This window comes from Cedecea colo (genome assembly GCF_011808225.1).
In the GTDB taxonomy this organism is placed as follows: domain Bacteria; phylum Pseudomonadota; class Gammaproteobacteria; order Enterobacterales; family Enterobacteriaceae; genus Dryocola; species Dryocola colo.
The window spans coordinates 1-57124 of the sequence record NZ_SOYS01000007.1; the positions used below are offsets into that span (position 1 = coordinate 1).

The window sequence follows — 57124 nt, forward strand, 5'->3', positions numbered from 1 at the left end:
GGTCCCCCTCTTTGGTCTTGCGACGTTATGCGGTATTAGCCACCGTTTCCAGTGGTTATCCCCCGCCATCAGGCAGTTTCCCAGACATTACTCACCCGTCCGCCACTCGTCAGCAAAGCAGCAAGCTGCTTCCTGTTACCGTCCGACTTGCATGTGTTAGGCCTGCCGCCAGCGTTCAATCTGAGCCATGATCAAACTCTTCAATTAAAAGTCTGATGTGCTGCAACTCGTGCAGCGGTGCTCAAAGATTACTTTCAAATAATTCACTTAAATGAATTACTGTCTGGTCACTCTTCAAGACTTGATATTTTTTTGCACCCGAAGATGCTGAGATATCAATCCTGCGAGTGCCCACACAGATTGTCTGATAAATTGTTAAAGAGCAGTGAGTTACGCGCTTTCGCCGGGTAACTCGAGGTGGCGTATATTACGCTTTCCTCTTTCAGAGTCAAGCGTTTATTTTCGCTTTCGTCTGCCTGACGGGCCGGTTTGTAAGCCGTTGTGCCGTGTCAGTGGAGGCGCAGTATAGGGATTTTTCGGAACGTGACAAGCGTTTATTGCAAATAAATTACTAAACGCCTTCTTTTTCACCAAAACGGCTGCAAAACCCATGTAACGCGGGATATTTGCTGTTTTAATCATCAAAAAAAGATGCCAGATGGCATACTACAAAAAGAATCATGGCTAAAGGAATTGCACAAATGTCTTTATCTGCCCAACAGCTCGCGGCCCAGAAGAATCTTTCATATGTTCTTGCGGAGAAACTAGCCCAGCAAATCCTGCGTGGGGAATATGAAGCGGGTAGTATTTTGCCCGGTGAGATAGAACTGGGTGAGCTGTTCGGGGTTAGCCGCACGGCCGTACGAGAAGCAGTAAAGACATTAACCGCAAAAGGAATGGTTTTGCCCCGCCCGCGCATCGGCACTCGCGTTATGCCCCGCAGCCACTGGAACTTCCTTGATAAGGAGCTGCTGACGTGGTGGATGACGGAAGAGAACTTCAACGATGTAGTGAATTACTTCCTTGTCATGCGTAACAGCCTGGAACCTCAGGCCTGCTCACTCGCCGCGATAAACGGTAATAAAGAACAAAAGGCATATCTCAACGAGAAGATGGCGGAGATGGTCAAGCTAAAGACTACCTTTGACCGCGAACGCTGGATAGAGGTGGACATGGCCTACCATGAACACATCTATGAAATGAGCGGTAACCCTTTCCTGAGTTCTTTCGCAAATCTGTTCCGTTCTATCTATTACAACTACTTCACGGCGATAACCAACGATGAAGTCATCAAGCTCGATTTACATCGGGCCATTGTTGATGCCATTAACCGGGGAGATAGCCAGGCTGCATTAACCGCCTGCCAGGCGCTCTTAAAGGAACCTTTCGCTGACAACCACGCAGGTTAAATAAGAGGCCGTATTAAACTGAACCGCGTTCCACCAGCTCCGGTGTCAGTAACAGTCGCTGTTGAGCCAGCGTAGGCTGCGCCATGCGATGAATTAACACGTCCACGGCCAGCTCACCCAGTTCATCTTTGGGCTGGTGAACAGTCGTGAGCGGCGGTGCCATATATCGCGCCAGTTCAATATCATCATAACCAACCACGGCCATATCCTTCGGCACGCTCAAACCCGCCTGATACAGCGCATGATAAGCGCCCACCGCCATCGCATCGTTTCCGGTGAATACCGCATGAGGCGGTTGCTCCAACGCCAGAAGAGAATTCATGGCCGTAAATCCGCCCTGAAACTCAAAATCGCCAATGATTTCATAACCCGGATGAATTACCAGCCCCGCACCGTTCATTGCTTTGCGATAACCTTCAAGGCGCAATCTGGCGGGCGTTTTATCCTGTGACCCGGCGATACAGGCAATGCGGGTGTAACCATTATCGATAAGATGCTGAGTCGCCATTTCGCCCCCCAGCAGGGAGTTATCCTGAATCACGTCGCTTTCACCTTCAAAAGGCGCCCAGTCCATCATCACCGTTGGAATGGAAGGATAGCGATTCATTATCTCAGCCGAAGGCAGATGGGTTTCGGTACACAGCAACAGCAGGCCATCGACGCGTTTTTGCATCAGCGTCTCCAGATTGCGGTTCATGCGCTGCTCATCGCCTTCTGTATTGCACAGCACCAGACTGTATCCGCGCTCGAAGCAGCTACGTTCAACGCCGCGCACCAGCTCAGAATAGAACGGGTTGCTGCTGGCGGTGATTAGCATGCCGATGGTGTGGGTCTGGTTTAGCTTGAGGCTACGCGCCAGCGCGGAGGGCGCATAGTTCAGCGTTTTGATGGCTACATCGACCTTTTCGCGAATAGCCTCGCTCACGAAGCGGTCGTTATTGATGACGTGAGAAACCGTCGAGGTGGAGACGCCCGCGAGGCGAGCGACATCTTTCATGGTAGCCAAGATTACCCCTGCTGCTGCAAGAACTCGTCGATTTCATTACGCCACGGCACGGAAGGCTGCGCGCCTTTACGTGTTACGGCAATAGCGGCGGCGGCGTGCGCAAAACGAATCGCCTCATTCATCGGTTTCTCTTCCAGCAACGCCGTCACCAGCGCACCGTTAAAAGTATCCCCGGCGGCAATCGTATCCACAGCTTTAACCTTAAAGCCCGGAACGCGCTGCCCTTTGCCCTGTTCGCTCAGCCAGACGCCGCGGCTGCCAAGCGTAATAATGACGGTTTCAATACCTTTATCGTGTAATGCCTGAGCGGCTTTCGCTGCATCTGCGTCATTTTCAACACGAATGCCGGTGAGCTTTTCCGCTTCGGTTTCATTCGGGGTGATCGTATCCACCAGCTCCAGCAGCTCGTCCGATAATGCACAGGCAGGTGCGGGATTAAGCACAACTTTGGTCTGATGCTGATGAGCAATCTTAGCCGCAGCCAGCACGCTTTCCAGCGGCGATTCCAGCTGCATCAGCAGTGCGGAGGCCTCTGCAATTTTCTGCTGGTGCTTTGCTACCAGTTCGGGCGTTAACGCGCCGTTCGCACCAGCATGAATACCAATGACGTTTTCCCCGGCGCCGTTAACGAAGATTAGCGCAACGCCGGTGGCGGCTTCTTTAATAGTGCTGATGGAAGAGGTATCTATTTTATCGCAGGCGAGTTGCCTGCAAACGCGGCTGCCGGTGTCATCGCCGCCGACGCAGGCAATAAAGGCAATATTGGCGCCGCTGCGCCCAGCTGCAACTGCCTGGTTTGCGCCCTTCCCGCCGAACGCGACCTGGTATTCCTGCCCGGTAACCGTTTCACCCGGCGTTGGAAAATGTTCGAGGTTAAGGATATGGTCAGCGTTAATACTGCCGAGGACAACGAGACTGCCTTTCGTTTTCATTTTTCTGTCCGGTTAAGTGCGCCACTTTGAACTTACAAAGTGGCGCGATGCCCTGCTTTTATCTGTCGTCTTATTTGGTGACCAGTTTCAGGTCAACCGGGATATTCGACTCAACTTTTTCGCCCTTCAGGACTTTATCCGCCGTTTCAACGCCGATAACACCGATCTGGTCAGCCATCTGCGCCACGGTTGCGCCCAGCTTGCCGCCTTCAACCGCTTTTACGCCGTCATCGGTGCCGTCGAAGCCAACAACCAGCACGTCAGATTTGCCTGCCGTTTGCAGCGCGCGCAGTGCTCCCAGCGCCATTTCATCGTTCTGAGCAAACACGGCCTGTACATCCGGATGTGCGGTCAGCAGGTTCTGCATGACGTTCAGGCCCTTAGTACGGTCGAAGTCAGCAGGCTGGCTCGCCAGTACGGTAAATTTGTGTGCCGCGGTAGCCTGTTTGAAACCTTCACCACGTTCGCGAGCCGCAGATGCACCGGCGATGCCCTGCAGTTCGATAACTTTCGCGCCATCGCCCAGTTTCTTAGCGATAAAGTCACCCGCCATTTTACCACCGGCTACGTTGTCAGAAGCGATATGGCTGACCACGGTGCCCTGGTTTGCCATACGGTCGAGGGTAATTACCGGGATTTTAGCCTGATTAGCCATTTTTACCGCGTTGCCCACCGCATCGGAATCGGTTGGGTTGATAAGCATCAGTTTAGTGCCACGAACGGTCAGGTCCTGCACGTTAGCCAGCTCTTTAGCCGGGTTGTTCTGAGAATCCAGCACCACCAGGTTGTAACCCAGTTTGTCGGCTTCTTTCTGCGCGCCGTCTTTCAGCGAAACGAAGAATGGGTTGTTGAGCGTGGAAACAACCAGCGCGATGGTCTCTTTTGCCATGGCGTTCGCACTCACGGTGGCGCTCAGCGCAACAGCGGAAACCAGAGTAGCCAGTTTTTTCATATTCATAGTCAGATGTCCTGTAGGGTTATGATTGTTACTGCTTTTTGTTGTCCACCAGCACCGCCAGTAAAATAACCACTGCTTTGACGATCATCTGGTAATAAGAAGAAACACCTAATAAATTCAGCCCGTTGTTCAGGAAGCCTAAGATCAACGCACCGATCAGCGTCCCGACAATACGACCTTTCCCGCCCGCAAGGCTTGTACCACCCAAAACAACGGCGGCGATAGCATCCAGCTCATAGCCGGTACCCGCAGTTGGCTGCGCAGAGGAAAGCCGCGCCACTTCGATGATTCCGGCCAGCGAAGCCAGCAGACCACAGAGCGAATAAACGATAATTTTTACTTTATTGACGCTGATGCCGGAAAGACGCGTCGCCGCTTCGTTGCCGCCAAGCGCGTAAATGTAACGGCCCAGGCGAGTATGGTGCAGCATGTACCACGCGGCCAGGAAGACAATTGCCATAATCCAGACCGGCGCAGGAATACCCAGCGGGCGTCCGATACCGAACCAGCCAAAAAGATCGGCGTTATCCGAGAAGCCGGTATTTACCGGACTCCCGTTGGTGTAAACCATGGTCACGCCGCGTAATAACAGCATCATTACCAATGTTGCGATAAACGCCTGTACGCGCCCTTTCGCAACGATAACGCCAGTCACGGCCCCGATGGCGGCACCTAGCGCCAGCGCCGCGGCAACCGCGACCAGCGCATTCACCTCTAAACCAACAATCGAGGCGGCTACCGCTCCGGTCAGCGCCAGCAATGAACCGACGGACAGGTCGATCCCGGAAGTAAGAATAACCAGCGTCATTCCCACCGCCATAATGGCGTTCACGGAGGTTTGCTGCAGGATGTTAAACAGGTTATTTACGGTGAAGAAGTTCGGGCTCAGGCTGGAAACAATCGCAATCAGCACCAGCAGGGCGATCAGCGATTTTTGATCCAACAGCCACGCTTTTGTGAACCAGCGACGGGACGAAACAGACTGGGTGCTCATTTATACAGACTCCTGATTCACGCGATTTAGCTTACCGACGGCCGCCGCCATCAATGTTTCCTGGGTGGCCTCTTCACGAGTAAACACCCCACCGAGATGGCCTTCATGCATCACCATGATGCGATCGCTCATTCCCAGCACTTCCGGCATTTCTGACGAGACGAGGATGATGCTTAACCCATCGGCTTTAAACTGGTTAATTAACTGATAAATCTCTTTCTTCGCCCCAACGTCGACGCCGCGTGTCGGTTCATCAAGAATCAATACTTTCGGACGCGTCATCAGCCCACGCGCAATCGCGACCTTTTGCTGATTGCCGCCGGAAAGCAGGCCGATAGGCTGTTCGATGGAAGGCGTTTTAACGTTGAACAGACGGACAAAGTCCTGCACCGCCTGCTGCTCGTCTTTATGCTTCAGGCTGCCGACGTTGTGGCTGAAATAGCGTAGCGCGGTTAGCGACATGTTTTCTTTGACCGACATACCGAGCACCAGCCCATCGCGCTTGCGGTCTTCGGAGATATAAACGATACCGTTCGCCAGGCCATCCTGTGGGGAACGCGCCACGACTTCCCGACCATCCAGCGCAACATAGCCGCCGGTACGCGGCAGCGCGCCGTAAAGCACTTTCATTAATTCTGTGCGGCCAGCGCCCATCAGCCCGGCAACGCCAAGGATCTCACCTTTACGTAAGGTAAAGCTGACGTCATTCACGCCGGGTCCGGAGAGGTTATCAACGCGCAGACGAACGTCGCCCGGCTCTTTATTCAGCCGCGGATACTGGTCTTCAAGCTTGCGCCCCACCATCATTTCGATCAGTGAATCTTCGGTTAGCGTCGCCACTTCACGTTCGGCAATAAACTGCCCGTCGCGAAAGACCGTCACATCATCGCAAACTTCAAAAATCTCTTTCATGCGGTGAGAGATATAGACGATGCCGCGCCCCTGAGCCTTCAGCTCGCGGATAACGCGGAACAGAGATTCTGTTTCGGTATCGGTCAGCGCATCGGTAGGCTCATCCATGACGATGACTTTCGATTCAAAGCTCAGCACCTTGGCTATCTCAACCATCTGCTGATCGCCAATCGACAGATCGCCCACCAGCCGCTGGCTGTTAAAGCGCAGGTTCAGCTTCGCCAGCAGCTTATCCGCCTCGGCATACATCTTCTTCCATTCGATTCTGCCGAAGCGGTTGATGAATTCGCGTCCAAGGAAGATATTTTCCGCAATGCTGAGCTGCGGGATCAGGTTGAGTTCCTGATGAATGATACCGATGCCCGCTTCCTGTGAGGATTTCGGGCCGTTAAAGGTAGTTTCCTGGCCCAGCCATAACAGCGAACCGGCATCGCGTTGATAAATGCCGGTTAATACTTTCATCATGGTGGATTTGCCCGCGCCGTTTTCACCCACCAGCGCCATCACGCGCCCCGGATAAACGTTCAGCGCGGCGCCGGAAAGCGCTTTTACGCCAGGGAACGATTTATCGATCCCTTTTAATTGCAGTAACGGTTCCATGCCGGCCTCAGAAAGTTACGCCAGCACAGAGAATGATATTCGCATAGGGAGAACACTCCCCGCTGCGAATAACCGCATGTGCATCAGCGGTGTGCTGCTTGAACTGTTCATGGCTGATATAGCGAACAGCAATGGTGTTTCCCTGATGTTGTTGCAGTTGCTCGAGGTGTTTGAGCAACGTTTCGTGGAGCTGTGGATTATGTTGTTGAATTTCCTGAGCGAGGATAGCGGATTCAACCTGCATCTCTTGCGTTACGACATCCACGACCTGCATAAAACCCGGCACGCCGTGAGTCAGAGCCAAATCAATACGCTGCGTACTACGCGGAATTGGCAATCCAGCATCGGCAACCACCAGCGTGTCGGTGTGGCCAAGACGGGAAATAACGGACGAGATATCAGCGTTGAGAACGGTACCTTTCTTCATTTTCTTACTCCACTAGCGAAACGTTTCGCTGATCGGGAGTGTAAGAAATGTAGCGGCGACAAAACAACCATCAGGTTATGAAAATGTGATCGCCATCGAAACGTTTCGCTCCTTCCTTTAACGGACGGCGAAATGTGAGCGCGCACGTTCAAAAAAATGAGTAACAGGATAAAAGGTGGCTTTTATTTTTGGCAATTCAAGCCGTTGATTTTGATGGGGTTAAGAAAAAAGCCAGAAGACTACGCATTTCTGGCTTTTTTCCAAATTAAATCTCGACCTGGGTGCCCAGTTCGATAACCCTGTTTGGTGGGATTTCAAACTGGTCCGGCGCTCGCAGGGCGTTGCGCTGAAGCGCGAGGAACAGCTTGCCGCGCAGACGCAGATACCATGGGCGTTTGCCGATGATCAGCGACTCGTGTGACATAAAGAACGAGGTTTCCGTCATTCTGCAGCTGAGTCCTTCCAGACCACAGCGGTGGAAAATTTCTTCCATATTTGGCGTTTCACGCCAGCCGTAACACGCCACCACGCGCCAGAAGGTCGGCGAAAGCTGCTCGATAGAAACACGCTTCACGTTGTGGACGTAAGGCGCATCTTCCGTTCGCAGCGTCAGGAATACCACTCGTTCATGCAACACTTTGTTGTGCTTCAGGTTATGCAGCATCGCAAAAGGAATGACGTTTAGCGCACGGGACATATATACCGCTGTGCCGGGAACGCGTACCGGCGGCGATTTCTCCAGTGATACGATCATCGCATCCAGAGAGTTACCGTGTTCATGCATGCGCCTGAGCAGGCGGAAACGTTCGCTCTTCCAGGTAGTCATGATGATAAACATCACCAGCGCCAGACAGAGCGGGAGCCAACCACCGGAAAATATTTTAATGACGTTTGCCGAAAACAGCGGAATATCGATACACAGGAAACCAACGCCCATCAACAGGACGGCAAGGCTGTTCCAGTGCCAGTTTTTGCGCGCCACGGTGCATGAGAGAATAGAGGTCAGTACCATGGTGCCGGTTACCGCAATGCCGTAGGCCGCCGCCAGATTGCTGGAATGCTCGAAGCTGACAATCACAATCACCACGGAGATGTAGAGAAGCCAGTTAATCGCCGGAACGTAAATCTGCCCGGACTCCATTTCCGAGGTATGGATAATGCGCATAGGCGACAGATAGCCCAGACGTACCGCCTGGCGAGTCAGCGAGAAGACGCCGGAAATAACCGCCTGAGAGGCGATAACCGTAGCGAGCGTAGCCAGAATCATCAGGGGAATAAGCGCCCAGTCGGGTGCCAGCAGGAAGAACGGGTTTTTGATAGCCTCCGGCGTTTTTAGCAGCAGCGCGCCCTGGCCAAAGTAATTCAGCACCAGCGACGGCAGTACTACGGTAAACCACGCAATGCGGATCGGGAACTTACCGAAGTGGCCCATGTCCGCATACAGCGCTTCCACGCCGGTAATCGAAAGCACGACCGCGCCAAGAGCAAAAAACGAAATCGTTTTGTATGCCAGGAAGAAATGCACGGCCCATGCCGGGTTCAGCGCCTGAAGCACTTCCGGGTTAGCGATGATGCTGCGTGCGCCCAGCACGGCCAGCACCAGGAACCAGAGCAGCATCACCGGAGCAAACAGCTTGCCCACCATGCCCGTGCCGTGTTTCTGAATAATAAACAGCAGCGTCAGTACGATTATCGACAGCGGAACGATATAGGTATCAAGCTGCGGAGCGGCTATCTCAAGCCCTTCAATGGCCGACATTACCGATATTGCCGGGGTTATCACTACCTCACCGTAGAAGAAGCTGCCGCCGATCAATCCCATGATCACCAGCACCGAGGTCATTTTTGCCGAGGTGTTACGCCCCGCCAGTGACATCAGCGTTAAAATACCACCCTCACCGGCGTTGTCCGCCCGCATGACAAAAGTAAGATATTTAACGGAGACGACTAAGATCAGCAGCCAGAAAATTAAGGATAAAAAGCCGAATACGGCTTCTCGTTCTACACCAAACCCGAACTGACCGGACAGACATTCACGGAGGGTATAAAGCGGGCTGGTGCCAATATCCCCGTACACCACACCAATTGCAGCCAGCGTAATAGCCGGCAATGATTGTTTATTATCAGCGCTCATAGACTAATCTTTTGTTGGAATCCTGCAAGCGTGTGCTTAGTCCCTTGGCCCACAAAAAGGCGCACAGTATGCACGATAATGGAAGAAATCGTATCCTTAAATGCAACTGGCTTAACTTAGGTCAGAGAAAAAAGGCTAGTTCATCAATCCATTAACGGGATTATGCAGAAGCGATATACTCGCCTTCCCGCACAGCGATAACCACGTAAGGACGCAAAGCTAATTATGGCGCAACCACATTTACTGGCGGAAAGAATTTCACGGCTCAGCTCGTCGCTTGAAAAAGGATTGTTTGAACGTCAACACGCTATCCGGCTTTGCCTGCTGGCAGCCCTCAGCGGGGAGAGCGTCTTTTTATTAGGGCCGCCGGGCATCGCCAAAAGCCTGATTGCTCGTCGCCTTAAATTTGCCTTCAAACATGCCCGTGCTTTTGAGTATCTGATGACGCGCTTTTCTACGCCGGAAGAAGTCTTCGGGCCGCTGTCTATCCAGGCGCTGAAAGATGAGGGACGCTACGAGCGCCTCACCGCCGGGTATCTGCCGGAAGCGGAAATCGTCTTTCTCGATGAAATCTGGAAGGCGGGACCAGCCATTCTTAACACCTTACTTACCGCCATCAATGAACGCCGCTTCAGAAACGGAGCCAGCGAAGAGAAGATACCGATGCGTCTGCTGGTGGCCGCTTCCAATGAACTCCCCGAAGCCGACAGCAGCCTCGAAGCGTTATATGACCGAATGCTGATCCGCCTGTGGCTCGATAAAGTGCAGGAAAAGGGTAATTTCCGCTCCATGCTCGTCAGCCAGCAGGATGAAAACGAAAATCCCGTAGCGGAAAGTTTGCAGGTGAGCGACGAGGAGTATTTCGCCTGGCAGCAGGATATCGGTAAAGTCGCTCTGCCTGATGATGTCTTTGAACTGATATTCACCCTGCGTCAGCAGCTTGATGAGCTATCGGGTGCGCCTTATGTTTCCGACCGACGCTGGAAAAAAGCGATTCGCCTGTTGCAGGCCAGCGCCTTTTTCAGCGGCCGGACTCTGGTCGCTCCCATCGATCTTATTCTTTTAAAAGACTGCCTGTGGCACGACACGGCCGCCATGAATCTGATGCAGCAGCAGCTGGAAATATTGATGACCGGGAAGGCCTGGCAGCAGCACAAGATGCTCGGCACGCTCGGGGCTATCATACAGCGCCGTATCCAGATGCAGCAGCAGCATAGCGACCGCGAAGCCATCACCGTGAGCAAGCAGAGCGGGATGTTCAGCCGCCGCCCGCACTACCAGCTTCCCGATTATCTCACCGGGGAATCCCTGACGTTTCTGCTTCAGCAGCCGCTGAAACTGCATGATATAGAAGTTATCCACGTCGCGATAAACCGCGAGTCGCTGGCCCAGTGGCTGGTAAAAGGTGGGGAAATTCGCGGGAAACTTAACGGCATCGGTTTTGCCCAGTCGCTGAATCTGGAAGTGGACGCCACGCAGCACCTGGTTATCAGGGATGTCAGCCTGCAGGGAACCCGGCTGGCGATGCCGGGCAAACAGCAGCAGGGTATGCCGGATGAGATCAAACACCAATTCGACGATCTTGAAGCTTCTCTTCACCAGCAGCACGAGCGTTTTAACGCTCAGCAAAAATGTCTGTTTATCCAGAATGACTGGCTGGGCAAGATTGAAGCCAGCCTGCAGGACGTCGCCGCACAAATCAAAGAAGCCCGGCAATAATGCTGAGTCTGGAGACGCTCGACGCTATTCTGGCTATCAGTGAAGGAGAATTGATAGAAGACATAATACTGACTTTGCTGGCCGCTCCCCAACTGGCGGTTTTCTTTGAAAAATTCCCACGGCTTAAAAATGCTGTCACACAGGATATTCCACGCTGGCGGGAGCTGCTCAGGGCCAGGCTTCATGACGCTAAGGTGCCGCCGGAGCTGGCAAGCGAGGTACTGTGTTATCAGGAAAGCCAGCGGCTCTCCACCAGCCAGCTCATCGTAAAGCAGCCTGAAATACTGGCGCTGATAAAGCGCGTCAACTCTCCTTTCTTTGGGCAAGCACAGGCGCTGGTGGCGGAGCACCCTCACTTTACCCCGGCGCAGCAAACCCTGTTTCTGCAGCGCTGGCGCCTGAGCCTGGTCGTTCAGGCAACCTCGTTAAATCAGCAACTGCTTGAAGATGAGCGCGATCGATTGCTGGCTGAAATGCAGGCTCGCCTGGCGTTAAGCGGCCAGCTGGAACCCGTGTTGTCGGAAAACGATAACGCAGCCAGCCGGCTGTGGGATATGAGCGCCGGGGCGCTTAAGCGCGGCGACTACCAGCTAATCGTGCAGTACGGCGAGTTTCTTGCCAGCCAGCCTGAATTAATGAAGCTGGCTGAACAGCTCGGACGCTCGAAAGAGGCTAAGGCCGTGCCGAGAAAGGATTCCCCCATGGAAAACTGGCGCATAATGGTGCGCGAGCCGGCCACGGTGCCTGAGCAGGTAGATGGCCTGCAGCGCAGCGACGATATTCTGCGTCTGCTGCCGCCAGAGCTGGCTACGCTCGGCATTACCGAACTGGAGTTTGAGTTCTACCGCAGGCTGGTGGAGAAGCAGCTACTTACTTACCGCCTGCACGGCGAGGCCTGGCGAGAGAAAATAGTTGAGCGCCCCGTCGCCCATCAGGATTTCGATGAGCAGCCGCGCGGCCCGTTTATCGTCTGCGTGGACACGTCCGGCTCAATGGGCGGGTTCAATGAACAGTGCGCCAAGGCGTTTTGTCTTGCTCTGATGCGCATAGCGCTTGCCGATAACCGTCGCTGCTTCATTATGCTGTTTTCCAGCGAAGTGGTTCGCTACGAGGTTTGCGGGCGCGACGGCATTGAACAGGCGATCCGTTTCCTCAGCCAGCGTTTTCGTGGCGGCACCGATCTGGCAAGCTGTTTTCGCGCAATAGTCGAGAAAATGCAGGGCAGCGAATGGTTCGATGCCGACGCGGTGGTTATTTCAGATTTTATCGCCCAGCGGCTGCCGGACGATGTAATAAATAAGGTGAAGGGGTTACAACAGGCTCATCAGCACCGCTTTCATGCTGTGGCGATGTCTGGACATGGCAAACCCGGCATCATGCGCATTTTCGATCATATCTGGCGCTTTGATACCGGGATGCGTAGCCGCCTGCTGCGACGCTGGCAGCGCTAAGCTTACAGCAGAGAATCGACTTTAGTCTGCACCTCAGCAGGCCATACGCCACACTGAACCTGGCCGATATGTGGCTGTTGCAGCAGCAGCATCGTCAGACGCGACTGTCCAATCCCGCCGCCAATAGTCTGCGGCATTTCGCCCTGCAATAAGGACTGATGCCAATCAAGCTGCAGACGATCTTCATCACCGGTTGTCGCCAGCTGGCGTTGCAGCGCTTCTGCATCCACGCGGATCCCCATGGAAGAAAGCTCAAACGCATCTTCCAGTACCGGGTTCCACACCAGAATATCGCCGTTCAGGCCCGAGAAACCGCCTTCGCTGCGGGTTGACCAGTCATCATAATCCGGGGCGCGAACGTCATGACGTTTACCGTCAGCCAGCTTGCCGCCGATACCAATCAGGAACACGGCGCCCAGCTCTTTGGCGATAGCGCGTTCACGGCCTTTAGCATCCAGGTCCGGGAAGCGCTGCTGCAGTTCTTCGCTGTGAACGAAGTGAATTTGTTCCGGCAGGAACGGCGTGAGGCCGTACTGTTCGCCGACCGCAGCTTCCGTCGCTTTCATTGCCGCCCAGATGCTTTCTACGGTCTGTTTCAGCGTGCCCAGGTGGCGTTCACCGTCACCCATCACGCGTTCCCAGTCCCACTGATCTACATAGACGGAGTGGATTGGGGTCAGGCGATCTTCGTCGGGGCGCAGGGCTTTCATGTGCGTGTAAAGCCCCTCGCCCGCGCTGAAGTCATGCTGGCCGAGCGTTTTTCTTTTCCATTTGGCCAGGGAATGCACCACTTCAAACTGCGCCTCAGGCAAGGTTTTCACCTTCACCTGTACCGCTTTCTCACAGCCGGACAGATTATCCTGTGTACCATCACCCACGCGGCTGAGAATCGGTGCCTGAACTTCAATCAGACCCAATTTTTCTTCAAGCTGACGGGAGAAATGGGATTTCACAAAACTAATCTGGCGTTGTTTAGCGATGTAGGCGGTTTTCATGGCTCTTCTCTTTCGTTGTGTTGTTTCAATACCGGTGATTAAGCAACAGAAAGCACCCAACATTCAATAATCAATAATAAAAAAGGCCATCCTCTTTTTAATTGGTTAATTTAAAGCTATAAAAATTACATATTCGTGATTAAACATAGGAAAAAGTGATGGATAATTATCAGATCGACAATCTGGATCGCGGCATTCTTGATGCATTGATGGCAAATGCGCGAACGGCGTATGCCGAACTGGCCAAACAATTTGGCGTAAGTCCGGGCACAATCCATGTACGCGTAGAGAAGATGAAGCAGGCCGGGATAATCACCGGCGCGCGTATTGATGTTAACCCAAAGCAGCTGGGTTACGACGTTTGCTGCTTTATCGGCATTATTTTAAAGAGCGCTAAAGATTACCCCTCTGCGCTGGCAAGGCTGGAAAGCCTCGAAGAAGTAACCGAGGCCTACTACACCACCGGTCATTACAGCATCTTTATTAAGGTAATGTGTCGTTCCATAGATGCCCTGCAACAGGTACTTATCAACAAGATCCAAACAATTGATGAAATTCAGTCCACCGAGACACTGATCTCCCTGCAAAACCCCATTATGCGGACGATCAAGCCCTGAGGATGAAATATAATACCCATATTATCCACAGGTAGATCGCAGGCCTTACACAGCGTACAATACGCCACGACTTGTAAAGGCGGGATCGCAATGGCAGACATTACTCTGATTAGTGGCAGTACGCTTGGCAGCGCCGAATATGTGGCTGAACATCTTGCTGAGAAGCTTGATGACGCTGGTTTTTCTACCGAAACGCTGCATGGGCCGCTGCTTGAAGATCTGCAAACCAGCGGGGTATGGCTGATTGTCTCCTCTACGCACGGCGCAGGCGATCTGCCGGATAACCTGCAACCGCTTTACGATGCAATAAAGGAAGAACACCCGGATCTGAGCAACGTTCGCTATGGCGCAGTGGGCATTGGTAGCCGTGAATACGACACTTTTTGCGGCGCCATAGAAAAAATCGATGCCCTGCTTAGCGATTGCGGTGCAAAACGAGTGGGATCTTTATTGAAAGTGAACATCCTCGATCATGACATTCCTGAAGATCCAGCTGAAGTTTGGGTCGGATCCTGGAAAGATTTACTCCAGGATTTGTAAAGATCGAACTTTATTCTGTGTATAACTATGCGTAAAAGCTCGTAATAAGCGGTAGTTATCCAAAGAACAACCGCTGTTCACTTTTTGAGTTGTGCATAACCCTCGTTTTTGATCCCAGCTTATACGGCGTGGGATCACCGGAAGTTCACAGCAAACGATCCATCCCAATCTCTTGATCTCTTTAGCTTAAAATCGGTTATCCACAAGACAGGTCGATCCTAATAAGAGATCATAATAAAGAGATCTTTAAATAAAAAAGATCTTCTTTTAATTAGTGAGGATCCCGGGACTTTCTCCATCGACTAAAGTTGAGTAGAATCGCCAACCCGGGAATCAGTCACCCTCCCGTTTAACCACGAGGCAGTTACCATGTTTTATCCAGATCCTTTTGACGTCATCATCATTGGCGGGGGTCACGCAGGCACCGAGGCCGCGATGGCCGCAGCCCGAATGGGTCAACAGACCCTTCTTCTGACACACAATATCGACACGCTGGGACAGATGTCCTGTAATCCGGCGATCGGCGGTATTGGCAAGGGACATCTGGTTAAGGAAGTGGACGCGCTGGGCGGATTGATGGCAAAAGCGATCGATCATGCCGGTATTCAGTTTAGGATACTAAACGCCAGCAAAGGCCCTGCGGTTCGGGCTACCCGCGCTCAGGCAGACCGTGTGTTATACCGCCAGGCCGTTCGTACAGCGCTTGAGAATCAACCCAACCTGATGATATTCCAGCAGGCGGTAGAAGATCTGATTGTGGAAAACGATCGCGTTGTCGGGGCGGTGACGCAAATGGGGCTGAAGTTCCGTGCGAAAGCCGTTGTGCTGACCGTAGGGACTTTCCTGGATGGCAAAATTCATATCGGGCTGGATAACTACAGCGGTGGCCGTGCAGGCGATCCGCCGTCTATCCCGCTTTCACGTCGTCTGCGTGAACTGCCGCTGCGCGTCAGCCGTCTGAAAACCGGTACGCCTCCGCGTATTGACGCCCGTACTATCGATTTCAGCGTGCTTGCGCAACAGAACGGCGATAACCCAACGCCGGTGTTCTCGTTCATGGGGAATGTGAACCAGCATCCTACGCAGGTGCCTTGCTACATCACCTACACCAACGAAAAAACGCACGACGTTATTCGTAATAACCTCGATCGCAGCCCAATGTACGCGGGCGTTATCGAAGGGATTGGCCCTCGTTACTGCCCGTCTATCGAAGATAAAGTGATGCGTTTTGCCGATCGCAATCAGCATCAAATTTTCCTTGAGCCTGAAGGCCTGACCAGCAACGAAATTTATCCAAACGGCATCTCCACCAGCCTGCCGTTTGACGTGCAGATGCAGATCGTCCGCTCTATGCAGGGCATGGAGAACGCGAAGATTGTTCGTCCGGGCTACGCCATTGAGTACGACTTCTTCGATCCACGCGATCTGAAACCTACGCTTGAAAGTAAATACATTCAGGGTCTGTTCTTTGCAGGCCAGATTAACGGTACGACCGGTTACGAAGAAGCCGCGGCACAGGGTCTGCTGGCGGGTCTGAACGCCGGACGTTATTCTGCCGAGAAAGAAGGCTGGGCGCCGCGTCGCGATCAGGCATACCTTGGCGTGCTGGTGGACGATCTTTGCACCCTCGGGACCAAAGAGCCGTACCGCATGTTTACCTCCCGCGCTGAATACCGTCTGATGTTGCGCGAAGATAACGCGGATCTGCGTTTAACCGCCGCTGGCCGTGAAATGGGGCTGGTGGATGACGAACGCTGGGCGCGCTTCAACGAAAAACTGGAAAACATCGAGCGTGAGCGTCAGCGTCTGAAAGAGATCTGGCTGCACCCGCACTCGGCCCAGGTCGAAGAAGTTAACGCGAAGCTGAGTGCGCCGCTGTCGCGTGAAGCTAACGGCGAAGATCTGCTGCGCCGTCCGGAAATGACCTATGCCGATATGATGCAGCTTTCAGCATTCGCGCCAGGGCTTGCAGATCAACAATCTGCCGAACAGGTAGAGATCCAGGTTAAGTACGAAGGCTACATCGCGCGCCAGCAGGATGAAATCGACAAACAGCAGCGTAATGAGAACACCGTGCTGCCAGCTACGCTGGATTACCGTCAGGTGAGCGGGCTGTCTAACGAAGTGATTGCAAAACTCAACGATCATAAACCTGTATCAATCGGACAAGCATCGCGTATCTCAGGGATCACTCCTGCGGCGATTTCGATTTTGCTGGTCTGGCTAAAAAAACAAGGGTTGCTGCGCCGCAGCGCCTGAAAATAGTCGATAACGGGTCAGGATTTCCTGGCCCCTTTTTTTGATGGATTGTGACGATCGTGCTTAATAAATTATCTCGCCTGCTGGATAACGCAGGCATTACGCTTCCTGAAAACCAGAAGCAGCAGCTGGTGGGTTACGTTGAGCTGCTACACAAATGGAACAAAGCATATAACCTGACCTCGGTACGCGATCCTGAAGAAATGCTGGTTCGGCATATCCTCGACAGCATCGTTGTTGAACCGCATTTGCAGGGAACGCGTTTTATTGATGTGGGCACAGGGCCTGGCCTGCCGGGTATTCCGCTGGCTATCGTCCGTCCGGACGCGCATTTCACCCTGCTCGATAGCTTAGGCAAGCGCGTGCGCTTCCTGCGCCAGGTTCAGCATGAGCTTCATCTTGAGAATATTACGCCGGTTCAAAGCCGTGTGGAGGCGTTTCCTGCCGAGCCTGGGTTTGACGGCGTCATTAGCCGTGCGTTCGCTTCCCTGACGGATATGGTGAACTGGTGTCATCATCTTCCGGCGGAAAATGGCCGCTTCTACGCGCTCAAGGGACTGCGCCCGGATGATGAAATTGCGGTGCTGCCGGAGGCGTTTAGCGTAGAGGATATTATCCGTCTGCAGGTTCCCGCGCTTGATGGCGAACGTCATCTGGTGATTATTAAGCCAGCCAGAACTTAATATTTATCAAAAAAAGTAGAAAAAGTGATGGGTTGCCAGGGTTAAAAATGCAGGAGACTTTCAGCGACACTTCTGCTGACAATTAACTTAATGACAACAAATTTTTCCCTGAATCTTAACTTCGGCGTCGTTACTAACGCTGAAAATAGTCAACTGCGAAAATATAAACTTGCTAAATATCTGCGGACAGAACGGAAGCGCGCGTTGTTAAAGTTTTAACAAGGATGTCAATAAAAGGTTTTTGAAGTGTTGCGCCTTATTTTCAAAAGAGTAATCCGTAATCAGCTTATTTATCAAGTAAATGCATTTAGCACTTTAAGAGACAGACAAATGTATAATAGATGTGAGATGTCTAATATGTGATCGAGAGCACGCTTTATCGCGCGGTAAATTAGCTTATTTACGTCATTTCCAGAAATGTCCGGGTTTCATCAAAAGTTGGAAAATAAGCGTGCAGAAAATTATTTAAACATTTGTTCACCTTTTTGCTACTTATTGTTTGAAATCACGGGGCCGCACCGTATAATTTGCTCGCTTTTTGAGGCTTGACTCCGAGCCGCAAAGACAGTTTTATACGACACGCGGCGCACCTCTAAGGGAGCAGGAGTAAGAAACGTAATGTCAGTGTCGCTCTTAAGTTGGAACATAGCCCGCAAGCTTTTGTTCATCCAGCTTCTGGCAGTAATGGCAATCGGACTGCTGTTTTGCCTCAAAGACCCCTCGTGGGGCGCTTCTGCGTTTAGTGGAGGTCTGGCAGCCTGGTTGCCGAACGTATTATTTATGTTTTTTGCCTGGCGTCATCAGGCGCATACACCCGCAAAAGGCCGTGTGGCCTGGACATTCGCTATCGGTGAAGTGTTAAAGGTGGTTGCGGGTTTTATCATTCTGGTGGTGGCGCTGGTCGTTTTTAAGGCGGTAGTTTTACCGCTGATAGTGACGTGGGTTTCGGTGCTGGTTGTGCAGATACTCGCACCAGCTGTAATTAACAACAAAGGGTAAGAGGCATCATGTCTGCAGGAGAAATCTCTACACCGCAGGAGTATATAGGCCACCACCTGAACAATCTTCAGTTGGACCTGCGTACTTTCTCGCTGGTGGATCCGCATAATCCCCCGGCCACCTTCTGGACGCTCAATATTGACTCCATGTTTTTCTCAGTGGTCCTGGGTCTCTTGTTCCTGGTTATCTTCCGCAAGGTTGCGAAAACCGCTACCAGCGGTGTTCCGGGTAAATTCCAGACAGCAATTGAGCTGATTATCGGCTTTGTGCATGGCAGCGTGAAAGACATGTACCATGGCAAAAGCAAAGTTATCGCTCCGCTGGCCCTGACGATTTTCGTCTGGGTATTCCTGATGAACCTGATGGACCTGCTGCCAATCGATCTGCTGCCGTACATTGGCGAGCACGTCTTTGGCCTGCCAGCCCTGCGTGTGGTGCCGTCTGCGGACGTGAACATTACCCTGTCCATGGCGCTTGGCGTATTCATCCTTATTCTGTTCTACAGCATCAAAATGAAAGGCATAGGCGGCTTCACGAAAGAGCTGACGCTGCAGCCGTTCAATCACTGGGCATTTATTCCTGTCAACTTAATCCTTGAAGGGGTAAGCCTGCTGTCCAAGCCTGTATCACTGGGTCTGCGACTGTTCGGCAACATGTATGCCGGTGAGCTGATTTTCATTCTGATTGCTGGCCTGTTGCCGTGGTGGTCACAGTGGATCCTGAATGTGCCATGGGCCATTTTCCACATCCTGATCATTACGCTGCAAGCCTTCATCTTCATGGTTCTGACGATTGTCTATCTGTCGATGGCATCCGAAGAGCATTGATTTTACTTACCACTACTGCGTTTTAACTGAAACAAACTGGAGACTGTCATGGAAAACCTGAATATGGATCTGCTGTACATGGCTGCCGCTGTGATGATGGGTCTGGCGGCAATCGGTGCTGCGATCGGTATCGGCATCCTCGGGGGCAAATTCCTGGAAGGCGCTGCGCGTCAACCTGATCTGATTCCTCTGCTGCGTACTCAGTTCTTTATCGTTATGGGTCTGGTAGATGCAATCCCGATGATCGCTGTTGGTCTGGGTCTGTACGTGATGTTCGCCGTCGCGTAGTGAGCGTTGCTTAAGATACCAAGCAATATCAGAACGTTAACTAACAAAGAGGCATTGTGCTGTGAATCTTAACGCAACAATCCTCGGCCAGGCCATCGCGTTTGTCCTGTTTGTTCTGTTCTGCATGAAGTATGTATGGCCGCCGTTAATGGCTGCCATCGAGAAACGTCAAAAAGAAATTGCTGACGGTCTCGCTTCTGCAGAACGTGCACATAAGGACCTTGACCTTGCAAAGGCCAGCGCGACCGACCAGCTGAAAAAAGCCAAAGCAGAAGCTCAGGTGATTATTGAACAGGCGAACAAACGCCGTGCTCAAATCGTTGAAGAAGCTAAAACCGAGGCAGAGCAGGAACGCAACAAAATCGTCGCACAGGCTCAGGCAGAAATCGACGCAGAGCGTAAACGCGCTCGCGAAGAATTGCGCAAGCAAGTTGCTCTGCTGGCTATCGCTGGTGCCGAGAAGATCATTGAACGTTCCGTAGATGAAGCTGCTAACAGCGACATCGTTGATAAACTGGTCGCTGAACTGTAAGGAGGGAGGGGCTGATGTCTGAATTTGTTACTGTAGCTCGCCCCTACGCCAAAGCAGCTTTTGACTTTGCCGTCGAGCACCAGAGCGTCGATAACTGGCAGCAGATGCTGGCTTTCGCCGCCGAGGTGTCTAAAAACGAAGAAATGGCAGAGCTTCTCTCCGGAGCATTGGCTCCGGAAACGCTCTCTGAGTCGTTTATTACTATCTGTGGTGACCAGCTCGACGCCAACGGCCAGAACCTGATTCGGGTGATGGCTGAAAACGGGCGTCTGAAGGTTCTTCCTGATGTTCTTGAGCAATTCGTGCAACTGCGTGCAGCCCGGGAGGCCACGGTTGAAGTTGAAGTGACTTCCGCCAGCGCACTGAGTGAAGCACAGCTCTCGAAAATCAGCGCCGCGATGGAAAAACGTCTGTCACGCAAAGTGAAGCTGAATTGCAAAATTGATAAGTCTGTAATGGCAGGTGTCATCATCCGTGCGGGTGATATGGTCATTGATGGTAGCGTACGCGGCCGTCTTGATCGCCTGACAGACGTCTTGCAGTCTTAAGGGGACTGGAGCATGCAACTGAATTCCACCGAAATCAGCGAACTGATCAAGCAGCGCATTGCTCAGTTCAATGTAGTGAGCGAGGCTCACAACGAAGGTACTATTGTTTCCGTAAGTGACGGTATCATCCGCGTACACGGCCTGGCCGATGTAATGCAGGGTGAGATGATTTCCCTGCCGGGTAACCGTTACGCCATTGCACTAAACCTCGAGCGCGACTCTGTAGGTGCGGTAGTAATGGGGCCGTACGCTGACCTTGCCGAAGGCATGAAGGTTAAGTGTACTGGCCGTATCCTTGAAGTTCCTGTCGGTCGTGGCCTGCTGGGCCGCGTGGTGAACACCCTGGGTGCGCCAATCGACGGTAAAGGTCCGCTTGAGCATGACGGCTTCTCGGCCGTTGAAGCGATTGCACCGGGCGTAATCGAGCGTCAGTCCGTAGACCAGCCGGTTCAGACCGGTTATAAGTCTGTTGATGCCATGATTCCAATCGGCCGTGGTCAGCGTGAGCTGGTCATCGGCGACCGTCAGACCGGTAAAACCGCGCTGGCGATCGATGCCATCATCAACCAGCGTGATTCCGGCATCAAATGTATCTATGTTGCCATCGGCCAGAAAGCGTCCACCATTTCTAACGTGGTGCGTAAACTGGAAGAGCACGGCGCACTGGAAAACACCATCGTTGTTGTTGCGACTGCATCAGAATCTGCTGCACTGCAATACCTGGCGCCGTACTCCGGTTGCGCAATGGGTGAATATTTCCGTGACCGCGGCGAAGATGCACTGATCGTTTATGACGATCTGTCCAAACAGGCCGTTGCTTACCGTCAGATCTCCCTGCTGCTTCGTCGTCCACCAGGTCGTGAAGCTTATCCGGGCGACGTATTCTACCTCCACTCCCGTCTGCTGGAGCGTGCTGCGCGTGTTAACGCCGAATACGTTGAAGCCTTCACCAAAGGTGAAGTGAAAGGGAAAACCGGTTCTCTGACCGCGCTGCCGATTATCGAAACGCAAGCTGGCGACGTTTCCGCGTTCGTTCCGACCAACGTAATTTCCATTACCGATGGTCAGATCTTCCTGGAATCCAACCTGTTTAACGCCGGTATTCGTCCTGCGGTTAACCCGGGTATCTCCGTATCCCGTGTTGGTGGTGCAGCTCAGACCAAGATCATGAAAAAACTGTCCGGTGGTATCCGTACCGCGCTGGCACAGTACCGTGAACTTGCTGCGTTCTCTCAGTTTGCATCAGACCTTGACGATGCGACCCGTAAACAGCTGAGCCACGGTCAGAAAGTGACCGAGCTGCTGAAACAGAAACAGTATGCGCCGATGTCCGTTGCGCACCAGTCTCTGGTTCTGTTCGCTGCTGAACGCGGTTACCTCGAAGATGTGGAACTGGCTAAAATCGGTAGCTTCGAAGCCGCTCTGATGGCTTACGTTGACCGTGACCATGCTCCGCTGATGCAAGAAATCAACCAATCTGGTGGCTATAACGACGAAATCGAAGGCAAGCTGAAAGGCATCCTCGATTCCTTCAAAGCAACTCAGTCCTGGTAAAGTCTGGCGGCTTGTCTTAGGGCAAGCCGCAAGGCATTGAGGAGAAGCTCATGGCCGGCGCAAAAGAGATACGTAGTAAGATCGCAAGCGTCCAGAACACGCAGAAGATCACCAAAGCAATGGAAATGGTCGCCGCGTCCAAAATGCGTAAATCGCAGGAACGCATGGCAGCCAGCCGTCCTTACGCAGATACCATGCGTAAAGTGATTGGCCACCTTGCTCTGGGTAATCTTGAATACAAACACCCATACCTGGATGAACGCGAAGTTAAACGCGTGGGCTACCTGGTGGTGTCCACTGACCGTGGTCTGTGCGGTGGCTTGAACATTAACCTGTTCAAAAAGCTGCTGGCTGACATGAAAGGGTGGTCCGATAAAGGCGTTCAGAGCGAAATCGCGATGATCGGCTCCAAAGGCGTCTCTTTCTTCAACTCCGTGGGCGGCAATGTTGTTGCTCAGGTGACCGGTATGGGCGATAACCCTTCCCTGTCCGAGTTGATTGGCCCGGTGAAAGTGATGTTGCAGGCCTACGATGAAGGCCGTCTGGACAAGCTGTATGTTGTCAGCAACAAATTTATAAACACTATGTCTCAGGTTCCGACAATCACCCAGCTGCTGCCGTTACCGCCAGCAGACGACGGCGAATTGAAAAAGAAATCCTGGGATTATCTGTATGAACCTGATCCTAAAGCGCTGCTGGATACTCTGCTGCGTCGTTATGTGGAATCTCAGGTTTATCAGGGCGTCGTAGAAAACCTGGCCAGCGAGCAGGCCGCACGAATGGTGGCGATGAAAGCCGCTACCGACAATGGCGGCAGCCTGATTAAAGAGCTGCAGTTGGTATACAACAAAGCTCGTCAGGCCAGCATTACTCAGGAACTCACCGAAATCGTCGGTGGCGCGTCCGCGGTATAACCAGGTTTACGAATTACGTAGAGGATTCAACAAGATGGCTACTGGAAAGATTATCCAGGTAATCGGCGCCGTGGTGGACGTCGAGTTCCCTCAGGATGCCGTACCAAAAGTGTACGACGCCCTCGAGGTTACAAACGGTAATGACCGTCTGGTGCTGGAAGTTCAGCAACAGCTCGGTGGTGGCGTGGTTCGTACCATCGCCATGGGTTCTTCTGACGGTCTGCGTCGCGGTCTGGAAGTTGCCAACCTCGAGCACCCAATTGAAGTGCCGGTAGGTAAAGCAACGCTGGGCCGTATCATGAACGTCCTGGGCGAGCCTATCGACATGAAAGGCGACATCGGTGAAGAAGAGCGTTGGGCTATTCACCGTGCAGCGCCAAGCTACGAAGAACTCTCCAGCTCTCAAGACCTGCTGGAAACCGGCATCAAAGTAATGGACCTGATTTGCCCGTTCGCTAAGGGCGGTAAAGTTGGTCTGTTCGGTGGTGCGGGCGTAGGCAAAACGGTAAACATGATGGAGCTGATCCGTAACATCGCGATCGAGCACTCCGGTTACTCCGTGTTTGCAGGCGTGGGTGAACGTACTCGTGAGGGTAACGACTTCTACCACGAAATGACCGATTCTAACGTTCTGGACAAAGTATCACTGGTTTATGGCCAGATGAACGAGCCACCGGGTAACCGTCTGCGCGTTGCGCTGACCGGTCTGACCATGGCTGAGAAGTTCCGTGACGAAGGTCGTGACGTTCTGCTGTTCGTCGATAACATTTACCGTTATACCCTGGCCGGTACAGAAGTTTCTGCGCTGCTGGGTCGTATGCCATCTGCGGTAGGTTATCAGCCAACTCTGGCAGAAGAGATGGGCGTTTTGCAGGAGCGTATTACCTCCACCAAAACCGGCTCAATCACTTCTGTTCAGGCGGTATACGTACCTGCGGATGACTTGACTGACCCATCACCAGCAACCACCTTTGCGCACCTTGATGCAACCGTGGTACTGAGCCGTAACATCGCGTCTCTGGGTATCTACCCTGCGGTAGATCCACTGGATTCCACCAGCCGTCAGTTAGATCCGCTGGTTGTTGGTCAGGAACACTACGACACCGCGCGTGGCGTGCAGTCTATTCTGCAACGTTACCAGGAGCTGAAAGACATCATCGCCATTCTTGGTATGGATGAGCTTTCTGAAGAAGATAAACTGGTTGTAGCGCGCGCGCGTAAGATCCAGCGCTTCCTGTCTCAGCCATTCTTCGTAGCGGAAGTCTTTACCGGTTCTCCAGGCAAGTTCGTCTCGCTGAAAGATACCATCCGTGGCTTTAAAGGCATCATGGACGGCGAGTATGACCATCTGCCAGAGCAGGCGTTCTACATGGTTGGTACTATCGACGAAGCCGTTGAGAAAGCTAAAAAACTTTAACGCCTTAATCGGAGGGTGACATGGCAATGACATATCACCTGGACGTCGTCAGCGCGGAGAGCCAAATGTTCTCCGGTCTGGTCGAGAAGATCCAGGTAACGGGTAGCGAAGGTGAGCTGGGTATTTATCCTGGCCACGCCCCGCTGCTCACCGCCATTAAGCCTGGTATGATCCGCATCGTGAAACAGCACGGACAAGAAGAGTATATCTACCTGTCCGGTGGCGTGTTGGAAGTGCAGCCTGGCACGGTTACCGTGCTGGCTGATACCGCAATTCGTGGCCAGGATCTCGACGAAGCGCGAGCCCTGGAAGCGAAACGTAAAGCGGAAGAGCACATTCACAGCTCCCACGGTGATGTGGACTACGCTCAGGCTTCTGCTGAACTGGCGAAAGCGATCGCGAAACTGCGCGTTATCGAATTGACCAGAAAAGCGATGTAACTACCTGCTTGAAAAGCCAAATGCCAGCCAGGATCCCTGACTGGCATTTTTTTCGCCCCGATCGTTCCTGGGTTAAAAAAACACCGGTTTTGAACGTCCCATCGCGTATTTACCCTCCTGGCTGTTGCGCTTCCCTGCGCCCAGGCTTTATTCCCGCTTGAAAAGAAGCCGTAATCCAGGGAGATAGCTTAATATCAGCAGAATGGGTGTACATATTTGGCCTGAATCTGCCTACACTTGGGCGCTAAGCTTGTAGAAAAGCCGTCTGGCCGGGTAAATTTCCGTCAGTGTGTTTTTAGATGCAAAATATGTAGAATTTTCAACAAGAAATCGTTTTACTTCTCTCACAATGTAAAGTCAGGACGCGTATGTCAAACAGTGCGATGAGCGTGGTAATCCTTGCCGCAGGCAAAGGGACCCGCATGTATTCCGACCTCCCTAAGGTGCTGCATAACCTTGCCGGGAAACCGATGGTTCAACATGTCATTGATGCGGCTAATAATTTAGGCGCTCAGCGCTTGCACCTGGTGTACGGTCACGGCGGCGATCTGCTTAAAAAAACGCTTAGCGACGACTCACTGAACTGGGTTCTGCAGGCAGAGCAGCTGGGTACAGGCCATGCAATGCAGCAGGCGGCGCCGTTCTTTGCGGACGATGAAGACGTTTTGATGCTGTACGGCGACGTGCCGTTGATCTCTGTTGAAACGCTGCAACGTCTGCGTGAGGCTAAACCTCAGGGCGGCATTGGCCTGCTTACCGTCAAGCTGGATGATCCAACCGGTTATGGCCGTATTGCTCGTGAAAATGGCACCGTGGTCGGGATTGTGGAACACAAAGACGCCACGGATGAGCAGCGCAAAATTAACGAAATCAACACCGGCATTTTAATAGCCAATGGCGCAGATCTGAAGCGCTGGCTTGGCAAGCTGGATAACAACAACGCTCAGGGCGAATTCTATATCACCGATATCATCGCTCTGGCGCATCAGGAAGGCCGTGAAATTACCGCCGTGCATCCGGCCAGACTGAGTGAAGTGGAAGGCGTGAATAACCGCCTGCAACTCTCCCGCCTTGAGCGCGTCTACCAGACCGAACAGGCAGAAAAACTGCTGTTGGCTGGCGTCATGCTGCGCGACCCTGAACGCTTCGACCTGCGCGGCGTACTGAATCACGGGCGCGATGTAGAAATCGATACTAATGTGATTATCGAAGGCAACGTCACGCTAGGTCATCGCGTCAAAATCGGCACCGGCTGCCTGCTTAAAAACTGTGTAATTGGCGACGATAGCGAAATCAGCCCTTATTCCGTCGTGGAAGATTCCCGGCTTGCGGCTGCCTGCACTATTGGCCCGTTCGCGCGTCTGCGTCCGGGCGCTGAGCTTGCGGAAGGCGCCCATGTCGGTAATTTCGTCGAAATGAAAAAAGCGCGCCTGGGCAAAGGCTCGAAAGCGGGTCACCTGAGCTATCTGGGCGACGCCGACATTGGCGACAACGTGAATATCGGCGCGGGCACCATCACCTGCAACTATGACGGCGCGAATAAGCATAAAACCATTATCGGTAATGACGTGTTTGTCGGCTCTGACACGCAGCTGGTGGCGCCGGTTAACGTGGCGAATGGCGTGACCATTGGCGCAGGTACTACCGTAACGCGTGACGTTGCAGAAAATGAGTTAGTCGTCAGCCGCATAAAACAGACCCATATTCAGGGCTGGCAGCGTCCGGTGAAGAAAAAGTAAGTAGATTTCCCTCTCTTTCGGGAGAGGCTGGGGTGAAGGCTGTTCTCGAAAATAGCCCGCCCCGCAGCAGTACCAAAACTATAACCCCACTCTCTACAAGGCTCGGGGCCCCGGATAACCGGGAAATACAGGTCAGCGACAACACATGGCGAAACGCCATTATCAGGAATTAACTACTATGTGTGGAATTGTTGGCGCGGTCGCGCAACGTGATATTGCTGAGATCCTTCTCGAAGGATTACGTCGTCTGGAATACCGTGGTTATGATTCTGCGGGTCTTGCGGTGGTAGACGAACAGGGTTATATGACTCGCCTGCGTCGTCTGGGAAAAGTTCAGAAGCTGGCTGAGGCTGCGCAAGATTCCGCGCTGCACGGCGGAACCGGTATCGCCCACACCCGTTGGGCAACGCACGGCGAACCTTCTGAAGTTAACGCCCACCCGCACGTATCCGAGCATATCGTGGTCGTACACAACGGCATTATTGAAAACCACGAACCGCTGCGCGAGGCATTACAGGCACGCGGCTACCGGTTTGTTTCACAGACCGACACCGAAGTGATTGCTCACTTAGTGCATTGGGAGCTGGAACAGGGCGGCACGCTGCGTGAAGCCGTGCTGCGCGCCATTCCTCAACTGCGCGGTGCATACGGTACGGTGATTATGGACACCCGTAATCCTGGCGTTCTGCTGGCCGCGCGTTCCGGCAGCCCAATGGTTATCGGCCTGGGCATGGGGGAAAACTTTATTGCTTCCGACCAGCTGGCGCTGTTGCCGGTGACCCGTCGTTTTATCTTCCTTGAAGAAGGGGATATCGCAGAAGTGACCCGCCGCTCCGTCACCGTGTTCGACACCCGGGGTGAACAGGTTCAGCGTCCGGACATCGAATCTAATCTGCAGTATGACGCGGGCGACAAAGGCGTTTATCGTCACTACATGCAAAAAGAGATTTACGAGCAGCCAAATGCCATCAAAAACACGCTGGTTGGGCGTATCAGCCATGGCGAAGTGGATTTGACCGAGCTTGGTCCAACGGCCAACGAGATGTTGTCTCAGGTTGAGCATATCCAGATTGTGGCATGCGGCACCTCGTACAACTCCGGGATGGTTTCTCGCTACTGGTTCGAGTCGCTGGCAGGAGTGCCTTGCGACGTGGAAATTGCTTCAGAATTCCGCTATCGCAAATCTGCGGTACGTCGCAATAGCCTGATGATCACCCTTTCCCAGTCTGGCGAAACGGCGGACACCCTGGCGGCACTGCGTCTGTCCAAAGAGCTGGGTTATCTGGGGTCGCTGGCGATTTGTAACGTGCCGGGCTCTTCCCTGGTGCGCGAATCCGATCTGGCGCTGATGACCAACGCCGGTACTGAAATCGGCGTGGCTTCCACCAAAGCCTTCACCACGCAATTGACCGTTCTGCTGATGCTGGTGGCTAAGCTGGGTCGTCTGAAAGGCGCAGATGCGCAGATTGAGCACGACATTGTGCACGGCCTGCAGGCGCTGCCGAGCCGTATCGAGCAGATGCTTTCCCAGGATAAACGCATCGAAGCGCTGGCAGAAGATTTCTCCGACAAACATCATGCGCTGTTCTTAGGCCGAGGCGATCAGTACCCGATCGCGATGGAAGGCGCGCTGAAGCTCAAAGAGATCTCTTATATTCATGCAGAAGCTTACGCGGCAGGAGAGCTGAAACACGGCCCGCTGGCGCTGATTGATGCGGATATGCCGGTTATCGTTGTGGCACCAAACAACGAACTGCTGGAAAAACTGAAATCTAACATCGAAGAAGTCCGCGCCCGCGGCGGCCAGCTGTACGTCTTCGCCGACCAGGATGCAGGCTTTACCAGCAGCGATAATATGCACATTATCGAAATGCCGCACGTGGAAGAAGTTATCGCTCCTATCTTCTACACCGTGCCGTTGCAACTGCTGTCTTACCACGTGGCGCTGATTAAAGGCACCGATGTGGATCAGCCGCGCAACCTCGCAAAATCGGTTACCGTTGAATAAGTTTACGCTGTCGCTATCTTTTAAAAGCTGCCTTCGGGCAGCTTTTTTTATCGCTGACGGAAAAATTAACTCTTTGATTTATAAATGTTTACCTGATGTATTTCGCTTAAGTAACGGGCGTGCAGGAAGCTGTCATAAAACTGTCATACTTCATACATTTAACTGTCACCAAACTGTCCTATTTTCTATCCTGCTACGAGTTAACAACGAATTACGTTTATCACCTCTGCAGGAGACATTATGAAAGTTATGCGTACCACCGTCGCAACTGTTGTCGCCGCGACCTTATCCCTGAGCGCTTTCGGCGTGAATGCTGCCGCAAGCCTGACCGGCGCCGGTGCAACCTTCCCTGCGCCGGTGTATGCCAAATGGGCAGATACCTACCAAAAATCTACGGGTAACAAAATAAACTACCAGGGTATCGGCTCCTCCGGCGGCGTTAAACAGATTATTGCTAACACCGTGGATTTCGGTGCGTCTGATGCCCCTCTGGCCGATGACAAACTGGCTCAGGAAGGTCTGTTCCAGTTCCCAACCGTGATTGGCGGTGTTGTTCTGGCCGTTAACCTGCCGGGTGTGAAATCCGGTGAGCTGGTGCTCGACGGGAAAACGCTGGGTGACATCTACCTGGGGAAAATTAAAAAATGGGATGACGAGGCAATCGCCAAACTCAACCCGGGCATGAAGTTACCACAGCAGAACATTGCCGTTGTACGTCGCGCTGACGGCTCCGGCACCTCCTTCGTCTTTACCAGCTATCTGGCGAAAGTGAACGAAGAGTGGAAATCTAAAATTGGCGCAGGCTCCACCGTTAACTGGCCAACCGGCCTGGGCGGCAAGGGTAACGACGGTATTGCAGCCTTCGTTCAGCGTCTGCCTGGCTCAATTGGCTACGTAGAATATGCTTACGCTAAGCAGAACAACCTGGCTTACACCAAACTGGTTTCTGCCGATGGCAAACCGGTTGCCCCTTCTGAAGAAAACTTCGCAAATGCAGCGAAAGGCGCAGACTGGAGCAAATCCTTCGCTCAGGATCTGACAAACCAGAAAGGCGATGAGGCATGGCCAATCACCTCTACTACCTTCATTCTGGTGCACAAAGAGCAGAAAAATTCTGCGCAGGGCGCTGAAGTGCTGAAGTTCTTCGACTGGGCATACAAAGAAGGTGCAAAACAGGCTAACGATCTGGATTATGCATCCTTGCCGGACACTGTGGTTGAACAGGTTCGCGCCGCATGGAAGACCAATGTGAAAGACAGCTCTGGTAAGCCGCTGTACTAATAGTAAATTTTTGACGAAGATGGCGGATGGCGCTGTTGCTTATCCGCCCTACAGTAGCCCTGTAGGCCCGGTAAGCGTCGTGCTACCGGGCATTCGTAAAAAACGCATTTAACTAAAAGAGTAATATATGGCTGTGAGTAAGCCGACGTTCAAAGCCCCTGGCAAGCAAGGCGATATGATTTTCAGCGCGCTGGTAAGACTGGCTGCGCTGATTGTGCTATTTCTGCTGGGCGGCATCATCATCTCCCTGATTATCTCCTCCTGGCCGAGTATCCAGAAGTTTGGCTTCTCGTTCCTGTGGACTAAAGAGTGGGATGCCCCTAACGACATCTACGGTGCGCTGGTGCCGATTTATGGCACGCTGGTTACCTCGTTTATTGCGCTGCTGATTGCCGTACCGGTAAGTTTTGGTATCGCGCTGTTCTTAACCGAGCTGGCGCCGGGCTGGCTGAAGCGCCCGTTGGGTATCGCCATTGAACTGCTGGCCGCTATCCCAAGTATCGTTTACGGCATGTGGGGCCTGTTTATCTTTGCGCCGCTGTTTGCGACTTACTTCCAGGAGCCGGTGGGCAATATTCTTTCTTCCGTACCTATTGTTGGCGCGCTGTTCTCCGGCCCTGCATTCGGCATTGGTATCCTTGCCGCAGGCGTGATTCTGGCCATTATGATCATTCCTTACATCGCCTCCGTTATGCGCGATGTCTTTGAACAAACGCCGGTGATGATGAAAGAGTCGGCCTACGGTATCGGCTGCACTACCTGGGAAGTTATCTGGCGCATTGTCCTGCCGTTCACCAAAAATGGGGTGATTGGCGGCATTATGCTGGGCTTAGGCCGCGCGCTGGGTGAAACCATGGCGGTGACCTTTATCATCGGCAACACCTACCAGCTCGACAACGCCTCGCTCTATATGCCGGGCAACAGCATCACCTCCGCGCTGGCGAATGAATTTGCCGAAGCGGAATCCGGCCTGCATACCGCAGCGCTGATGGAGCTTGGCCTGATCCTGTTTGTTATCACCTTTATCGTACTGGCGATCTCTAAGCTGATGATTATGCGCCTGGCGAAGAACGAGGGGGCGCGTTCATGACCACGATGGAAATGCAGTCGAGCGCAAAGCTTGCGGAATCACGCCGCAAAATGCAGGCGCGTCGTCGCATGAAGAACCGCATCGCCCTGACGCTCTCCATGGGCACCATGGCGTTCGGCCTGTTCTGGCTGGTGTGGATTCTGTTCTCCACCGTCACCCGCGGCATCGATGGCATGTCGATTGCGCTGTTCACCGAAATGACGCCGCCGCCGAATACGGCCGGTGGCGGGCTGGCAAACGCCCTGGCGGGCAGCGGCCTGCTGATTCTGTGGGCGACGGTTTTCGGCACGCCGCTTGGCATTATGGCCGGGATTTATCTGGCCGAGTACGGTCGTAAATCGTGGCTGGCCGAAGTCATCCGCTTCATTAACGACATCCTGCTTTCCGCACCGTCGATTGTGGTGGGTCTGTTCGTCTACACCGTGGTGGTGGCGAAGATGCAGCACTTCTCCGGCTGGGCCGGGGTGATTGCGCTGGCGCTGCTGCAAATCCCGATTGTTATCCGCACCACTGAAAACATGATGAAGCTGGTGCCGGACAGCCTGCGGGAAGCGGCTTACGCGCTGGGCACGCCGAAATGGAAAATGATTTCTGCGATTACGCTCAAAGCTTCTGTTTCCGGGATTATCACCGGGGTGCTGCTGGCGGTCGCGCGTATTGCCGGTGAAACCGCTCCGCTGCTGTTTACGTCGCTCTCCAATCAGTTCTGGAGCACCGATATGATGCAGCCGATAGCTAACCTGCCGGTGACGATTTTCAAATTTGCCATGAGCCCGTTTGCCGAATGGCAGCAGCTCGCATGGGCCGGGGTGCTGATCATTACCCTTTGTGTGCTGCTGTTGAACATTCTGGCGCGTGTGATTTTCTCGAAGAGTAAACACGGTTAAATTTTACGGCGCGGCATCAGCGGCGCCGGATGGAGATAAAGAAACAGATGAGTATGGTTGATACTGCCCCGGGCAAAATTCAGGTTCGCGATTTGAACTTCTTCTACGGCAAGTTCCATGCCCTGAAAAACATCAATCTGGATATTGCGAAGAACCAGGTTACCGCGTTTATCGGGCCGTCGGGCTGTGGCAAATCCACCCTGCTGCGCACCTTTAACAAAATGTATTCGCTCTACCCGGAGCAGCGCGCCGAAGGTGAAATCCTGCTGGACGGGGAGAATATCCTCACCCACAGCCAGGACATTGCGCTGCTGCGTGCCAAAGTGGGCATGGTGTTCCAGAAGCCAACGCCGTTCCCGATGTCGATTTACGACAACATAGCCTTTGGCGTGCGCCTGTTTGAAAAGCTGTCGCGCAGCGATATGGACGAGCGCGTGCAGTGGGCATTGACCAAAGCCGCATTGTGGAATGAAACCAAAGATAAGCTGCACCAGAGCGGATACAGTCTCTCCGGCGGCCAGCAGCAGCGTCTGTGCATTGCGCGGGGCATCGCCATCCGCCCGGATGTGCTGTTGCTTGATGAGCCGTGTTCAGCCCTCGACCCGATCTCTACCGGGCGCATTGAAGAACTGATTACCGAGCTGAAACAGGATTACACCGTGGTGATCGTTACCCACAACATGCAGCAGGCGGCGCGTTGTTCTGATCATACGGCGTTTATGTACTTAGGCGAGCTGATTGAATTCAGCGAAACCGACACGCTGTTTACCACCCCTGCTAAAAAGCAGACCGAAGATTACATTACTGGCCGCTACGGTTGATTTGGAGAACACGATGGATAGCCTCAATCTCAACAAACACATTTCAGGCCAGTTTAACGCTGAGCTGGAACACATTCGTACGCAGGTGATGACCATGGGTGGGCTGGTAGAACAACAGCTCTCCGACGCCATCACGGCGATGCACAACCAGGATAGCGAGCTGGCGAAACGCGTCATTGCAGGCGACCAGAAGGTCAACATGATGGAAGTGGCGATTGACGAAGCCTGCGTGCGCATTATCGCCAAGCGCCAGCCAACCGCCAGTGACCTGCGCCTGGTGATGGCTATCATTAAAACTATTTCCGAGCTGGAACGTATCGGCGATGTGGCGGATAAAATCTGCCGTACGGCGCTGGAGAAGTTCTCCCAGCAGCATCAGCCGCTGCTGGTCAGCCTGGAGTCGCTGGGCCGCCACACGGTGCAAATGCTGCACGACGTGCTGGATGCGTTCGCGCGTATGGACCTGGATGAAGCCGTGCGTATTTACCGTGAAGATAAAAAAGTCGACCAGGAATATGAAGGCATCGTGCGCCAGCTGATGACTTATATGATGGAAGATTCACGCACTATTCCAAGCGTGCTGACCGCGCTGTTCTGCGCGCGTTCCATCGAGCGCATCGGCGACCGCTGCCAGAATATCTGCGAATTCATCTTTTATTTTGTGAAGGGCCAGGATTTCCGTCACGTGGGCGGCGACGAACTGGATAAGCTGCTGGCGGGTAAAGATCCGAAAGAGTAATTGAAGAACGCCAGCTTACGCTGGCGTTAATTTTAGCGTGCAATATCCCACCCGCGCGCACGCCACAGTTCAGGTAGCTGCGCCAAATCTGTAAACGTCGTCACTTTTGGATGATCGATCGGCGGGTTATGCGGATCGGCGCAAAAATAGAAAACTTCCATTCCCGCCGCGATGCCCGATTGCGCGCCCGCCATAGAATCGTCCACCAGCACGCAGTTTTTCACATCTACCTGCATTTTATCGGCCGCGTGGAACATTAACGCCGGGTCCGGCTTCCAGCACTGAATATCGTAGCCGCTGTAAAGTTTGTCCGTGAAATGGCCAAGCATGCCGGTTTTGCCCAGCGAATGCTGCATTTTGCTGACCGGCCCGTTGGAAACGATACACATCGGGACTTTTATACGCTCAACCAGCGCCGCTGCGCCCAAAATTTCCTGTAGTTCGCTATCGAACAGCCTTGCGACCTCAGCGCGATAAATTGGCTCAAGCTCGGTTTTGGCCAGGCTGACGCCATACTGCTGGCTTATGGTATCGATAATTTCGTAAAGCTTAATACCCTTGAAGGTCTTATGGACCTCTGCAAGCGCAAGTTCGATGCCGTATTGCGCAAACATATGTACGTAGGCTCTGGAGCAAATTACTTCACTGTCGACCAGCGTGCCATCGCAGTCGAAGAACACCGCATCTATCCGGGACATGCCGCTTCCTTTTCTTAAAGTGAAGCACCATCTTACCCAATTTGCGCAATTAATGTGGGACGCAATCGTTGCCGTATAAACAACTCGAATGAAAAAAAGTCCATTTCGGCCATCAACATTGCGGGGTTTTGGTATAGGATAACGACGGATTTTTCCCTCTCATGTTCGGAAACAAGACTAATGAGCCAACCACAATCTACTCCGGCTGCAAATCCGGGGCTGCTTGAGCGCGTGTTTAAACTGCGCGAGCACGGCACCACGGTACGCACCGAAGCGATCGCCGGTCTCACAACCTTCCTGACGATGGTATATATCATCTTCGTCAACCCGCAGATCCTTGGTGCCGCCGGTATGGATACCCAGGCAGTCTTCGTCACCACCTGCTTAATTGCCGCATTGGGGAGCATCCTGATGGGCATTTTCGCCAACCTGCCGGTTGCCCTCGCGCCGGCAATGGGCCTGAACGCCTTCTTCGCCTTTGTGGTCGTTGGTGCGATGGGCCTGTCCTGGCAAGTAGGCATGGGAGCTATCTTCTGGGGTGCCGTCGGCCTGCTGCTGCTGACCATTTTCCGCGTGCGCTACTGGATGATTGCTAATATTCCCGTGAGCCTGCGTGTGGGCATCACCAGCGGTATCGGTCTGTTTATCGGCATGATGGGCCTGAAAAACGCCGGTATCATCGTGGCGAACAAAGACACCCTGGTGAGCATCGGCAACCTGACTTCGCACAGCGTGCTGCTGGGCGCGCTGGGCTTCTTTATCATCGCGATTCTGGCTTCCCGTAACATTCATGCCGCCGTGCTGGTTTCCATCGTGGTGACTACGCTGCTGGGCTGGATGCTGGGCGATGTGCAGTACAACGGCATTGTTTCAACGCCGCCGAGCGTAATGTCCGTTGTGGGTCAGGTAGATTTAGCCGGTTCGCTAAATATCGGCCTGGCGGGCGTGATCTTCTCTTTCATGCTGGTAAACCTGTTCGACTCTTCCGGTACGCTGATTGGTGTGACGGATAAAGCCGGGCTGACGGATGAAAAAGGTAAGTTCCCGCGCATGAAGCAGGCGCTGTATGTCGACAGCATCTCTTCCGTTGCCGGTTCGTTTATCGGTACATCTTCCGTTACCGCTTATATCGAAAGCTCTTCCGGCGTATCCGTAGGCGGCCGTACCGGCCTGACGGCGGTTATCGTTGGCCTGCTGTTCCTGCTGGTTATCTTCCTGTCGCCGCTGGCTGGCATGGTGCCCGCTTATGCCGCCGCTGGCGCGCTGATTTACGTTGGCGTACTGATGACGTCCAGCCTGTCGCGTGTGAAATGGGACGATCTGACCGAAGCGGTGCCCGCGTTTGTTACCGCCGTCATGATGCCGTTCAGCTTCTCAATCACCGAAGGTATCGCGCTTGGCTTTATCTCGTACCTGGCGATGAAGCTCGGAACCGGCCGCTGGCGTGAACTCAGCCCGTGCGTAATTGTTGTGGCGCTGCTGTTCATTCTGAAGATTGCGTTTATCGACTAATCGATAATTTGTAAGGCGGGTAAGCAACGCGCCGTCCGCCATATGCAAGGGTGGATGGCGCTTGCGCTTATCCACCCTACAGCGAAATAATTGCCTTAGTTTTTTATCCGCTGGATATAATCGCCAAACGCGGTTAACTGGCCGGTAAGATGATCGAGCGTGCTCTGATCGACGACTTCGCCCGTTTGCGTATCGACTTTATTCTGGATAACCCCGCCCATAAATTCCGGCTTGTTCATTACCATCGCATCGAGGAAGACCAGAATCTGGCGCAGATGATACTGGCAGCGAGCGCCGCCAATCGCGCCCATTGAGCTGGTTTGAATCAGCACCGGCTTACCCGCCAGCGGCTGCTCAGGAAGGCGTGATAGCCAGTCGATAGCGTTCTTCAGGCCACCCGGCACCGAGTAGTTATATTCTGGCGTCACGATGACCACGCCATCCGCGCTGCGGATTTGCTCAGCGATGGCTTCTACGGACTGCGGGAAACCTTCTTCCTGCTGCATATCCGCGTCGTACAGAGGAATGTCTGCGATGGTCGGGAGTGCCGCAATACTCATGCCTGCCGGGGCGATTTTCGGCAGCGTACGGGCGACCATGGCGTTGAATGAACCTTTGCGCAGGCTACCCAGTAACGTAACTATTTTTAACGTGTCGGACATAAATACTCCTTTTTGCCAGGGCGTTCAGGAAGATCAGTCGGAAAATAAGGCTTTTTCATAAGGCTTGCTGGTAAAGCGTATGATGCGTCCGTCCGGATCGCTACGGCGAGACGGAACGTCTTTCAAGCTGCGCCATTCCTGCGGATCGGCAAACTCCCACAGGCTTAGCTTCTCAATCGCGGGTGAAACGGTACAGGCCCAGATCAGGAAGTCTTCCACATCGCTTAGCGCTTCAATATGCGTTTGGTTCATAACGCGTAAGCGGCCAGCACCGGGGATGAGCTGTAGCGCTTCATCGCTGCCGGTAACCTTAAATACGCTCTGGCGCAGCGCACGCAGCTGGGCGCGAGCTTCAATGGGATCGTTCTGGTTGTTTATCCAGATGGATTCGTTGCTGCTGAAAGCGGGCGCAGGGAGAGTCGAAGGAAGCGCGCCAAACGAACACGGCAGCTCTATATCAAGACCGCATCGTCCCTCCGTTGTTACCAGAACGCCCACGCTATTCCCGGCATAAGCGATGCTGAAATCCGCAAGCGTGCGATCGGCAAAATGCGGCCTTCCCGCCACGGTAGTGACGATTTTGGGTAACTGCTTTATGCCATACAGCATAAAGAGGAGTTCGGCCAGCAGCGTACGGGAGGCCAGAAAGCGCGCGCGGCGACGTTCCGAAAGGCTTCGTGCGTAGCTAAGACACTCTTCATCCAGACGGGATGAGAACGGGCAGGCTGGGTTGATTGTCCATCGTGCAAAATGCGTTGCCATTTTTCGCTCCATGATAATGGTCACAGGGACTGTATGCTCGATTGTAGGATTTTTACCCGCTAAACGCACGGCCTGAGGTTATAAAAGTCAGCCTGGTATTTGTTTTATGAATGACTGACGCGCTGGTTATGCGAAAAAAATCCCGCAACGCGGATGCATTGCGGGACGGCTGAAAAGTGAGTACATGCTTACTTTTTTGGCTTACTTGCCGATACAGAAGCTGGAGAAAATCCGGCCCAGTAAATCATCAGAGGTAAACTCCCCGGTGATTTCGCTCAGGCTCTGCTGTGAAAGACGCAGCTCTTCCGCCAGTAATTCCCCGGCCCATGCGCCAAGAAGCTGGGCTTTACCCTGCTGAAGATGCGTAGCCGCCTGTTCCAGCGCCTGTAAGTGACGACGGCGCGCCAGGAAACCGCCTTCCATATTGGTTTCAAAGCCCATGCTCTGTTTTAGATGATCGCGCAGCACATCCACGCCTTCGCCGGTACGCGCTGAGAGACGTACAAGTGAGTGACCATTCACATCGCTGAGGCCCAGCTTCTCGCCGGTGACGTCCGCTTTGTTGCGCACCACGGTAATCGGCAAACGCTCCGGCAAGCGGGCGATAAAGTCTGGCCAGATTGCCGCCGGGTCGGTGGCGTCGGTCGTTGTGCCATCGACCATAAACAGCACGCGGTCGGCCTGTTCAATTTCGTTCCAGGCGCGTTCGATACCAATGCGTTCAACTTCATCGCTTGCTTCACGCAGGCCCGCGGTATCGATGATATGCAGCGGCATACCGTCGATATGAATGTGTTCGCGCAGCACATCGCGCGTTGTTCCGGCAATATCCGTAACAATCGCTGCTTCACGTCCCGCAAGGGCATTTAGCAGGCTCGATTTTCCGGCGTTTGGCCGCCCGGCAATGACCACCTTCATCCCTTCGCGCAGCAGGCTTCCCTGGCGCGCTTCGGCCCGCACGGCGTCCAGATCGTTAATGACCTGATTAAGCTGCGCTTCGATTTTGCCGTCTGAAAGAAAATCAATTTCTTCATCCGGGAAATCAATCGCAGCCTCAACGTAAATACGCAGATGCGTCAATGCCTCCACCAGATGATTTACGCGAGCAGAAAACGCGCCCTGGAGCGAGTTTAAGGCTGAACGGGCCGCCTGCTCTGAGCTGGCGTCAATCAAATCAGCGATGGCTTCGGCCTGCGCCAGATCCAGCTTATCGTTAAGGAAGGCGCGCTCAGAGAACTCGCCTGGACGCGCGATACGCACGCCGGGAATAGCCAGAATGCGTTTTAACAGCAGGTCGAGAATGACCGGGCCGCCGTGGCCCTGCAGCTCCAGCACATCTTCGCCGGTAAAGGAGTTTGGGCCGGGGAACCACAGCGCAATACCCTGATCGAGGGTGCTTTCATCGCTATCGCGAAACGGCAGGTAGTCGGCGTAGCGGGGTTTGGGAAGCTTGCCCAGAATAGCCTGGGCTACGTCGCGGGCATGAAGTCCTGAGACGCGCAGGATACCGACCCCACCACGTCCCGGCGGCGTCGCCTGGGCAACGATTGTCTCGTTATGGCTCATAATTTCTCTCTAAAAAAAGAAGGCGGTCAATTGACCGCCTTCCGTGTGCATTAACTTAATTTAATCGCTATCAGGTCTTTTTCTTGTCGCGGCTGTGCAGGCCACGTTTTTCCAGACCGCGATAAATAAGCTGCTGCTGAATGATGGTCACCAGGTTACTGACGATATAGTACAGCACCAGACCTGACGGGAACCACAGGAAGAACACCGTGAAGATGACCGGCATAAAGGTCATGATCTTCTGCTGCATCGGGTCGGTCACTGTGGTTGGCGACATCTTCTGAATGAAGAACATCGTGGCACCCATCAGGATCGGCAGGATGTAGTATGGGTCCTGTGCGGACAGGTCATGGATCCACAAGGCGAACGGCGCGTGGCGCAGCTCAACGGAACCCATCAGCATATAGTACAAGGCCAGGAAGATTGGCATCTGGATAACCAGCGGCAGGCAACCGCCCAGCGGGTTAACCTTCTCAGCTTTGTACAGCGCCATCATTTCCTGACTCTGACGCTGCTTGTCGTCACCGATACGCTCACGCATGGCCGCCAGTTTTGGCTGCAACATACGCATTTTCGCCATCGAGGTGTACTGCGCTTTGGTCAGCGGGTACATGATGCCACGCACGATAAAGGTGATAACGATAATGGAGAAGCCCCAGTTACCGATAAAGCTATGGATAAACTTCAGCAGCTTGAACAGCGGCTGAGAGATAAACCACAGCCAGCCGTAATCCACCGTCAGGTCAAGATGTGGCGCCACGGCTGCCATTTTGTCCTGAATTTCCGGACCAACCCACAGGGTGCTGCCCAGTTGCGCGGTCTGGCCTGGCTGAACCAGCTGCGGCGCGGATTTATAACCGATAGCCGCCACGTCGTTGTTCAGTTTGGTGGTGTAGAAGTTGTTGGTGCCCTGGTTACGTGGAACCCATGCCGTGGCAAAGTACTGCTGCAGCATCGCCACCCAGCCGTTGTTGGCATTGATGTTCAGGTTCTCACCGTCTGCGATGTTATCGAATTTATATTTTTCGTATTTCGCATCCGGCGTGGAGTACGCGGCACCGCGGAAGGTATGCAACGCAAAGTTATTGCTTCCGGTATCACGATGAGACGGCAGATTGATGGACTGCTTCAGCTGACCAAAGGTCGCCAGTTCCAGCGGTTTCCCACCGGTGTTCTTCACGTTGTAATCCACGCTCACCGCAAACTCACCGCGTTTTAACGTGAAGGACTTAGTGAAGACGTTGCCTGCCGCATCGGTCCAGGTCAAAGGGATCACCAGCTCGTTCTGGCCATCGGCCATGACGAAGGTATCGCTATCAGCGTTATACAACGGACGTGGGCCGTTCGCTGGGTTATCCGGGCCATCACGTCCTGTCAGGCCGCTTTGTGCCTGATAGACAAACTCTGGCGTTGTTTCCAGTAACTGGAATGGCTCGGTTGATTTGAGCTCTTTCGGATAGGTCAGCAGCAGCGCCTGCTCAACATCACCACCGCGGGTGTTGATGGAAAGCTCAAGGACGTCAGTTTTAACCGTGATGATTTTTCCCTGGCCACTGGCCGGCACGCCCTGGCCTGCGGCATTACCCGTGGCTGTAGTCGTAGTCTGCGTGGTCTGCTGCACCTGAGGTTGCGGAGCGTGGTCCTGCTCCCAGGCTTGCCAGATCATGAAAGACACGAACAACAAAGCGATGAGAAAGAGATTGCGTTGCGAATCCATCGTTAGTGTTCTCTGGTATCAATTGGTCCAGGTGGGACGGGATCGTCTCCCCCGGGGTTTAAAGGGTGGCATTTTAATACGCGTTTCACCGTCAACCAACTGCCTTTTAGCACCCCAAACCTGCGCAATGCCTCAATTCCGTAGTGAGAACAGGTCGGCGTGAAACGGCAATGCGGCCCAAGAAGCGGGCTTATAAGGCGCTGATAGACCTTTATCAGGCCAATCAGGAGCCGTGAGACAGGCGACAGTGACGGCGCCATAATTTTTCCAATGCTTCCGATAAAGCCCGGTTATCCAGGTCACCCACGCCTTTCTTAGCCACTACCACGAAATCCATTGCAGGCAGTTCGTGCTGACGCAAACGAAAGCTTTCACGCGTCAGACGTTTAATCCGATTGCGTTCATGCGCGCGTTTGACATTTTTTTTAGCGACTGTAAGACCGATGCGGGGATGCCCCAGCGAGTTCAGGCGGCCGAGGATGGTGATTTGCGGCGTGCCGGCTCTTTGAGGTTGCTGGAAGACGAAAGTGAAATGAGTGGGAGTTAACAAGCGTAACTCCCTGGGAAATGCGAGCTTAACCACTCAGGGGTTAGCTTTTATTACTTAGAAACGGTCAGACGAGAACGGCCTTTAGCACGACGACGTGCCAGAACCTGACGACCATTTTTAGTTGCCATACGAGCACGGAAGCCGTGAGAACGGTTGCGCTTCAGTACGGACGGTTGAAAAGTGCGTTTCATGGCGATTTCTACCTAAACTTGGATAAATTTCACTGGGTTAGCATAATGCCCTGCAGAACCTGCAGATGGCTTACGCCTCAGTGTGGCTGATTAAAGAGGCCGGATTGTAATAATTGTACACTCCGGAGTCAATTCTCTTTCCTTATTTCCCGCGCCTGAATCCCTTTTCTGACCCTAAAAATGTCCGGGATCTGAGAGGGCAAACACAGTGACGATACGCGACGGGTGGGGAATTATACGGCCTGCCGATTAAAGCGCAAGGATCGTCGGGGATCTTCGTTAGATCTATTAAGCCAATTTTTTGCGGCGGGCATGAAATTTGTCAATATGAGAGCGTAAACAGCGGCACGCCCGCCAGGATCGTTTACACTTAGACAGCTCAAAACTGTCCTGTGGATAAATCGGGAAGAAACTGTGAGAAACAGAAGATCTCTGGCGCGCTTTAGGCTATGATCCGCGGTCCCGATCGTGATCCGAGATCGTTCACCTTGAGGGTAAACCGCAGATAGCGGTTCGCACGCTTCCCGTACCGGGATCCCATGCGGGAGAGTCGGCGTGTGTCAACAATCATGAATGTAAAACTTTCAGTCTTCGTCTTTTTATCGACTTTGTTCGAGTGGAGTCCGCCGTGTCACTTTCGCTTTGGCAGCAGTGTCTTGCCCGATTGCAGGATGAGTTACCAGCCACAGAATTCAGTATGTGGATACGCCCCCTACAGGCGGAACTGAGTGATAACACGCTGGCCCTTTATGCGCCAAACCGGTTTGTGCTCGATTGGGTAAGGGATAAGTACCTCAATAATATCAACGGATTGCTCAATGATTTTTGCGGCACCGATGCGCCATTGCTGCGCTTTGAAGTCGGCAGCAAGCCCGTCAGCCAGACCCTGAATCAGCAGGCCGTTGCTACCGCTGCCCCTGCGCAAACGGCACGAGCGGCAGCGCCGATGCGTCCAAGCTGGGACAATCTCCCGGCGCCCGCAGCGCAGTCTTACCGTTCTAACGTTAACCTGAAGCATACCTTTGATAACTTCGTTGAAGGTAAGTCAAACCAGCTGGCCCGCGCGGCGGCTCGTCAGGTGGCCGATAACCCAGGCGGCGCGTATAACCCTCTCTTCCTTTATGGCGGAACCGGCTTAGGTAAAACTCACCTGTTACACGCGGTGGGGAACGGCATCATCGCCCGTAAACCGAATGCTAAAGTGGTATACATGCATTCCGAGCGCTTCGTTCAGGACATGGTTAAGGCCCTGCAAAATAATGCGATTGAAGAGTTCAAGCGTTACTACCGCTCGGTGGATGCGCTGCTTATCGATGACATTCAGTTTTTTGCCAATAAAGAACGTTCACAGGAAGAATTCTTCCATACCTTCAACGCCCTGCTGGAAGGTAACCAACAGATCATTCTCACCTCGGATCGTTATCCGAAAGAGATCAACGGCGTTGAGGATCGTCTGAAATCCCGCTTCGGCTGGGGGCTGACCGTGGCGATCGAACCGCCAGAGTTAGAAACCCGCGTGGCGATCCTGATGAAAAAAGCCGACGAGAATGATATTCGTCTGCCGGGCGAAGTGGCCTTCTTTATTGCCAAGCGCCTTCGCTCCAACGTACGCGAGCTGGAAGGGGCACTGAACCGTGTGATCGCTAACGCCAATTTTACCGGGCGTGCGATTACCATCGACTTCGTGCGTGAAGCGCTGCGCGATCTGCTGGCGCTGCAGGAGAAGCTCGTCACCATCGACAATATTCAGAAAACGGTGGCCGAGTATTATAAAATTAAGATTGCCGATCTGCTTTCCAAACGTCGCTCACGCTCCGTTGCCCGCCCGCGTCAGATGGCGATGGCGCTGGCGAAAGAGCTGACGAACCATAGCCTGCCGGAAATCGGTGATGCCTTTGGTGGCCGCGACCATACCACCGTGCTGCACGCCTGCCGTAAAATCGAACAGTTGCGTGAAGAAAGCCACGACATCAAAGAAGATTTCTCCAACCTAATCAGAACATTATCTTCGTGACGCTATGAAATTTACCGTTGAACGTGAAACTTTATTAAAACCGCTGCAACAGGTGAGTGGCCCGCTGGGTGGCCGTCCAACGTTACCGATTCTCGGCAACCTGCTGTTGCAAGTCGCGGAGGGCGCGCTCTCATTAACCGGAACCGATCTGGAAATGGAGATGGTCGCGCGCGTGGCGCTGGTGCAGCCGCATGAGCCGGGCGCAACCACCGTGCCCGCCCGCAAATTCTTCGACATTTGCCGTGGCCTGCCGGAGGGCGCGGAAATCGCCGTACAGCTTGAGGGCGACCGCATGCTGGTGCGCTCCGGGCGCAGCCGTTTCTCGCTGTCCACCTTGCCGGCGGCAGATTTTCCGAACCTGGACGACTGGCAGAGCGAAGTGGAATTCACGCTCCCACAGGCGACCATGAAACGCCTGATCGAAGCCACGCAGTTTTCTATGGCGCATCAGGACGTGCGTTATTACCTCAACGGCATGCTGTTTGAAACCGAAGGGGAAGAGCTGCGTACGGTGGCGACCGACGGCCACCGTCTGGCGGTTTGCTCCATGCCGATTGGTCAGGCGCTGCCAAACCATTCGGTGATCGTGCCGCGTAAAGGCGTGATTGAGCTGATGCGTATGCTGGACGGCGGCGATACGCCGCTGCGCGTGCAAATCGGCAGCAATAATATTCGTGCGCACGTCGGTGATTTCATCTTCACCTCCAAGCTGGTTGATGGGCGGTTCCCGGATTATCGCCGCGTATTGCCGAAGAACCCGGATAAACACCTTGATGCCGGCTGCGATCTGCTCAAGCAGGCGTTTGCCCGTGCGGCGATCCTCTCGAATGAAAAATTCCGCGGCGTGCGCCTGTATGTCAGCCAGAACCAGATAAAAATCACCGCTAACAACCCGGAGCAGGAAGAAGCAGAAGAAATTCTGGACGTTTCCTACGACGGCGCTGATTTGGAAATCGGCTTTAACGTTAGCTACGTGCTGGACGTGCTCAACGCGCTGAAGTGCGAAAACGTGCGTATCCTGCTGACCGACTCCGTTTCCAGCGTGCAGATTGAAGATGCGGCTTCTCAGGCGGCGGCCTATGTTGTGATGCCAATGAGACTGTAGATGTCGCTCACCCGGCTGTTAATTAAAGATTTTCGCAATATTGAAAACGCGGATCTGGCGCTCTGCCCCGGCTTTAACTTCCTGGTTGGCGCCAACGGTAGCGGTAAAACCAGCGTGCTTGAGGCGATTTACACCCTTGGGCACGGCCGCGCTTTTCGCAGCGTGAAAATTGAGCGCGTTATTCGCCACGAACAGGACGCTTTTGTGTTGCACGGACGGTTACAGAATGACGAAAGGGAAACCTCCGTCGGGCTGACAAAAGACCGCGCGGGCGACAGCAAAGTACGCATCGACGGCAGCGATGGCCACAAAGTGGCGGAACTGGCGCTGCTGATGCCGATGCAATTGATTACCCCGGAGGGGTTTACTTTGCTCAACGGCGGCCCCAAATACCGTAGAGCTTTCCTTGACTGGGGCTGTTTCCATAACGAACCCGGTTTTTTTGTTGCCTGGAGCAACCTCAAGCGCCTGCTTAAGCAACGCAACGCCGCGTTGCGCCAGGTGACACGCTACGCGCAGCTACGTCCGTGGGATAAAGAACTTATTCCTCTGGCCGAACAAATCAGCCGCTGGCGCGCTGAATACAGCGCCGCCATTGCGGATGACATGGCCGATACCTGCGCACAATTTTTACCGGAGTTTTCACTGAGTTTCTCTTTCCAGCGCGGCTGGGAAAAAGAGAGTGATTATGGTGAGGTTCTGGAACGCAGCTTCGAACGCGATCGCATGCTGACCTATACCGCTCACGGCCCTCACAAAGCTGATTTTCGAATTCGTGCCGATGGCGCGCCCGTTGAGGACACCCTGTCTCGCGGACAGCTTAAGTTACTGATGTGCGCCTTAAGACTGGCGCAGGGTGAGTTTCTCACCCGACAGAACGGGCGGCGTTGCCTGTATCTGATAGATGATTTTGCCTCTGAACTTGATGATGCACGTCGCGGTCTGTTAGCCAGCCGGTTAAAGGCCACGGAATCACAGGTTTTCGTCAGCGCGATAAGCGCTGAGCATGTAATGGATATGGCGGACAAAAATTCAAAGATGTTCGCCGTGGATCAGGGTAAAATAGCGGATTAACCCAAGAACAAATGAGCGAGAAACGTTGATGTCGAATTCTTATGACTCCTCCAGTATCAAAGTCCTTAAGGGGCTGGATGCGGTACGTAAGCGCCCGGGCATGTATATCGGCGATACGGACGACGGCACCGGTCTGCACCACATGGTATTTGAGGTCGTGGATAACGCTATCGACGAAGCTCTTGCTGGCCACTGTAAAGATATCGTTGTCACTATCCATGCCGATAACTCCGTTTCCGTAACGGATGACGGGCGCGGCATTCCTACCGGTATTCACCCGGAAGAAGGCGTGTCCGCAGCCGAAGTCATCATGACCGTTCTGCACGCGGGCGGTAAATTCGATGATAACTCCTATAAAGTTTCCGGCGGTCTGCACGGTGTGGGTGTTTCGGTCGTTAACGCCCTGTCCCAGAAACTGGAGCTGCTGATTCGCCGCGAAGGCAAAATCCATCAGCAGACTTACGTGCACGGTGTGCCGCAGGCGCCGCTGGCAGTGACTGGCGATACCGATGTCACCGGCACCCAGGTGCGTTTCTGGCCAAGCCACGAAACCTTCACCAACGTCATCGAATTTGAATACGATATTCTGGCAAAACGCCTGCGCGAGCTGTCGTTCCTGAACTCCGGCGTATCTATCCGCCTGATCGACAAACGCGATGGTCGCCAGGACCATTTCCACTATGAAGGCGGTATCCGCGCATTTGTTGAATATCTCAACAAAAACAAAACGCCAATCCATCCAACCGTGTTCTATTTCAGCACGGAAAAAGACGGCATCGGCGTGGAAGTGGCGCTGCAGTGGAACGACGGTTTCCAGGAAAACATCTACTGCTTTACCAACAACATCCCGCAGCGCGACGGTGGTACTCACCTGGCAGGTTTCCGCGCGGCGATGACGCGTACCCTGAACGCGTACATGGATAAAGAAGGCTACAGCAAAAAAGCAAAAGTTAGCGCCACCGGCGACGACGCCCGTGAAGGCCTGATTGCGGTAGTTTCTGTAAAAGTGCCGGACCCGAAATTCTCTTCTCAGACCAAAGACAAGCTGGTCTCCTCAGAAGTGAAATCCGCGGTTGAGCAGCAGATGAACGAACTGCTGGCGGAATACCTGCTGGAAAACCCAGGTGACGCGAAAATCGTCGTCGGCAAAATTATCGACGCGGCTCGCGCTCGTGAAGCGGCGCGCCGCGCCCGTGAAATGACCCGCCGTAAAGGCGCGCTGGATTTAGCTGGTTTGCCGGGCAAGCTGGCGGACTGTCAGGAACGCGACCCGGCACACTCCGAACTGTACCTGGTGGAAGGGGACTCTGCGGGCGGCTCGGCAAAACAGGGGCGCAACCGTAAGAACCAGGCGATCCTGCCGCTGAAGGGTAAAATCCTCAACGTTGAGAAGGCGCGCTTTGACAAAATGCTCGCCTCGCAGGAAGTGGCCACGCTTATCACCGCGTTGGGCTGCGGCATCGGTCGCGATGAATACAACCCGGACAAGCTGCGCTACCACAGCATCATCATCATGACGGATGCGGACGTCGATGGTTCTCACATCCGTACGCTGCTGCTGACCTTCTTCTACCGTCAGATGCCGGAAATCGTCGAGCGCGGCCACGTCTACATCGCTCAGCCGCCGCTCTACAAAGTGAAGAAAGGCAAGCAGGAGCAGTACATCAAAGACGACGAAGCGATGGATCAGTATCAAATCTCCATCGCCCTGGACGGCGCAACGCTGCATGCCAACGCTCACGCCCCGGCCCTGGCAGGCGAAGCGTTGGAAAAACTGGTGTCCGAATTCAACGCCACTCAGAAAATGATTGGCCGCATGGAGCGCCGCTACCCGCGCAACCTGCTGAACAACCTGGTTTACCATCCAACGCTTACAGAAGCCGACCTGGCGGATGAAAGCAAAGTAGCCGACTGGGTTTCCACGCTGGTGAATCAGCTGAACGAAAAAGAGCAGCACGGCAGCACCTGGAACTCCATCGTGCGTGCAAACCGCGAGCTGAACATTTTCGAGCCGGTCATCCGCGTGCGTACCCATGGCGTCGATACCGACTACCCGCTGGAGCATGAATTTGTGGTGGGTGGCGAATACCGCCGTCTGTGCGCGCTCGGCGAGAAGCTGCGTGACCTTATCGAAGAAGATGCGTTTATCGAACGTGGCGAACGTCGTCAGCCGATTGCCAGCTTCGAACAGGCGCTGGAGTGGCTGGTGAAAGAGTCCCGTCGTGGACTTTCTATTCAGCGCTACAAAGGTCTGGGCGAGATGAACCCGGATCAGCTGTGGGAAACCACCATGGATCCGGAAAGCCGCCGCATGCTGCGCGTTACCGTAAAAGATGCGATTGCAGCCGATCAGCTGTTCACTACCCTGATGGGTGATGCCGTTGAACCGCGTCGCGCCTTTATTGAAGAAAACGCCCTGAAAGCGGCGAATATCGATATCTAAATCTGTACCTGCTGGTGGGCGCCTGCCCACCAGCTATTTTCCCTGTTTTCCCGCGCTAAATCCCCCCGGTGGCATACACTTTTAGAGCATACGTCGTAATCGCAAGAGGACACGATCATGGGTCTATTCGATCAGGTTACTGGCATGATGATGAGTGGCGATGCTGGAAAATTCAAAATTATCCTTAGCTGGATAAACGAGCAGGGCGGCATTCAGGCAATACTTGAGCAGTTCCGGCAAAAAGGCTTTGGCGAGGTTGTTACCTCGTGGCTGAGCGGCGCGCACAACCAAAGCGTTAATCCTGAACAGGTACAGGATGTGCTGGGCACGCCGGCAATCAGCAACCTTGCTGAGAAACTCGGTATTGATGTGGGAAGTGCTGCAATACTGCTGTCCGAGCAATTTCCAAAAATTGTCGATGCCCTTTCGCCCGAAGGCGAGGTTAAGCATGACGATGAGGATCTGCTGACCAGAGGTTATCACTTATTGCGGGATAAATTCTTCAGCTAGTCAATAACGCCACCTGCGGGTGGCGTTTCAGACTGATGACAAACCTCATAGCTTATGAAGTTCTGAAAAATGTCACCCTAAAATTAACAGCAAAATCAACGCATTGATTTTAATCCGTTAACCACAAAGAAGGAAAAACCACGCTTTTTCCTTCTTTGTCAGCAATCTCTGACGCCACCTGCGGGTGGCGTTTCTTATCGAAAAGGGGCCTGTTTCAGAGGAAACGTAGCTCTATTTTTGTGCGCGGAATCGCGTTAGCATGAAATAAACTCATTACCTCAGAAAATACCATGCCTATAAAACTGATTGCGATTGATATGGACGGCACCCTTCTGCTGCCGGATCACACCATTTCCCCGGCTGTTAAAAACGCCATTGCCGCCGCTCGCGAGCGTGGCGTAAACGTAGTGCTGTGCACCGGGCGTCCTTTTGCTGGCGTCGAGAATTACCTTAAAGAGCTGCACATGGATAAGCCAAACGACTACTGCATTACCTATAACGGCGCGCTGGTACAGAAAGCGCACGACGGCAGTACCGTTGCGCAAACCGCCCTGAGCTATGATGACTACCGTTATCTGGAACAGACTTCCCGTGAGGTGGGTTCCCACTTCCACGCGCTCGATCGCCACACGCTTTATACCGCCAACCGTGATATCAGCTATTACACCGTCCACGAATCCTTTATCGCCAATATCCCGCTGGTATTCTGCGAGCCGGAAAACATGGATAAAAACGGGCAGTACCTGAAAGTAATGATGATCGACGATCCGGTGATTCTGGATAAAGCTATCGCCAGAATCCCGGATGAAGTCCATGAGCGTTATACGCTGCTGAAAAGCTCGCCTTACTTCCTTGAGATCCTCGACAAACGTGTGAATAAAGGCACGGGCGTGAAGGCGCTGGCTGAAGCGCTGGGCATCAGACAGGAAGAGGTAATGACGCTGGGCGATCAGGAAAACGATATTGCGATGCTGGAATACGCCGGTATGGGCGTGGCGATGGGCAACGCTATCGACAAAGTAAAAGAAGTCAGCAACTTCATCACCAAATCCAACCTTGAAGACGGCGTGGCGTATGCCATTGAGAAGTTTGTTTTGAACTGAGTTCCCTTCCCGGTCATCATTAACCCTGGCGAGCAGCCGGGGTTTTTTTATCCCTTTCTACGCGCCATTGCCCATTTTGTGATCCAGATTGTAGTACAACCTATATTTGTTGTACTACATTGTGTGCATCGACAACGCTATACGTCTCATATTTGTACTGCTAAATAGCGGTGATTTTCAGCGCTCACGGTAAAGTAGTGGTTATTTCCACTCTTATGACAGGAATAATCATGACGAAGACCGACCGTATTATCGTGACGCTGGGCAAACAGATCGTTGGCGGCAAATATGCGCCCGGCGCGGCACTTCCGGCGGAAGCTGAGCTATGCGATGAGTTTGAAACGTCGCGCAACATCATCCGGGAAGTTTATCGCTCGCTGATGGCGAAGCGCCTGATTGAGATGAAACGTTACCGTGGCGCGTTTGTTGTCCCGCGCAATCAGTGGAATTACCTTGATACCGAGGTGCTGCAATGGGTGCTGGAAAACGATTACGACCCGCGCCTGATTAGCGCGATGAGTGAAGTGCGTAAGCTGGTTGAACCGGCAATTGCCCGCTGGGCAGCGGAACGCGCTACCTCAAGCGATCTGGCAAAAATTGAAGCAGCGCTGAACGACATGGTGGCGCATAACCAGGATCGGGACGCCTTTAACGAAGCGGATATCCGCTATCACGAGGCGGTGCTGGAGTCGGTGCATAACCCCGTCCTGCAGCAGTTAAGCGTGGCGATAAGTTCGCTCCAGCGTGCCGTCTTTGAACGCACGTGGATGGGCGATGAAGCCAACATGCCGAAGACGTTGCAGGAACATAAAGCGCTGTTTGATGCGATACGCCATCAGGACAGCCAGGCTGCGGAGCAGGCGGCGCAGACCATGATCGCCAGCTCCACCAAACGACTAAAGGACATCACATGATATCAGGCTACATCGCTATTGACTGGGGATCGACCAACCTTCGCGCCTGGCATTACCAGCACGGTGTTTGCGTTGACAGTCGACAAGCCGCGGCTGGGGTGACCCGGCTGAACGGCAGATCCCCGCAGGCGGTGTTTGATGAAATCACTGCGGGCTGGCGCAATGAAAATACGCCGGTATTGATGGCCGGCATGGTGGGCAGTAACGCCGGCTGGAAAATTGCCCCTTATCTGCCCTGCCCGGCGCCCTTCGCCAGCTTCAGCCAGCAGCTTACGCCGGTGCTGGACAATGTCTGGATTATTCCCGGCCTGAGCGTGCGCAGCGACGATAACTGCAACGTCATGCGCGGCGAAGAAACGCAGCTTCTTGGCGCGAAATCCCTCAGCCCGGCGCCGCTTTATATTATGCCGGGCACCCACTGCAAATGGGTACAGGCTGACGATCGCACGGTGCAGGATTTCCGCACGGTGATGACCGGTGAGCTACACCATATCCTGCTCAGTCACTCGCTGGTAGGCGCAGGCCTGCCAGAACAGCAGGCCAGCCAGAGCGCTTTCTCCGCCGGGCTTGAGCGCGGAGTTAACGATAACGCTTTGCTTCCTCGTTTATTTGAAGTACGGGCAGCGCATGTTCTGGGCGAGTTGCCCCGTAGCGAAGTGAGCGATTTTCTTTCCGGGCTGTTGATTGGTAACGAAGTGGCAACCATGACCCGCCATTACGCATTAAGTCCCCAACGGCCCGTCACCCTTGTTGCCGGTCCATCGTTAAGCCAGCGCTATGCCCTGGCGCTGTCGTTACTGGGCTTCCAGGCGAGCGTACTGGAAGGCGACGAGGCATTCCAGGCAGGAATAAGGAGTATTGCAAATGCAGTGGCAAACTGACCTTCCCTTAATCGCAATTTTACGCGGTATCACGCCCGACGAAGCGCATGAGCACATAGCGGCGCTGCTGGATGCGGGATTTGATGCGATTGAAATCCCTCTTAACTCGCCGAACTGGCAGCTAAGCATTCCGGCGATGGTACTTGAATTTGGCAGCCGGGCGCTGATCGGCGCCGGAACGGTGCTCAAGCCGGAGCAGGTGGATGCACTGGCCGGAATGGGCGGTAAACTGGTCGTCACACCTAATACGCAGCCGGAAGTGATTCGCCGGGCGGTCGCAAACGGCATGACGGTATGCGCAGGCTGCGCCACGGCTTCTGAAGCATTTACCGCGCTGGACGCGGGCGCACAGGCGCTGAAAATTTTCCCTTCTTCTTCATTTGGCCCGGACTACATCAAAGCCCTGAAAGCCGTATTGCCCGCTGACGTTCCCGTGTTTGCCGTGGGCGGCGTCACGCCTGAAAACCTGGCGCTCTGGCTAAAAGCCGGTTGTGCTGGCGCCGGGCTTGGCAGCGATTTATACCGTGCGGGTCAACCCATCGAACGCACCATCGAGAAAGCAAAAGCATTTGTTAACGCGTATCAAGAGGCAGTGCAATCATGAAAATCACTAAGCTTACGACCTGGCGTTTACCCCCACGCTGGATGTTCCTGAAAATTGAAACCGATGAAGGCATTGTTGGCTGGGGCGAGCCGGTGATTGAAGGGCGGGCTAAAAGCGTTGAAGCCGCAGTACACGAATTAAGCGAATATTTAATTGGTCAGGATCCTGCGCGTATTAATGACTTATGGCAGATAATGTATCGCGGCGGTTTTTATCGCGGTGGCCCAATTTTAATGAGTGCGATTGCCGGTATCGATCAGGCGTTGTGGGATATTAAAGGTAAGGTTCTGAATGCTCCCGTATGGCAATTAATGGGCGGGCTGGTTCGCGATAAAATTAAAGCCTATAGCTGGGTTGGCGGCGACCGTCCGGCAGAAGTTATCGACGGTATTAAATCCCTGCGTAATATTGGTTTTGATACTTTTAAATTAAACGGCTGCGAAGAAATGGGCGTTATTGATAACTCCCGTAAAGTTGATGCCGCCGTAAATACCGTTGCTCAGATTCGCGAAGCGTTCGGTAGCGAAATCGAATTCGGCCTGGATTTCCACGGCCGCGTTAGTGCGCCAATGGCGAAAGTGCTGATCAAAGAGCTGGAGCAGTACCGTCCGCTGTTTATTGAGGAGCCGGTGCTGGCGGAACAGGCTGAATACTATCCGCGCCTGGCCGCACAGACCCATATTCCTATCGCTGCGGGTGAACGCATGTTCTCGCGCTTTGAGTTCAAACGCGTACTGGAAGCCGGCGGTCTGGCTATTCTTCAGCCCGACCTTTCCCACGCAGGCGGCATCACCGAATGCTATAAAATCGCCGGTATGGCAGAGGCTTATGACGTTGCTCTTGCGCCGCACTGTCCGCTTGGGCCGATTGCGCTTGCCGCCTGTCTGCACATCGACTTTGTTTCCCGCAACGCCGTATTCCAGGAGCAGAGTATGGGCATCCATTATAATAAAGGTGCCGAACTGCTCGATTTTGTGAAAAACAAAGACGACTTCAAAATGGATGGCGGCCACTTCCTGCCATTAATGAAGCCAGGCCTCGGCGTGGAAATTGATGAAGAGCAGGTTATTGAACGCAGTAAAAACGTCACCGACTGGCGCAACCCATTATGGCGTTATCCGGACGGTGTCGTTGCAGAATGGTAAATACCTGCTGATAAATTTCAAAAAAATATAAACCGAAGTACTTCCTTTATACCAAAAGGTGAGGATTCTTTTATGAATACCGATCTGTACTCTACAACTCTGCGCCAGTTAAATGCGAAAATAATACCTTTTATTATTATCTGCTATTTTGTGGCAAATTTAGATAAAACCAATATCTCCATCGCAGCGTTACAAATGAATGCCGACCTGGGGCTGAGCGCCAGTATGTACGGCCTTGGCGTTGGCATGTTCTATATCTCTTATATTATTTTCGAAATCCCCAGCAACGTTATTATGACACGCGTCGGAGCGCGGCTGTGGATTGCGAGAATTATGATTACCTGGGGTATTGTCAGCGCCGGGATGTCGCTGGTGCACACCCCTACCCAGCTTTATGTTATGCGTTTTTTACTGGGGATGGCCGAGGCGGGCTTTACGCCGGGCATCATCTATTACATTTCCTGCTGGTTCCCAAAAAGTAACCGTGCACGAGCGATGTCCTTCTTTTATATGGGCTCGGTTATGGCGTCCATCATTGGTCTGCCGCTTTCCGGCTCTATCCTGAATATGCATGGCATTGCCGATATCGCCGGCTGGCGCTGGCTGTTCGCGCTGGAGGGAATTCCGGCTATCGCGCTGGGCGTGCTGGTGCTGTGGCGTCTGCCACAAACGCCGGATCATGCCGCCTGGCTGACGCCGGAGCAGAAAGGATGGCTGAAAAGGCAGCTTGAACGGGATAACGCTGGCGTGGAGGTGGGCACCAACCACAACTGGTACAGCGCGCTGAAAAATAAAACGGTGCTGCTGCTCAGTCTTGTCTGGTTCCTGCAGGCGTTTGGCTCAATCGGTATCACCCTTTTCCTGCCGCTCATTATTAAGAGCATGGCTACAGAACAGAGTAATTTCGTGGTGAGCCTGCTTGCTGCGGTGCCATTTATTTTTGCCTGCCTCTTTATGTACCTGAATGGCCGCCACTCCGATACTACCAACGAGCGTTCCTGGCATCTGGGGCTGCCGCTTATCCTCTCCGGCCTGTCGCTTGCCGTTGCTATCTACTCCAGCAATCTGCTGCTGGCCTACATCCTGCTGGTACTGACGGTCGGATTTAACTTCGCGCTCACTCCTATTTTCTGGGCGGTGACTACGGAGAAACTGGCAGGTGTCGCGGCGGCGGCTTCCATCGCCTTTATCAATACCATCGCTAACTTTGTGGGCCTCGGATTACCGCCGCTGCTCGGCAAAATTAAAGATGCTACCAACAGCTATCACTACGGGCTGCTAATTGTAGCCGTTGCGCTCATTATTGGCGGCATTGTGGGAATTCTGGTATCGCGTCCGACCCAGCCTGGGGCAGCTAAGAACGCCGCCTCTCGTCTCTCTTAATTTGGGGAAAGTTATGAAACAAAAAGTGCTGAAACAGGCCGGTTTACCGGATGCTCTCACAGCGGAACTGCGTGAACATTATGACCTGTATGAGCTGGCGGCCCTTTCGGCGGCTGAACTTGCCTCCATCGCTGAGGGAATCACGGTGGTGATCACCAACGGCGAAGCGGTGGTAACACGCGATTTCATCACCTCCTTACCGTCATTAAAGCTGATTGCCGTCTTTGGTGTCGGCTATGACGGCGTGGATGTGGCAGCCGCCCGCGATCGTGGCGTGGCGGTCACCCATACGCCAGGCGTGCTTACGGATGACGTGGCCGATCTGGCCATTGGCCTAATGCTGGCGACGTCACGTAAAATCGTGGCGGCGCAGAAGTTTATTGAGCAGGGCGACTGGCAGCGTGGTGGCTTCCAGTGGACACGCAAAGTCTCCGGCGCTCGTCTCGGTATTATCGGCATGGGCCGTATTGGCCAGGCTATCGCCCATCGCGCCAGCGCCTTCAATATGCAGATCGCCTATACCGGCCGTAATATACGTGGCGATCTACCGTGGCAGCACGTGGCCGACCTGCGGGAGCTGGCGCAGCAGAGCGATTTTCTGATGATTTGTGCGCCGGGTGGAGCGGGCACTAAAGCGCTGGTTAATGGCCCGGTGCTGGACGCGCTTGGGCCGCAGGGAATGTTAATTAACATCTCGCGCGGCAGCGTGGTGGACGAGGAGGCGCTGCTCGCCGCGCTGGAAAATAACGCGATCGCCGGTGCCGGGCTGGATGTCTTTGCGGATGAGCCAAACGTGCCTGCCAGATTGCAGGGGCGTGATAACGTTATCATTACTCCGCATATGGCCAGCGCCACCTGGGAGACCCGCCGGGAGATGTCGCGACTGGTGCTGGAGAACGTTCACGCCTGGTTTGCGGGTAAACCGCTGGTTACGCCGGTTCCCTGATAGTCTTTATTGCGTAAATCTTTTACCCTGAGGCGTCTAACGCTTCAGGGTATCATCCTCATGCAACAACTTACCTGCGCACCACGCCATCACCAGCTCACCAACATCAACGTCTGGACGCCGGACGGCCAGTGGATAGCCTTTGATGTTCGCCCTTCCGGCGCTTCCTTTAGCAGTAAAACTATCGAACGTGTGAATGTCGCTTCAGGTGAAGTCGAAGTGATTTATCAGGCTTCGGCGGGTGCGCATGTGGGTGTGGTGACGGTAAACCCGCAGGCGCCTGACCGCTATGTTTTTATCCACGGCCCGGAAAATCCTGATGAAAACTGGCGGTACGACTTTCATCATCGTCGTGGCGTGGTGGTGGAAAACGGAACGGCAAGCAATCTGGATGCGATGGATATCACCGCGCCGTTTACGCCTGGCGCTTTGCGCGGCGGCAGCCATGTGCACGTCTGGAGCCCGGACGGAACGCGCCTGAGCTTCACCTATAACGATCATGTAATGCATGAATACGATGCGGCGCAGGATTTACGCAACGTGGGTGTGGCGCTGCCCTATGGTCCGGTAACTATCGCTAAGCAGCATCCGCGTGAATACGACGGCAGCCATTACTGCGTGCTGGTCAGCCGCACTACCTCCTCGCCTCAGCCGGGCAGCGACGAGATCAATCGTGCCTACGAAGAAGGCTGGGTGGGCGATAACGGCTACCGCAGGCCAGATGGTAGCCAGCAACGCTGGGCGCTGGCCTTTATCGGCGATACGCTTTCTGAAAGCGGCATAAAAGTGCCGGAGCTGTTTATTGTCGATCTGCCGGATGACGAAGCCGCCTGGCGTACGGCAGGGAATGAACCGCTGGAAGGCACGGGAACCACGCTGCCCGCGCCGCCTGCCTGCATACAACAACGTCGCCTGACGTTTACGCATCAGCGCCGCTTCCCGGGACTGGTCAGCCAGCCGCGACACTGGGTGCGCAGCAATCCCGACGGCAGCAAACTGGCTTTCCTGATGAAAGATGAAAACGGTGTGGTGCAGGTGTGGCTGCTTTCGCCAGAAGGCGGTGAACCACAACGGCTTACTCAGGTGGAAACGGACATTCAGTCTGCCTTTAACTGGCATCCTTCCGGAAAATTTCTGGGATTTGTGCTCGGGAATCGGGTGGTATTGTGCGATGCGCAGAGCGGGAAAATTATTCCACTTACACCACTCTGTCCTGACGCGCCGTCTGCCGATGCGATAGTCTTTTCCCCTGACGGTAAAACTATCGCGTGGATGCAGGATGTGAACGGTTTCCGGCAAATTTTTATCACGCAGACGGGCTTGTGATCACTGGGCTGGCGGGATAACGGAATTGGTAGCCAAATTTTTGCTCTCGCTGGCTTCTACCCGGGATTTGACCGATTTATCGGTGCGTAACATATCCCACGGCAACAGCACGGTATCCATTGCCGCCGTGAACGGCATATCGATCGCCACGAAAGGCTTATATCCCCAACTGGTTTTGCTGTCGGTCAGCATACTGTAGCTGGCGCGAGTTCCCGGATAATAACCTTCTTGTCCGCCGGTGTGGGTCATCACGCTTGAACAACCACTTATTACAAGCAATCCGCTGCTCAACATCATT

The 57124-nt window shown here is 53.7% G+C and carries 55 protein-coding genes and 1 rRNA gene (1 of these 56 cut by a window edge); 37 read left to right on the forward strand and 19 right to left on the reverse strand.

What is annotated here, in order from left to right; translation table 11 throughout:
* Nucleotides 1-207, reverse strand: a 16S ribosomal RNA gene (locus tag E2L00_RS14615); the annotation flags it as partial.
* Nucleotides 208-701: 494 nt separating this feature from the next.
* Between E2L00_RS14615 and E2L00_RS14620 the strand changes: the two genes are divergently transcribed.
* Entirely contained in the window at nucleotides 702-1409 is a 708-nt protein-coding gene (locus tag E2L00_RS14620; RefSeq protein WP_167612883.1) for a FadR/GntR family transcriptional regulator, read from the forward strand.
* 13 nt (nucleotides 1410-1422) lie between these two features.
* Here the strand turns inward: E2L00_RS14620 and rbsR are convergent, their stop codons facing one another.
* The 7 genes from rbsR to kup all read right to left on the reverse strand — a co-directional run bounded on the left by rbsR (nucleotide 1423) and on the right by kup (nucleotide 9372).
* Nucleotides 1423-2415, reverse strand: coding sequence for a ribose operon transcriptional repressor RbsR (gene rbsR, locus E2L00_RS14625; protein ID WP_167612885.1), 993 nt, complete (start codon nucleotides 2413-2415; stop codon nucleotides 1423-1425).
* A 2-nt stretch (nucleotides 2416-2417) separates the two neighbouring features.
* Entirely contained in the window at nucleotides 2418-3347 is a 930-nt protein-coding gene (gene rbsK, locus E2L00_RS14630; protein ID WP_167612887.1) for a ribokinase, read from the reverse strand.
* 70 nt (nucleotides 3348-3417) lie between these two features.
* Entirely contained in the window at nucleotides 3418-4305 is an 888-nt protein-coding gene (gene rbsB, locus E2L00_RS14635; RefSeq protein WP_167612889.1) for a ribose ABC transporter substrate-binding protein RbsB, read from the reverse strand.
* Between the two features lie 28 nt (nucleotides 4306-4333).
* On the reverse strand, nucleotides 4334-5299 hold the full coding sequence (rbsC, locus tag E2L00_RS14640) for a ribose ABC transporter permease (protein WP_167612891.1): 966 nt from the start codon (nucleotides 5297-5299) through the stop codon (nucleotides 4334-4336).
* The gene (gene rbsA, locus E2L00_RS14645) at nucleotides 5300-6811 is read right to left on the reverse strand and encodes a ribose ABC transporter ATP-binding protein RbsA (RefSeq protein WP_167612893.1); all 1512 of its coding nucleotides are present in this window, start codon (nucleotides 6809-6811) and stop codon (nucleotides 5300-5302) included.
* 7 nt (nucleotides 6812-6818) lie between these two features.
* Entirely contained in the window at nucleotides 6819-7238 is a 420-nt protein-coding gene (rbsD, locus tag E2L00_RS14650; protein WP_167612896.1) for a D-ribose pyranase, read from the reverse strand.
* 265 nt (nucleotides 7239-7503) lie between these two features.
* Entirely contained in the window at nucleotides 7504-9372 is a 1869-nt protein-coding gene (kup, locus tag E2L00_RS14655) for a low affinity potassium transporter Kup (protein ID WP_167612898.1), read from the reverse strand.
* Nucleotides 9373-9597: 225 nt separating this feature from the next.
* Here kup and ravA point away from each other — a divergent pair, with 225 nt between their 5' ends.
* Both ravA and viaA read left to right on the forward strand, forming a co-directional pair.
* On the forward strand, nucleotides 9598-11091 hold the full coding sequence (gene ravA, locus E2L00_RS14660; RefSeq protein ID WP_167612900.1) for an ATPase RavA: 1494 nt from the start codon (nucleotides 9598-9600) through the stop codon (nucleotides 11089-11091).
* Entirely contained in the window at nucleotides 11091-12542 is a 1452-nt protein-coding gene (gene viaA / locus E2L00_RS14665) for an ATPase RavA stimulator ViaA (protein WP_167612902.1), read from the forward strand. The genes ravA and viaA overlap by 1 nt, the downstream gene beginning before the upstream one ends.
* 2 nt (nucleotides 12543-12544) lie before the next feature.
* Here viaA and asnA read toward each other — a convergent pair whose 3' ends face one another.
* The gene (asnA, locus tag E2L00_RS14670; RefSeq protein WP_167612904.1) at nucleotides 12545-13537 is read right to left on the reverse strand and encodes an aspartate--ammonia ligase; all 993 of its coding nucleotides are present in this window, start codon (nucleotides 13535-13537) and stop codon (nucleotides 12545-12547) included.
* A gap of 158 nt (nucleotides 13538-13695) precedes the next feature.
* Here asnA and asnC point away from each other — a divergent pair, with 158 nt between their 5' ends.
* The 20 genes from asnC to phoU all read left to right on the forward strand — a co-directional run bounded on the left by asnC (nucleotide 13696) and on the right by phoU (nucleotide 33720).
* A complete protein-coding gene (asnC, locus tag E2L00_RS14675; protein WP_167612906.1) occupies nucleotides 13696-14154 on the forward strand; it encodes a transcriptional regulator AsnC in 459 nt (152 codons plus the stop codon).
* 90 nt (nucleotides 14155-14244) lie between these two features.
* Nucleotides 14245-14694: an FMN-binding protein MioC gene (gene mioC / locus E2L00_RS14680; RefSeq protein WP_167612907.1), complete on the forward strand. Its 450-nt coding sequence runs from the start codon at nucleotides 14245-14247 to the stop codon at nucleotides 14692-14694.
* Nucleotides 14695-15063: 369 nt separating this feature from the next.
* Entirely contained in the window at nucleotides 15064-16953 is a 1890-nt protein-coding gene (mnmG, locus tag E2L00_RS14685; RefSeq protein WP_167612909.1) for a tRNA uridine-5-carboxymethylaminomethyl(34) synthesis enzyme MnmG, read from the forward strand.
* A 59-nt stretch (nucleotides 16954-17012) separates the two neighbouring features.
* Nucleotides 17013-17636: a 16S rRNA (guanine(527)-N(7))-methyltransferase RsmG gene (gene rsmG / locus E2L00_RS14690; RefSeq protein WP_167612911.1), complete on the forward strand. Its 624-nt coding sequence runs from the start codon at nucleotides 17013-17015 to the stop codon at nucleotides 17634-17636.
* Nucleotides 17637-18254: 618 nt separating this feature from the next.
* Nucleotides 18255-18635: a F0F1 ATP synthase subunit I gene (gene atpI / locus E2L00_RS14695; RefSeq protein WP_167612913.1), complete on the forward strand. Its 381-nt coding sequence runs from the start codon at nucleotides 18255-18257 to the stop codon at nucleotides 18633-18635.
* 8 nt (nucleotides 18636-18643) lie between these two features.
* On the forward strand, nucleotides 18644-19462 hold the full coding sequence (atpB, locus tag E2L00_RS14700) for a F0F1 ATP synthase subunit A (RefSeq protein ID WP_121263719.1): 819 nt from the start codon (nucleotides 18644-18646) through the stop codon (nucleotides 19460-19462).
* Between the two features lie 48 nt (nucleotides 19463-19510).
* Complete coding sequence (gene atpE, locus E2L00_RS14705) at nucleotides 19511-19750, forward strand: F0F1 ATP synthase subunit C (RefSeq protein WP_000429386.1); 240 nt, start codon at nucleotides 19511-19513, stop codon at nucleotides 19748-19750.
* A 61-nt stretch (nucleotides 19751-19811) separates the two neighbouring features.
* Nucleotides 19812-20282, forward strand: a complete 471-nt coding sequence (gene atpF / locus E2L00_RS14710) for a F0F1 ATP synthase subunit B (protein WP_121263716.1) — start codon at nucleotides 19812-19814, stop codon at nucleotides 20280-20282.
* A gap of 14 nt (nucleotides 20283-20296) precedes the next feature.
* The gene (atpH, locus tag E2L00_RS14715; protein ID WP_167612915.1) at nucleotides 20297-20830 is read left to right on the forward strand and encodes a F0F1 ATP synthase subunit delta; all 534 of its coding nucleotides are present in this window, start codon (nucleotides 20297-20299) and stop codon (nucleotides 20828-20830) included.
* A 12-nt stretch (nucleotides 20831-20842) separates the two neighbouring features.
* The gene (gene atpA, locus E2L00_RS14720; RefSeq protein ID WP_167612917.1) at nucleotides 20843-22384 is read left to right on the forward strand and encodes a F0F1 ATP synthase subunit alpha; all 1542 of its coding nucleotides are present in this window, start codon (nucleotides 20843-20845) and stop codon (nucleotides 22382-22384) included.
* 50 nt (nucleotides 22385-22434) lie between these two features.
* Nucleotides 22435-23298, forward strand: a complete 864-nt coding sequence (gene atpG, locus E2L00_RS14725) for a F0F1 ATP synthase subunit gamma (RefSeq protein ID WP_167612918.1) — start codon at nucleotides 22435-22437, stop codon at nucleotides 23296-23298.
* A 34-nt stretch (nucleotides 23299-23332) separates the two neighbouring features.
* Nucleotides 23333-24715: a F0F1 ATP synthase subunit beta gene (gene atpD, locus E2L00_RS14730; RefSeq protein ID WP_167612920.1), complete on the forward strand. Its 1383-nt coding sequence runs from the start codon at nucleotides 23333-23335 to the stop codon at nucleotides 24713-24715.
* A gap of 20 nt (nucleotides 24716-24735) precedes the next feature.
* Nucleotides 24736-25155, forward strand: a complete 420-nt coding sequence (locus E2L00_RS14735) for a F0F1 ATP synthase subunit epsilon (protein WP_167612922.1) — start codon at nucleotides 24736-24738, stop codon at nucleotides 25153-25155.
* A 368-nt stretch (nucleotides 25156-25523) separates the two neighbouring features.
* Nucleotides 25524-26894, forward strand: a complete 1371-nt coding sequence (gene glmU / locus E2L00_RS14740; RefSeq protein WP_167612924.1) for a bifunctional UDP-N-acetylglucosamine diphosphorylase/glucosamine-1-phosphate N-acetyltransferase GlmU — start codon at nucleotides 25524-25526, stop codon at nucleotides 26892-26894.
* Between the two features lie 178 nt (nucleotides 26895-27072).
* Nucleotides 27073-28902: a glutamine--fructose-6-phosphate transaminase (isomerizing) gene (gene glmS, locus E2L00_RS14745; protein ID WP_167613261.1), complete on the forward strand. Its 1830-nt coding sequence runs from the start codon at nucleotides 27073-27075 to the stop codon at nucleotides 28900-28902.
* A gap of 240 nt (nucleotides 28903-29142) precedes the next feature.
* Nucleotides 29143-30183 (forward strand): phosphate ABC transporter substrate-binding protein PstS, encoded by a 1041-nt coding sequence (pstS, locus tag E2L00_RS14750; RefSeq protein WP_167612926.1) that lies wholly within the window; start codon nucleotides 29143-29145, stop codon nucleotides 30181-30183.
* Between the two features lie 127 nt (nucleotides 30184-30310).
* Nucleotides 30311-31273, forward strand: coding sequence for a phosphate ABC transporter permease PstC (gene pstC / locus E2L00_RS14755; RefSeq protein WP_167612928.1), 963 nt, complete (start codon nucleotides 30311-30313; stop codon nucleotides 31271-31273).
* Nucleotides 31270-32160 carry a phosphate ABC transporter permease PstA gene (gene pstA / locus E2L00_RS14760; RefSeq protein ID WP_167612930.1) on the forward strand — a complete coding sequence of 297 codons (891 nt, stop codon included), beginning with the start codon at nucleotides 31270-31272 and terminating at the stop codon, nucleotides 32158-32160. The genes pstC and pstA overlap by 4 nt, the downstream gene beginning before the upstream one ends.
* 47 nt (nucleotides 32161-32207) lie before the next feature.
* A complete protein-coding gene (pstB, locus tag E2L00_RS14765; RefSeq protein ID WP_121267545.1) occupies nucleotides 32208-32981 on the forward strand; it encodes a phosphate ABC transporter ATP-binding protein PstB in 774 nt (257 codons plus the stop codon).
* Nucleotides 32982-32994: 13 nt separating this feature from the next.
* Nucleotides 32995-33720, forward strand: coding sequence for a phosphate signaling complex protein PhoU (gene phoU, locus E2L00_RS14770; protein ID WP_167612934.1), 726 nt, complete (start codon nucleotides 32995-32997; stop codon nucleotides 33718-33720).
* Nucleotides 33721-33752: 32 nt separating this feature from the next.
* On the opposite strand, the gene yieH is transcribed toward phoU, so the two are convergent.
* Nucleotides 33753-34418: a 6-phosphogluconate phosphatase gene (yieH, locus tag E2L00_RS14775; protein WP_167612936.1), complete on the reverse strand. Its 666-nt coding sequence runs from the start codon at nucleotides 34416-34418 to the stop codon at nucleotides 33753-33755.
* Between the two features lie 180 nt (nucleotides 34419-34598).
* Here yieH and E2L00_RS14780 point away from each other — a divergent pair, with 180 nt between their 5' ends.
* A complete protein-coding gene (locus E2L00_RS14780; protein ID WP_167612938.1) occupies nucleotides 34599-35930 on the forward strand; it encodes an NCS2 family permease in 1332 nt (443 codons plus the stop codon).
* 95 nt (nucleotides 35931-36025) lie between these two features.
* On the opposite strand, the gene E2L00_RS14785 is transcribed toward E2L00_RS14780, so the two are convergent.
* The 8 genes from E2L00_RS14785 to E2L00_RS22005 form a co-directional block, all read right to left on the reverse strand.
* Nucleotides 36026-36592, reverse strand: coding sequence for an NADPH-dependent FMN reductase (locus tag E2L00_RS14785; RefSeq protein WP_167612940.1), 567 nt, complete (start codon nucleotides 36590-36592; stop codon nucleotides 36026-36028).
* 33 nt (nucleotides 36593-36625) lie between these two features.
* Complete coding sequence (locus E2L00_RS14790) at nucleotides 36626-37354, reverse strand: 4'-phosphopantetheinyl transferase family protein (RefSeq protein ID WP_167612942.1); 729 nt, start codon at nucleotides 37352-37354, stop codon at nucleotides 36626-36628.
* A 201-nt stretch (nucleotides 37355-37555) separates the two neighbouring features.
* A complete protein-coding gene (gene mnmE, locus E2L00_RS14795) occupies nucleotides 37556-38920 on the reverse strand; it encodes a tRNA uridine-5-carboxymethylaminomethyl(34) synthesis GTPase MnmE (protein ID WP_167612944.1) in 1365 nt (454 codons plus the stop codon).
* Between the two features lie 70 nt (nucleotides 38921-38990).
* Complete coding sequence (yidC, locus tag E2L00_RS14800; protein WP_167612946.1) at nucleotides 38991-40637, reverse strand: membrane protein insertase YidC; 1647 nt, start codon at nucleotides 40635-40637, stop codon at nucleotides 38991-38993.
* A gap of 2 nt (nucleotides 40638-40639) precedes the next feature.
* Nucleotides 40640-40897, reverse strand: coding sequence for a membrane protein insertion efficiency factor YidD (gene yidD, locus E2L00_RS14805; RefSeq protein ID WP_121267534.1), 258 nt, complete (start codon nucleotides 40895-40897; stop codon nucleotides 40640-40642).
* On the reverse strand, nucleotides 40861-41220 hold the full coding sequence (gene rnpA, locus E2L00_RS14810; protein ID WP_167612948.1) for a ribonuclease P protein component: 360 nt from the start codon (nucleotides 41218-41220) through the stop codon (nucleotides 40861-40863). Before rnpA ends, yidD begins: the two co-directional genes overlap by 37 nt.
* A gap of 17 nt (nucleotides 41221-41237) precedes the next feature.
* Nucleotides 41238-41378 carry a 50S ribosomal protein L34 gene (gene rpmH, locus E2L00_RS14815; protein WP_003849659.1) on the reverse strand — a complete coding sequence of 47 codons (141 nt, stop codon included), beginning with the start codon at nucleotides 41376-41378 and terminating at the stop codon, nucleotides 41238-41240.
* Nucleotides 41379-41611: 233 nt separating this feature from the next.
* Nucleotides 41612-41692 (reverse strand): hypothetical protein, encoded by an 81-nt coding sequence (locus E2L00_RS22005; RefSeq protein ID WP_420808858.1) that lies wholly within the window; start codon nucleotides 41690-41692, stop codon nucleotides 41612-41614.
* 314 nt (nucleotides 41693-42006) lie between these two features.
* Between E2L00_RS22005 and dnaA the strand changes: the two genes are divergently transcribed.
* From dnaA to E2L00_RS14880, 13 genes are all read left to right on the forward strand, one after another.
* Nucleotides 42007-43392 (forward strand): chromosomal replication initiator protein DnaA, encoded by a 1386-nt coding sequence (gene dnaA, locus E2L00_RS14820; RefSeq protein ID WP_338031936.1) that lies wholly within the window; start codon nucleotides 42007-42009, stop codon nucleotides 43390-43392.
* 4 nt (nucleotides 43393-43396) lie between these two features.
* The gene (gene dnaN, locus E2L00_RS14825; protein WP_167612950.1) at nucleotides 43397-44497 is read left to right on the forward strand and encodes a DNA polymerase III subunit beta; all 1101 of its coding nucleotides are present in this window, start codon (nucleotides 43397-43399) and stop codon (nucleotides 44495-44497) included.
* Nucleotides 44498-45571: a DNA replication/repair protein RecF gene (gene recF / locus E2L00_RS14830; protein WP_167612952.1), complete on the forward strand. Its 1074-nt coding sequence runs from the start codon at nucleotides 44498-44500 to the stop codon at nucleotides 45569-45571.
* Between the two features lie 28 nt (nucleotides 45572-45599).
* Nucleotides 45600-48014, forward strand: coding sequence for a DNA topoisomerase (ATP-hydrolyzing) subunit B (gene gyrB / locus E2L00_RS14835; protein WP_167612954.1), 2415 nt, complete (start codon nucleotides 45600-45602; stop codon nucleotides 48012-48014).
* Between the two features lie 117 nt (nucleotides 48015-48131).
* The gene (locus E2L00_RS14840) at nucleotides 48132-48524 is read left to right on the forward strand and encodes a YidB family protein (RefSeq protein WP_167612956.1); all 393 of its coding nucleotides are present in this window, start codon (nucleotides 48132-48134) and stop codon (nucleotides 48522-48524) included.
* 290 nt (nucleotides 48525-48814) lie between these two features.
* Complete coding sequence (yidA, locus tag E2L00_RS14845; protein ID WP_167612958.1) at nucleotides 48815-49627, forward strand: sugar-phosphatase; 813 nt, start codon at nucleotides 48815-48817, stop codon at nucleotides 49625-49627.
* A gap of 224 nt (nucleotides 49628-49851) precedes the next feature.
* A complete protein-coding gene (dgoR, locus tag E2L00_RS14850; protein ID WP_167613263.1) occupies nucleotides 49852-50541 on the forward strand; it encodes a D-galactonate utilization transcriptional regulator DgoR in 690 nt (229 codons plus the stop codon).
* Nucleotides 50538-51422, forward strand: a complete 885-nt coding sequence (locus E2L00_RS14855; protein WP_167612960.1) for a 2-dehydro-3-deoxygalactonokinase — start codon at nucleotides 50538-50540, stop codon at nucleotides 51420-51422. Before dgoR ends, E2L00_RS14855 begins: the two co-directional genes overlap by 4 nt.
* Nucleotides 51406-52026, forward strand: a complete 621-nt coding sequence (locus E2L00_RS14860) for a 2-dehydro-3-deoxy-6-phosphogalactonate aldolase (RefSeq protein WP_167612962.1) — start codon at nucleotides 51406-51408, stop codon at nucleotides 52024-52026. The genes E2L00_RS14855 and E2L00_RS14860 overlap by 17 nt, the downstream gene beginning before the upstream one ends.
* Nucleotides 52023-53171 (forward strand): galactonate dehydratase, encoded by a 1149-nt coding sequence (gene dgoD / locus E2L00_RS14865; RefSeq protein ID WP_167612964.1) that lies wholly within the window; start codon nucleotides 52023-52025, stop codon nucleotides 53169-53171. Before E2L00_RS14860 ends, dgoD begins: the two co-directional genes overlap by 4 nt.
* 72 nt (nucleotides 53172-53243) lie before the next feature.
* A complete protein-coding gene (locus tag E2L00_RS14870) occupies nucleotides 53244-54554 on the forward strand; it encodes an MFS transporter (RefSeq protein WP_167612966.1) in 1311 nt (436 codons plus the stop codon).
* Nucleotides 54555-54567: 13 nt separating this feature from the next.
* On the forward strand, nucleotides 54568-55500 hold the full coding sequence (locus tag E2L00_RS14875) for a 2-hydroxyacid dehydrogenase (RefSeq protein WP_167612968.1): 933 nt from the start codon (nucleotides 54568-54570) through the stop codon (nucleotides 55498-55500).
* 60 nt (nucleotides 55501-55560) lie between these two features.
* A complete protein-coding gene (locus tag E2L00_RS14880) occupies nucleotides 55561-56826 on the forward strand; it encodes a YidR family protein (RefSeq protein ID WP_167612970.1) in 1266 nt (421 codons plus the stop codon).
* Here the strand turns inward: E2L00_RS14880 and E2L00_RS14885 are convergent, their stop codons facing one another.
* Nucleotides 56827-57124, reverse strand: the 3' portion of a protein-coding gene (locus E2L00_RS14885; protein WP_201279448.1) for a YceK/YidQ family lipoprotein. It continues 23 nt past the right edge of the window; only the last 298 of its 321 coding nucleotides appear in the window; its start codon lies off the right edge, out of view — the gene reads right to left on this strand; it ends in the stop codon at nucleotides 56827-56829.

What these genes read in the sequence shown, in the direction of transcription:
- rbsA (WP_167612893.1), bottom strand. Translation starts at nt 6,811, where the DNA reads ATGGAACCGTTACTGCAATTAAAAGGGATCGATAAATCGTTCCCTGGC.
- atpD (WP_167612920.1), top strand. Translation starts at nt 23,333, where the DNA reads ATGGCTACTGGAAAGATTATCCAGGTAATCGGCGCCGTGGTGGACGTC.
- atpI (WP_167612913.1), top strand. Translation starts at nt 18,255, where the DNA reads ATGTCAGTGTCGCTCTTAAGTTGGAACATAGCCCGCAAGCTTTTGTTC.
- glmS (WP_167613261.1), top strand. Translation starts at nt 27,073, where the DNA reads ATGTGTGGAATTGTTGGCGCGGTCGCGCAACGTGATATTGCTGAGATC.
- E2L00_RS14875 (WP_167612968.1), top strand. Translation starts at nt 54,568, where the DNA reads ATGAAACAAAAAGTGCTGAAACAGGCCGGTTTACCGGATGCTCTCACA.
- mnmG (WP_167612909.1), top strand. Translation starts at nt 15,064, where the DNA reads ATGTTTTATCCAGATCCTTTTGACGTCATCATCATTGGCGGGGGTCAC.
- rbsB (WP_167612889.1), bottom strand. Translation starts at nt 4,305, where the DNA reads ATGAATATGAAAAAACTGGCTACTCTGGTTTCCGCTGTTGCGCTGAGC.
- pstA (WP_167612930.1), top strand. Translation starts at nt 31,270, where the DNA reads ATGACCACGATGGAAATGCAGTCGAGCGCAAAGCTTGCGGAATCACGC.
- dgoD (WP_167612964.1), top strand. Translation starts at nt 52,023, where the DNA reads ATGAAAATCACTAAGCTTACGACCTGGCGTTTACCCCCACGCTGGATG.
- E2L00_RS14780 (WP_167612938.1), top strand. Translation starts at nt 34,599, where the DNA reads ATGAGCCAACCACAATCTACTCCGGCTGCAAATCCGGGGCTGCTTGAG.
- rbsC (WP_167612891.1), bottom strand. Translation starts at nt 5,299, where the DNA reads ATGAGCACCCAGTCTGTTTCGTCCCGTCGCTGGTTCACAAAAGCGTGG.
- yidA (WP_167612958.1), top strand. Translation starts at nt 48,815, where the DNA reads ATGCCTATAAAACTGATTGCGATTGATATGGACGGCACCCTTCTGCTG.
- E2L00_RS22005 (WP_420808858.1), bottom strand. Translation starts at nt 41,692, where the DNA reads ATGCCCGCCGCAAAAAATTGGCTTAATAGATCTAACGAAGATCCCCGA.
- mnmE (WP_167612944.1), bottom strand. Translation starts at nt 38,920, where the DNA reads ATGAGCCATAACGAGACAATCGTTGCCCAGGCGACGCCGCCGGGACGT.
- E2L00_RS14735 (WP_167612922.1), top strand. Translation starts at nt 24,736, where the DNA reads ATGGCAATGACATATCACCTGGACGTCGTCAGCGCGGAGAGCCAAATG.
- E2L00_RS14855 (WP_167612960.1), top strand. Translation starts at nt 50,538, where the DNA reads ATGATATCAGGCTACATCGCTATTGACTGGGGATCGACCAACCTTCGC.
- yieH (WP_167612936.1), bottom strand. Translation starts at nt 34,418, where the DNA reads ATGTCCCGGATAGATGCGGTGTTCTTCGACTGCGATGGCACGCTGGTC.
- E2L00_RS14870 (WP_167612966.1), top strand. Translation starts at nt 53,244, where the DNA reads ATGAATACCGATCTGTACTCTACAACTCTGCGCCAGTTAAATGCGAAA.
- pstC (WP_167612928.1), top strand. Translation starts at nt 30,311, where the DNA reads ATGGCTGTGAGTAAGCCGACGTTCAAAGCCCCTGGCAAGCAAGGCGAT.
- asnA (WP_167612904.1), bottom strand. Translation starts at nt 13,537, where the DNA reads ATGAAAACCGCCTACATCGCTAAACAACGCCAGATTAGTTTTGTGAAA.
- E2L00_RS14880 (WP_167612970.1), top strand. Translation starts at nt 55,561, where the DNA reads ATGCAACAACTTACCTGCGCACCACGCCATCACCAGCTCACCAACATC.
- E2L00_RS14860 (WP_167612962.1), top strand. Translation starts at nt 51,406, where the DNA reads ATGCAGTGGCAAACTGACCTTCCCTTAATCGCAATTTTACGCGGTATC.
- atpA (WP_167612917.1), top strand. Translation starts at nt 20,843, where the DNA reads ATGCAACTGAATTCCACCGAAATCAGCGAACTGATCAAGCAGCGCATT.
- rbsD (WP_167612896.1), bottom strand. Translation starts at nt 7,238, where the DNA reads ATGAAGAAAGGTACCGTTCTCAACGCTGATATCTCGTCCGTTATTTCC.
- pstB (WP_121267545.1), top strand. Translation starts at nt 32,208, where the DNA reads ATGAGTATGGTTGATACTGCCCCGGGCAAAATTCAGGTTCGCGATTTG.
- E2L00_RS14790 (WP_167612942.1), bottom strand. Translation starts at nt 37,354, where the DNA reads ATGGCAACGCATTTTGCACGATGGACAATCAACCCAGCCTGCCCGTTC.
- phoU (WP_167612934.1), top strand. Translation starts at nt 32,995, where the DNA reads ATGGATAGCCTCAATCTCAACAAACACATTTCAGGCCAGTTTAACGCT.
- glmU (WP_167612924.1), top strand. Translation starts at nt 25,524, where the DNA reads ATGTCAAACAGTGCGATGAGCGTGGTAATCCTTGCCGCAGGCAAAGGG.
- atpE (WP_000429386.1), top strand. Translation starts at nt 19,511, where the DNA reads ATGGAAAACCTGAATATGGATCTGCTGTACATGGCTGCCGCTGTGATG.
- atpH (WP_167612915.1), top strand. Translation starts at nt 20,297, where the DNA reads ATGTCTGAATTTGTTACTGTAGCTCGCCCCTACGCCAAAGCAGCTTTT.
- E2L00_RS14785 (WP_167612940.1), bottom strand. Translation starts at nt 36,592, where the DNA reads ATGTCCGACACGTTAAAAATAGTTACGTTACTGGGTAGCCTGCGCAAA.
- E2L00_RS14620 (WP_167612883.1), top strand. Translation starts at nt 702, where the DNA reads ATGTCTTTATCTGCCCAACAGCTCGCGGCCCAGAAGAATCTTTCATAT.
- viaA (WP_167612902.1), top strand. Translation starts at nt 11,091, where the DNA reads ATGCTGAGTCTGGAGACGCTCGACGCTATTCTGGCTATCAGTGAAGGA.
- pstS (WP_167612926.1), top strand. Translation starts at nt 29,143, where the DNA reads ATGAAAGTTATGCGTACCACCGTCGCAACTGTTGTCGCCGCGACCTTA.
- rbsK (WP_167612887.1), bottom strand. Translation starts at nt 3,347, where the DNA reads ATGAAAACGAAAGGCAGTCTCGTTGTCCTCGGCAGTATTAACGCTGAC.
- ravA (WP_167612900.1), top strand. Translation starts at nt 9,598, where the DNA reads ATGGCGCAACCACATTTACTGGCGGAAAGAATTTCACGGCTCAGCTCG.
- atpG (WP_167612918.1), top strand. Translation starts at nt 22,435, where the DNA reads ATGGCCGGCGCAAAAGAGATACGTAGTAAGATCGCAAGCGTCCAGAAC.
- yidC (WP_167612946.1), bottom strand. Translation starts at nt 40,637, where the DNA reads ATGGATTCGCAACGCAATCTCTTTCTCATCGCTTTGTTGTTCGTGTCT.
- yidD (WP_121267534.1), bottom strand. Translation starts at nt 40,897, where the DNA reads ATGGCGCCGTCACTGTCGCCTGTCTCACGGCTCCTGATTGGCCTGATA.
- mioC (WP_167612907.1), top strand. Translation starts at nt 14,245, where the DNA reads ATGGCAGACATTACTCTGATTAGTGGCAGTACGCTTGGCAGCGCCGAA.
- recF (WP_167612952.1), top strand. Translation starts at nt 44,498, where the DNA reads ATGTCGCTCACCCGGCTGTTAATTAAAGATTTTCGCAATATTGAAAAC.
- gyrB (WP_167612954.1), top strand. Translation starts at nt 45,600, where the DNA reads ATGTCGAATTCTTATGACTCCTCCAGTATCAAAGTCCTTAAGGGGCTG.
- E2L00_RS14840 (WP_167612956.1), top strand. Translation starts at nt 48,132, where the DNA reads ATGGGTCTATTCGATCAGGTTACTGGCATGATGATGAGTGGCGATGCT.
- atpB (WP_121263719.1), top strand. Translation starts at nt 18,644, where the DNA reads ATGTCTGCAGGAGAAATCTCTACACCGCAGGAGTATATAGGCCACCAC.
- rpmH (WP_003849659.1), bottom strand. Translation starts at nt 41,378, where the DNA reads ATGAAACGCACTTTTCAACCGTCCGTACTGAAGCGCAACCGTTCTCAC.
- dnaN (WP_167612950.1), top strand. Translation starts at nt 43,397, where the DNA reads ATGAAATTTACCGTTGAACGTGAAACTTTATTAAAACCGCTGCAACAG.
- asnC (WP_167612906.1), top strand. Translation starts at nt 13,696, where the DNA reads ATGGATAATTATCAGATCGACAATCTGGATCGCGGCATTCTTGATGCA.
- kup (WP_167612898.1), bottom strand. Translation starts at nt 9,372, where the DNA reads ATGAGCGCTGATAATAAACAATCATTGCCGGCTATTACGCTGGCTGCA.